46 protein-coding genes (1 of these 46 only partly in view) are annotated in these 57535 nt (G+C 67.7%); 26 read left to right on the top strand and 20 right to left on the bottom strand.

Annotation, left to right across the window (positions count from 1 at the left end; genetic code table 11):
• Nucleotides 1-332 carry the 3' portion of a voltage-gated chloride channel family protein gene (locus UAJ10_RS01020; protein ID WP_322913402.1) on the top strand. The gene continues 1051 nt to the left of window position 1, outside the view, so only the last 332 of its 1383 coding nucleotides appear in the window; the start codon falls outside the window, past its left edge; the stop codon is at nt 330-332.
• Here the strand turns inward: UAJ10_RS01020 and UAJ10_RS01015 are convergent.
• The 5 genes from UAJ10_RS01015 to UAJ10_RS00995 form a co-directional block, all read right to left on the bottom strand.
• A complete protein-coding gene (locus UAJ10_RS01015; protein ID WP_322913400.1) occupies nt 329-1180 on the bottom strand; it encodes a ParB/RepB/Spo0J family partition protein in 852 nt (283 codons plus the stop codon). The two genes, UAJ10_RS01020 and UAJ10_RS01015, sit on opposite strands and share 4 nt — an antisense overlap.
• Nucleotides 1170-1928 carry a ParA family protein gene (locus tag UAJ10_RS01010; RefSeq protein WP_322913398.1) on the bottom strand — a complete coding sequence of 253 codons (759 nt, stop codon included), beginning with the start codon at nt 1926-1928 and terminating at the stop codon, nt 1170-1172. The genes UAJ10_RS01015 and UAJ10_RS01010 overlap by 11 nt, the downstream gene beginning before the upstream one ends.
• A 62-nt stretch (nt 1929-1990) precedes the next feature.
• A complete protein-coding gene (locus tag UAJ10_RS01005; protein ID WP_322913396.1) occupies nt 1991-2200 on the bottom strand; it encodes a hypothetical protein in 210 nt (69 codons plus the stop codon).
• A 116-nt stretch (nt 2201-2316) separates the two neighbouring features.
• Nucleotides 2317-3570, bottom strand: a complete 1254-nt coding sequence (locus UAJ10_RS01000; protein ID WP_322913394.1) for a replication initiation protein — start codon at nt 3568-3570, stop codon at nt 2317-2319.
• A 1009-nt stretch (nt 3571-4579) separates the two neighbouring features.
• Nucleotides 4580-7351 (bottom strand): hypothetical protein, encoded by a 2772-nt coding sequence (locus tag UAJ10_RS00995; protein ID WP_322913392.1) that lies wholly within the window; start codon nt 7349-7351, stop codon nt 4580-4582.
• A 211-nt stretch (nt 7352-7562) separates the two neighbouring features.
• Here UAJ10_RS00995 and UAJ10_RS00990 point away from each other — a divergent pair, with 211 nt between their 5' ends.
• Nucleotides 7563-9293, top strand: a complete 1731-nt coding sequence (locus tag UAJ10_RS00990) for a hypothetical protein (RefSeq protein WP_322913390.1) — start codon at nt 7563-7565, stop codon at nt 9291-9293.
• 5 nt (nt 9294-9298) lie between these two features.
• On the opposite strand, the gene UAJ10_RS00985 is transcribed toward UAJ10_RS00990, so the two are convergent.
• The 6 genes from UAJ10_RS00985 to UAJ10_RS00960 are packed head-to-tail and all read right to left on the bottom strand — an operon-like array spanning nt 9299 to nt 15550.
• Nucleotides 9299-9733, bottom strand: coding sequence for a GtrA family protein (locus UAJ10_RS00985; RefSeq protein ID WP_322913388.1), 435 nt, complete (start codon nt 9731-9733; stop codon nt 9299-9301).
• Nucleotides 9733-11010 carry an NAD(P)/FAD-dependent oxidoreductase gene (locus UAJ10_RS00980; RefSeq protein WP_322913386.1) on the bottom strand — a complete coding sequence of 426 codons (1278 nt, stop codon included), beginning with the start codon at nt 11008-11010 and terminating at the stop codon, nt 9733-9735. Before UAJ10_RS00980 ends, UAJ10_RS00985 begins: the two co-directional genes overlap by 1 nt.
• Nucleotides 11011-11031: 21 nt before the next feature.
• Nucleotides 11032-11985, bottom strand: coding sequence for an NAD-dependent epimerase/dehydratase family protein (locus UAJ10_RS00975; protein WP_322913384.1), 954 nt, complete (start codon nt 11983-11985; stop codon nt 11032-11034).
• Nucleotides 11986-12002: 17 nt separating this feature from the next.
• Nucleotides 12003-12755 carry an SDR family oxidoreductase gene (locus UAJ10_RS00970; protein ID WP_322913382.1) on the bottom strand — a complete coding sequence of 251 codons (753 nt, stop codon included), beginning with the start codon at nt 12753-12755 and terminating at the stop codon, nt 12003-12005.
• Nucleotides 12756-12760: 5 nt separating this feature from the next.
• On the bottom strand, nt 12761-14098 hold the full coding sequence (locus UAJ10_RS00965; protein ID WP_322913380.1) for an FAD-binding oxidoreductase: 1338 nt from the start codon (nt 14096-14098) through the stop codon (nt 12761-12763).
• A gap of 3 nt (nt 14099-14101) precedes the next feature.
• The gene (locus UAJ10_RS00960) at nt 14102-15550 is read right to left on the bottom strand and encodes a UbiA family prenyltransferase (protein ID WP_416235329.1); all 1449 of its coding nucleotides are present in this window, start codon (nt 15548-15550) and stop codon (nt 14102-14104) included.
• 554 nt (nt 15551-16104) lie between these two features.
• Here UAJ10_RS00960 and UAJ10_RS00955 point away from each other — a divergent pair.
• The 6 genes from UAJ10_RS00955 to UAJ10_RS00930 all read left to right on the top strand — a co-directional run bounded on the left by UAJ10_RS00955 (nt 16105) and on the right by UAJ10_RS00930 (nt 23823).
• Entirely contained in the window at nt 16105-17088 is a 984-nt protein-coding gene (locus tag UAJ10_RS00955) for a calcium-binding protein (protein WP_322913378.1), read from the top strand.
• Between the two features lie 139 nt (nt 17089-17227).
• The gene (locus UAJ10_RS00950) at nt 17228-18031 is read left to right on the top strand and encodes a hypothetical protein (protein ID WP_322913376.1); all 804 of its coding nucleotides are present in this window, start codon (nt 17228-17230) and stop codon (nt 18029-18031) included.
• Between the two features lie 58 nt (nt 18032-18089).
• Nucleotides 18090-21080 (top strand): glycosyltransferase, encoded by a 2991-nt coding sequence (locus UAJ10_RS00945; protein ID WP_322913374.1) that lies wholly within the window; start codon nt 18090-18092, stop codon nt 21078-21080.
• Between the two features lie 18 nt (nt 21081-21098).
• Nucleotides 21099-21695, top strand: a complete 597-nt coding sequence (locus UAJ10_RS00940; protein ID WP_322913373.1) for a class I SAM-dependent methyltransferase — start codon at nt 21099-21101, stop codon at nt 21693-21695.
• Nucleotides 21692-22990 carry a glycosyltransferase family 4 protein gene (locus UAJ10_RS00935; RefSeq protein WP_322913371.1) on the top strand — a complete coding sequence of 433 codons (1299 nt, stop codon included), beginning with the start codon at nt 21692-21694 and terminating at the stop codon, nt 22988-22990. The genes UAJ10_RS00940 and UAJ10_RS00935 overlap by 4 nt, the downstream gene beginning before the upstream one ends.
• A gap of 242 nt (nt 22991-23232) precedes the next feature.
• Nucleotides 23233-23823, top strand: coding sequence for a hypothetical protein (locus UAJ10_RS00930; protein WP_322913369.1), 591 nt, complete (start codon nt 23233-23235; stop codon nt 23821-23823).
• A gap of 15 nt (nt 23824-23838) precedes the next feature.
• On the opposite strand, the gene UAJ10_RS00925 is transcribed toward UAJ10_RS00930, so the two are convergent.
• The 4 genes from UAJ10_RS00925 to UAJ10_RS00910 form a co-directional block, all read right to left on the bottom strand.
• Nucleotides 23839-26664 (bottom strand): ATP-binding protein, encoded by a 2826-nt coding sequence (locus tag UAJ10_RS00925; RefSeq protein ID WP_322913367.1) that lies wholly within the window; start codon nt 26662-26664, stop codon nt 23839-23841.
• A gap of 104 nt (nt 26665-26768) precedes the next feature.
• Nucleotides 26769-27452, bottom strand: coding sequence for a hypothetical protein (locus UAJ10_RS00920; protein ID WP_322913365.1), 684 nt, complete (start codon nt 27450-27452; stop codon nt 26769-26771).
• Nucleotides 27453-27475: 23 nt separating this feature from the next.
• Nucleotides 27476-28408, bottom strand: coding sequence for a hypothetical protein (locus UAJ10_RS00915; RefSeq protein ID WP_322913363.1), 933 nt, complete (start codon nt 28406-28408; stop codon nt 27476-27478).
• A 166-nt stretch (nt 28409-28574) separates the two neighbouring features.
• Complete coding sequence (locus tag UAJ10_RS00910) at nt 28575-29531, bottom strand: LysR substrate-binding domain-containing protein (RefSeq protein WP_322913361.1); 957 nt, start codon at nt 29529-29531, stop codon at nt 28575-28577.
• A 168-nt stretch (nt 29532-29699) separates the two neighbouring features.
• Here UAJ10_RS00910 and UAJ10_RS00905 point away from each other — a divergent pair, with 168 nt between their 5' ends.
• The 4 genes from UAJ10_RS00905 to UAJ10_RS00890 all read left to right on the top strand — a co-directional run bounded on the left by UAJ10_RS00905 (nt 29700) and on the right by UAJ10_RS00890 (nt 33029).
• Nucleotides 29700-30326: an FMN-dependent NADH-azoreductase gene (locus tag UAJ10_RS00905; RefSeq protein WP_322913359.1), complete on the top strand. Its 627-nt coding sequence runs from the start codon at nt 29700-29702 to the stop codon at nt 30324-30326.
• 135 nt (nt 30327-30461) lie between these two features.
• Nucleotides 30462-30926, top strand: a complete 465-nt coding sequence (locus tag UAJ10_RS00900) for a DUF1810 domain-containing protein (protein ID WP_322913358.1) — start codon at nt 30462-30464, stop codon at nt 30924-30926.
• A gap of 73 nt (nt 30927-30999) precedes the next feature.
• Entirely contained in the window at nt 31000-32817 is a 1818-nt protein-coding gene (locus UAJ10_RS00895; protein ID WP_322913356.1) for a multicopper oxidase family protein, read from the top strand.
• Nucleotides 32814-33029, top strand: a complete 216-nt coding sequence (locus UAJ10_RS00890) for a multicopper oxidase domain-containing protein (protein WP_322913354.1) — start codon at nt 32814-32816, stop codon at nt 33027-33029. The genes UAJ10_RS00895 and UAJ10_RS00890 overlap by 4 nt, the downstream gene beginning before the upstream one ends.
• A 24-nt stretch (nt 33030-33053) precedes the next feature.
• Here UAJ10_RS00890 and UAJ10_RS00885 read toward each other — a convergent pair whose 3' ends face one another.
• Nucleotides 33054-35153, bottom strand: coding sequence for a M1 family metallopeptidase (locus UAJ10_RS00885; protein WP_322913352.1), 2100 nt, complete (start codon nt 35151-35153; stop codon nt 33054-33056).
• Nucleotides 35154-35544: 391 nt separating this feature from the next.
• Between UAJ10_RS00885 and UAJ10_RS00880 the strand changes: the two genes are divergently transcribed.
• From UAJ10_RS00880 to UAJ10_RS00865, 4 genes are all read left to right on the top strand, one after another.
• The gene (locus UAJ10_RS00880) at nt 35545-37029 is read left to right on the top strand and encodes a methyl-accepting chemotaxis protein (protein WP_322913350.1); all 1485 of its coding nucleotides are present in this window, start codon (nt 35545-35547) and stop codon (nt 37027-37029) included.
• Nucleotides 37030-37124: 95 nt separating this feature from the next.
• On the top strand, nt 37125-38648 hold the full coding sequence (locus UAJ10_RS00875) for an FAD-binding domain-containing protein (RefSeq protein ID WP_322913348.1): 1524 nt from the start codon (nt 37125-37127) through the stop codon (nt 38646-38648).
• A 17-nt stretch (nt 38649-38665) separates the two neighbouring features.
• Nucleotides 38666-38815: a DUF2256 domain-containing protein gene (locus tag UAJ10_RS00870; protein ID WP_322913346.1), complete on the top strand. Its 150-nt coding sequence runs from the start codon at nt 38666-38668 to the stop codon at nt 38813-38815.
• A complete protein-coding gene (locus UAJ10_RS00865; RefSeq protein ID WP_322913344.1) occupies nt 38812-40341 on the top strand; it encodes a cryptochrome/photolyase family protein in 1530 nt (509 codons plus the stop codon). The genes UAJ10_RS00870 and UAJ10_RS00865 overlap by 4 nt, the downstream gene beginning before the upstream one ends.
• Nucleotides 40342-40344: 3 nt before the next feature.
• Here the strand turns inward: UAJ10_RS00865 and UAJ10_RS00860 are convergent, their stop codons facing one another.
• On the bottom strand, nt 40345-41181 hold the full coding sequence (locus UAJ10_RS00860) for an oxidoreductase (protein ID WP_322913342.1): 837 nt from the start codon (nt 41179-41181) through the stop codon (nt 40345-40347).
• 131 nt (nt 41182-41312) lie between these two features.
• Entirely contained in the window at nt 41313-42212 is a 900-nt protein-coding gene (locus UAJ10_RS00855) for a LysR family transcriptional regulator (RefSeq protein ID WP_322913340.1), read from the bottom strand.
• A 184-nt stretch (nt 42213-42396) separates the two neighbouring features.
• Between UAJ10_RS00855 and UAJ10_RS00850 the strand changes: the two genes are divergently transcribed.
• The gene (locus UAJ10_RS00850) at nt 42397-43812 is read left to right on the top strand and encodes an aminotransferase-like domain-containing protein (protein ID WP_322913338.1); all 1416 of its coding nucleotides are present in this window, start codon (nt 42397-42399) and stop codon (nt 43810-43812) included.
• Between the two features lie 291 nt (nt 43813-44103).
• Here the strand turns inward: UAJ10_RS00850 and UAJ10_RS00845 are convergent, their stop codons facing one another.
• Complete coding sequence (locus UAJ10_RS00845) at nt 44104-44958, bottom strand: SDR family NAD(P)-dependent oxidoreductase (RefSeq protein WP_322913336.1); 855 nt, start codon at nt 44956-44958, stop codon at nt 44104-44106.
• 427 nt (nt 44959-45385) lie between these two features.
• Here UAJ10_RS00845 and UAJ10_RS00840 point away from each other — a divergent pair, with 427 nt between their 5' ends.
• The 7 genes from UAJ10_RS00840 (at nt 45386) to UAJ10_RS00810 (ending at nt 52554) form a co-directional block, all read left to right on the top strand.
• On the top strand, nt 45386-47119 hold the full coding sequence (locus tag UAJ10_RS00840) for an IlvD/Edd family dehydratase (protein WP_322913334.1): 1734 nt from the start codon (nt 45386-45388) through the stop codon (nt 47117-47119).
• A gap of 1 nt (nt 47120) precedes the next feature.
• Complete coding sequence (locus UAJ10_RS00835; protein ID WP_322913332.1) at nt 47121-48050, top strand: 2-dehydro-3-deoxygalactonokinase; 930 nt, start codon at nt 47121-47123, stop codon at nt 48048-48050.
• An 11-nt stretch (nt 48051-48061) separates the two neighbouring features.
• Nucleotides 48062-48691, top strand: coding sequence for a 2-dehydro-3-deoxy-6-phosphogalactonate aldolase (locus UAJ10_RS00830; RefSeq protein WP_322913330.1), 630 nt, complete (start codon nt 48062-48064; stop codon nt 48689-48691).
• 172 nt (nt 48692-48863) lie between these two features.
• On the top strand, nt 48864-50429 hold the full coding sequence (locus UAJ10_RS00825) for a sodium/sugar symporter (RefSeq protein WP_322913328.1): 1566 nt from the start codon (nt 48864-48866) through the stop codon (nt 50427-50429).
• A 1-nt stretch (nt 50430) separates the two neighbouring features.
• A complete protein-coding gene (locus UAJ10_RS00820; RefSeq protein ID WP_322913327.1) occupies nt 50431-51381 on the top strand; it encodes an SMP-30/gluconolactonase/LRE family protein in 951 nt (316 codons plus the stop codon).
• 30 nt (nt 51382-51411) lie between these two features.
• Nucleotides 51412-52140, top strand: coding sequence for a FadR/GntR family transcriptional regulator (locus UAJ10_RS00815; protein ID WP_044562306.1), 729 nt, complete (start codon nt 51412-51414; stop codon nt 52138-52140).
• 30 nt (nt 52141-52170) lie between these two features.
• Nucleotides 52171-52554, top strand: coding sequence for a methylglyoxal synthase (locus tag UAJ10_RS00810; RefSeq protein WP_322913325.1), 384 nt, complete (start codon nt 52171-52173; stop codon nt 52552-52554).
• A 52-nt stretch (nt 52555-52606) separates the two neighbouring features.
• Here the strand turns inward: UAJ10_RS00810 and UAJ10_RS00805 are convergent, their stop codons facing one another.
• Nucleotides 52607-53194, bottom strand: coding sequence for a DUF4142 domain-containing protein (locus UAJ10_RS00805; protein WP_322913323.1), 588 nt, complete (start codon nt 53192-53194; stop codon nt 52607-52609).
• Nucleotides 53195-53385: 191 nt separating this feature from the next.
• Here UAJ10_RS00805 and UAJ10_RS00800 point away from each other — a divergent pair, with 191 nt between their 5' ends.
• The gene (locus tag UAJ10_RS00800) at nt 53386-55203 is read left to right on the top strand and encodes an HAD-IIIA family hydrolase (RefSeq protein WP_322913321.1); all 1818 of its coding nucleotides are present in this window, start codon (nt 53386-53388) and stop codon (nt 55201-55203) included.
• A gap of 154 nt (nt 55204-55357) precedes the next feature.
• Entirely contained in the window at nt 55358-57331 is a 1974-nt protein-coding gene (locus UAJ10_RS00795) for a M61 family metallopeptidase (RefSeq protein ID WP_322913319.1), read from the top strand.
• Nucleotides 57332-57535 lie beyond the last annotated feature (204 nt).

Genomic DNA, 57535 nt, shown 5'->3' with positions numbered 1-57535 from the left:
ATGCCCCGACGGACCTGCTGGCCGGCCTGGGCTTCGTGGGGCTGTTCGCCGCGGCGGCCAACACGCCCCTGGCCTGCACCCTGATGGGGATAGAGCTGTTCGGCGCCGCGCACACCCCTTACATCGCCGTCGCCTGCTTCGTCGCCTATGCCTTCAGCGGCCACTCCGGCATCTACTTGTCACAGCGCATCGGCGTGCCCAAGGCTCGGCTGGCCCCATCCTTACCGCTTGGGGGCACGTTGCGGCAGGCCCGCGACCTACCGCCAGCCCCCCTCACCCTGCATCGTCAAATCCGTGTGCTCCTGAAGCGCCGATTGCGACGTCGCAATTAGCGGAGGATTTCGTCCAGCCGCTGGCGCAGCTTCTCCAGCCGCTCGCGGTCCTTGGCCGCCAGGCCGTTGGGGCCGGCCGACACCTGCGCCAAGTCCCGCTCCATGCGCGTGATCAGGCGGCCGGCGGCCGGGGCCGCCTTGGGCAACGCCGCCTCGGCCGGCTTGTTGGCCGCGCGCAAGGCCTTGATGGTGGCGCCCCCCTTGATCAAACCCCACAGGCGATGGCGGGCGGCGTCATCCTCGGCGTCCGCCAGGATGAACAGGTGGCTCTTGCTCACCTGGTCGCGATAGTCTGGATATTCAGCCAGGATGCTGTCCGGCAGGCGCACCAGGGCCAGCAGGCGCGACACTTCAGACTTGCTGAGTCCCACGGCACCGGCCAGCTGGTCCTGGGTGTAGCGATGGGTCTCCCCCAGGCGGCTCAAGCCCCACGCCACCTCCAGCGTGTCCAGGTCCTGGCGCTGCAGGTTTTCGATCAGTGCGATCTCATCGACGCCGCCCTGGGTCACAATGGCGAAGATGGTGGCCTTCCCCAACAGGCGATGGGCGCGCCAGCGGCGCTCACCCGCGGCGATAAGATAACCACCCTCCGCCCGCTTGCGCACGACGATGGGCTGGATCAGGCCCTGGGCGGCAATGCTGTCGGCCAGCTCGCGCAGCGCCGTCTCGTCGAAATGGCGGCGCGGCTGGTCGGGGTTAGGGAACACCTGGTCCAGGTCCAGTTCCACCAGTTCCGGAAAATCCTCCGACGTGCCGTACAGCTTGTTCAGCGGCTTGGCCGTGGCGGGCAACAGGCTGGCCGCCGTCGCCGCCAGGGCGGGATTGCTGCGGGCCAGTTTACGCGACATGGGCGACGTCCTCTCCATCCGCCTCAAGCAGGGCTTGGGCAACCTCGCGGAAAGGTGCCACGGTTGCGGGGTCGGATGCCACATCGATGGTGGGCTGCCCGGCGGCCACGGACTGGGGGAAGATGGTGGCGCGCGGCACGGGGGTGAAGATGCGGATGGCGCCGCCGAACCGCGCCTCCAGGTCGGCCAGGGTGGCGCGGTCCTGGGTATGGCGGGCGGTGAACATGGTGGGCAGGATGCCGATGACGCTGAGGTCCGGGTTGCCGCGCCGACGCACCTTGCTGATGGTGTCCAGCAGCAGGGGCACGCCCATGAGGGCCAGCATCTCCGTCTGCACAGGGATCAACACGCCGTCGGCCGCCGCCAGGGCGTTCAGGGTCAGCATGCCCAGGTGGGGCGGGCAGTCGATCAGGATATAGTCATAGGCCCGGCGCACCATGGCCAACCGTTCGCGCAGCACCAGCGTGCCCATGGGCTCGGCGATCAGCTCCGTCTCCGCCGCCGACAGGAGGATGGTGCTGGGCAGCAGGTGGAAGCGCCCCTCGCATACCGGCACGGCCGCCTGGCCCGTCGCCTGGTCCTTCAGCATGACGTGATAGGTGGTTTTGCCCGCCTCCGACATGTCGGCCTGGCTGATGCCCAGGTGTACCGTGGCGCTGGCCTGCGGGTCGGCGTCCACCAACAGCACCCGCTGGCCCAAGGCCGCCAGGGCGGCGCAAATGTTGACCGAGGCGCTGGTCTTGCCCACGCCACCCTTCTGGTTGGACAAGGCGATGATGGTGGCCGTCTGACGGGCGCGGCGACGGGGGGTCAGCAGGTCGATGACCGCCTGAGGGATCTCTCCCCGCCGGTTTCCCAGCGGCTGATGCGACCCTTATCGTACTTGCGAGCCAGGCTGGCGTTCAGCCAGTCGGCGAAGGTCTGCTGGGTTTCACCACGCGCTTCCCGCGCGATCCGCAATGCGGCGCCATCCATGGCCGTCCCTTCCGTTTTGAGCCCCAAGATGTTGGGCGTCAGCATAGTGGCGCTAAATTGGCGGCGTCAACATGTCTCGTTGTGTTACGTCAACGTCACGAACCTGGTTGCGACGTCGCAACCACGGTGTCGCAACCACGGCCCCGGTCATCATCCTTACCTCACGGGGCGGGGTCGGCCGCCTTATCCTTACGGCGCGGGGGTGCCACGATCTCCACCCCGGTGATGGACCCGGAGGTCAGCGAAACCAGGACGCTGCGGATGCTGGGCTCATGGTTCATGCGTGCCGTCTGCGCCGTGGCCGGATGGCCCGCCACCAGCACCAGCCGGCGTTCGCCCCGCGCCGTCTCCTCGATGCGCTCCACCTCCAGGTCGCGCAGCAAGGGGGCAGGAACGTTCTTGGCCAACAGCGCGTGGCGGGCGGCGGCCCACAGGGCGTTGGCATCGTCGGCGTCGGGCAGGGGCGTGGCCTCGACCACCGCCGGCTCCAGCTTCTCCACCTTGCCGATGCGCCGCGCCCGCCGGCCCACGCTGTGCCGTTCCCGCTCCAGGAAGGTGTCGGCCACCTCGTCCTCGTCCTTGGCGAAGAAGTCCAGCGTGACCTCCTCCACCTTGCGGCCCCGGCGCACCATCTTGGCCTCCGGCATTTCCACGCGGAAGGGCGCCAGCTGGTTCACCTCGGCGATGGCGCGGTCGATGGTGCGGGTGCGCAGGATGCCGAAGTCCTTGTACGCCCCCTCCGGCACGTTCAGCAGGCGGCGCAGGGTATCGATGTCCAGCGCCAGGGAGGGAAAGTCCATCTGGTAGCGCTGCATGCCGATCTCATAGAGCTTCAGCGCGTAGGTGCTGGTGACCTTCACCATGGCCGGGCCGGACAGCCTGGCCCACAATTTGGAGGCGCGCTGCAGTTCCAGGAAGGCGTCGGTGAACTGGAAGTGGATGTCGGCGCTGTCGCTCTCGATCTCCTCCTCCGGCCGGACATAACTGCTGAGGATGCGCAGCTCGGCGCGGGACCGGCGGCCGCGGAAGGGGCCGATGACCACCAGGCTGGACTCGTAAATCTCCTTCACCGCGTCGAAGATGCGCTCGTTGCCCTTGTGGTTGCCGCGCACAACCTTCTTGGGCAGGCGATAGAGCTTGTTGGCGAAGTTCTGGCTGCCGGCCAGGTGGATCATGAAGTTCAGCATCTTCTGCGCCGGCAGGGACAGGCGTGAGCCGTTGGCGGGGTAGGAATAGACCGCCTCCGCCGCCTTGATCAGATGCTTGTAGCCATCCCGTTCGAACGTCGCGGCCGCCACCTTGGCCGTCAGGCCCAGCGCGTTCTCCTCCGCCAGCGCCGGGACGGAGGTGTCCATGCCGCCGTCCATGTCGATGACGATGCCCGGCCCCGCCACGTCCTGCGGCCGATAGGGCATGAGGGCGTCCCTGGTCGCGGCCGTTGCGGGCGACACCAAGCGGTCAGCCGCAGGCCCCGCCGGCATTGAAACCGACGGCCTCAAGACCGGTTTATCGCTTTTGCGCGCCATGCCATCATCCCGTGAACGAATGGCGGCACTGTAGGGGCTTCCTTACATGGGCCGCAAGTAAGGAAAGGGTGGAAACCCCTGATTTGCCAGTTCCTTACCGCGCGGGGGCATTGCAGCACCGCGCCCTTACGCCCTGGGGCGGCAGGCGACTCGCCCCCACCGGTAGGGATATCGCCCCCGGCTGGTAAGCATAAGGTGCCAAAACCCCAGGGTTTGCCTGGGCTTGCGCGTCCTAAAATCCTTTTTGAAAGGGAACACTCTAAAATAGACAGTAGATTTGAGGGCAAAAGCATCAACAAAGCCCACCCGGATGCCTTACCGGCCCCATGCGATTCGTCGGATAAGGACCTGCGACTCGTCGGGTAAGGATGGCCGCTCCAGACCCACCCGAATCACGTGTGCGTACCCGGTCTCATCTTCCTTACTCGCTGGGGGAAGCCTTACCGCTTGGGGGCGATGGCGCGATCATCCTTACGGCCTGGGGGTTCTTACCGGCGCTGATCCTTACGGCGCGGGGGAGGGGCAGGTGGCCATTCGACGGAAAAGTGGGCAACAACCCCTTGAAATATCGGCTAGAAGAGCTGCTATGGGCTCGATAAGCCAGAAACGCGCCACAATACCCGCAGGCGGTAAGGCAAATGCCCTGACCGTTGGAGAATCAAGGAGTCGCAGGCCCCCGAGCGGTAAGGATACCCGAGGCGCCGACGGAAAACCGCCTGCAATCGTCCTCCGGCGCGACTCGACCCCAGCGCGTAAGGATAGGGGGCCTTGCGCGAGTCTCTCCCCTGGCGCCCTCTCCCCCAGAGAGTAAGGATAGCCCCCGGGACGTAAGGTTCATTGGGCGGGTATTCAACGGTATGGCCCGCCCGACTCCACCTTCATATGGTCACGAGGCGGCTCAGACCGACGCTCCTGGGCTTGAGGGGCGCCCGCCGATACGTCCGTCCCACCAGTTGGCTGCCATTAGAGCGACCAGGCCGAGTACGAGAAGAACATAGCCCAGCGATATGGAAGGCGGTTGAAAGCGGAAGGTGACCACCGACCGGCCGGCGGGCAGGTCGATGCGTTGGAACAGGGGCCCGTCGGCAGCCACGGCCTGGGGGGAGCCATTCACCGTGGCCGACCATCCCGCCATGGCCAGTTCCAGCCGGCGTAGGGGGACGGCGGTGGGGCAGTCCGCCACTAGCGCTTCGCGTGATTGAATGCTCAGCGTACAGCCTTCGGCGGCAAAGTAAGGCGCCGGGTTGTCCAACTCATACACCGTCATCACGCGGTCGTGGAACACCGGATGCAAGGGGCCTTCGGCGTCAAGGGTCAGCGAGAGCTTGGGGGCAAACCCGTCGAACGCGAAGCCGCCATCCAGCGCCAGGGTGCGCGTGCTGTCCGGCAGCGCCGGATACATCCACAACACCAGGGGCTGGGTGCCTCCCGTCCTTTGCAGATCCAGCCGGGCCTGACCGCCAGCGACGGTCAGGCCGCTATCCAAGGGGATGGAGACGTAGGCGTTGTCGGCCGGATGGTCCAGGACGAGCGATCCCTGGGCGCAAGTATCGACCGCGCACAGTTTCACCGTCAGCCGACCGTCGCTTTTACCCCCATACGTGCCCAGGAAAAGGCCCACCTGAGTCACGGTCCCGCGGTTGGGCAGGGGCACCATGAAGGCGGCGTGGCCATCCGGCGGCAAGGGCCCGGCGCTGTTGCCGCTTTGCTGCGCGGCGCTGCCGGGAGGTGTCCAATCACTGGCGTTGGTCGGCCCCCCGAGAACGTACTTCACACCCAACTGTCGATAGGCGTCCAGGTTGCGCAGCAGGTTATCGAGAGCCGTCGGTCCGCTGGCTGACGCCCGACTGAAGCCGGTGAACAGCACGTCTATGGTATTGTCGTCCAGATGTTTGACTACATGATCGACCCAGGCGCGGGGTAGCGGCATATCATTGTGATTGATGCCGGCGATACCAAAATAAGCGCCGTAGTTGGGCGTCACCGGACCCAGGGAATAAAAGCGCTGTTGACCCAGATGCTGTTGCAAGAAGGTCACCCCCCGCGTTTCCACCACGGCGGCCGAGGGCAGGCTGCGCAAAGGCACAATGAACAGCAGCATCGCCTCCAAACCGGCCAGGATGGCCACCAGTAGGGCGCGATGTCTGGTTGCCAGGGGCAGTCCACCCAGCAGAGCGAAGCCACCCAGCACAGCTTCCCCCACCATCAAAGACCGCTGGAACCAAGGGGTGAGTGGCAGGCCGACGAGGGTGGGCGCGGCTGGAGTCAGGGCCGCGACCGTTACCGCGAAGGCTGCGGCCAGGCCGGTCCAGAATTGCCAACCGGGGCGTCGCGCCGACGCGGTGGCCAGATCCTGCACCGCGAAGCCCGCCAGGACGCTCAACGAGAACTGCCACGAGGCGCAGAAATAACGGAAAAAGGCCGCCGTTCCGACAGCGGGAATGCTGGTGACCAAGGGAGTGATGACGGGGGCGCCGTAGGTCGCGGCCATGGTCACGGCCGCCCAGGTGGCCAGGGCCAGACGAAGGGCGCGATACGTGCCGTCGCGCAGGGCACCGGCGGCGCCGACCAGCCCCAGGGCCACCAGGGCCATGCCGGCATAGCCGCCGACATTGCCCCAGAAAGCGCCGTTGCCGACAGGGATGGGCAGTTCGCCCAAATGGCCGAAAAGATAGGGCAGCGTCAGGTTGACGATGTTGCCAGCCGGCAGGTGCATGTGCCGGAAGCCGTCGCCGCCGTGCCCGCCGACATTGGCCACCAACAGGAAATCGGTGAAGGCGATCAGGATGGGCGCCGACAGCAGCATCCCCACGACGGCCCCCCCTGCCACGCCTGACAGATAGCGGGCGCCAACCCGGACAGAGCCCAAGCCAATTAGGCGGACCAGGGTCCAAACACCGATCAACAAGCCATTCAGGTAAGCCGTTTCAGGAAAGCCGGCATACAGCGACAGTGCCAGGCCTACGGGAATCCAGCACCAACCGGTGGAATGACCCGCCAACCCGTCAGGGGGTTGGGAAAAGCGGGCGCGCACCGCTTCCACCCCCAGCAGGATCATAGGTAGAAAGGCGATGGGATTGATAACGGCGTTGGCCAACCAGGCGTAGGTGCCGTTGAATTCGTATAATACACCGACCAGGGTCGCCGCGACCGTGCCCATCCCCAGGCGGCGCATCAGCAGTACCGTAAAGATGCCGGCGATGATCTGAAGGATGATGTGCATGTATAGCTGACCGTTAGGCAGGGCCAGCAGCGGTGTCAGCGGAAACAGGGCGGCGGATTGCATCTCCCCCGCCAAGGGCATGCCGACGCCTTGGAAATAGTTCCACCACGGCATGTGGCCGCTCAGCAAATCCAGCGCGGCGCGATGGCCCAGGGTCTGGCTGGTGAACGCTATATTCGGATCCAGCGTCGGATTGCCCGGATGGGCCATCGTCAACTCGCTTGCCAAGCGACTGTAAAGCGGTGTCGGATCGGCGATCCGCAGCCCCAGGATTAGAGGCAGCTTCACCAAAACGGGGGCCAGAATGACCAGGGCCAGGGCCAGTCGATCGGTCCAGTTGGTACGGCCGGTATTATTTCGCATGCGCTGCCTAATGACGTGGTAACCGTTTGAAGGTGGCGCCCAAGCCTGCAATAGGTAAAAGAAGGGCGCTGCGCGCTTCCCCAACGCGACTACCGCTTTTCACGCCTGTCCAAAGAGCTGTCAAGGAAAGTCGGGGGCCGCCGGCCCGGCCGCCCTAACGCAACGGCATGCCCGCTTCACCGTAGCATTCCTGCTAATTTCAATGATATAGGTGGCGCGCTGCGTGCACTCATTTCGTGCCAGGGCAGCGCAGTTTTTACTGAACGGACCTGGAATAAAGATCGGTACGACGGATATGATTGACGCCGAGTGGTTCTCCAACGTTATTTTTCTTCTGTCTTTTACACTTGTAATCCTAGCGTTGACTTATTTGCCGTCGGCGGTCGCTCTCATGGGCGGCAGCAGGTGGCTCAAATTACCGGCTGAAAGAATTGTGTTGGCTGGCGTCAGCTATGGCGTGGCGGGTTACATCACCTTTTTCGCTTATTTCTTTTCCCAAGCCATTGGCACGACCGTCACCTTGATAGGGGCCATGGCTTTCGTTGCCGCCGGCATCTGCGCTTGGCGCGCGGGATGGCTGCGGAAGGAGCGGCTGGCCAACGATCCGGCGTTGACCGCGCTGGTGCTGGTTGGTCTGTTCACCCTGGCCCTCAGCGCCGCCGGTTTGGTTTATGGTGGCATGGGGGACGTCCTCCGGACGGCGGCTGTGCGCTTCTCGCATCACCTCCCCATAGACAATGCGTTGCCGCGTCTGTTTGAGGACGGCCTTTACCATAACTACATTCCCAGGCCTCTGACCGGTGACTGGCTGACCAGTGACCGTCCGCCGCTGCAGACGGGGCTGGCGCTGGAAGTGGCACCGCTAGCGGTTCAGGCGGGGTGGCGCCATGACATGGCGTATGAGCTGGCATCAATCGGCGCGCAGGCGTTTTTCCTGCTGGGACTGGCGGCGTACCTGGCGGTCTGGCGGTTGAAAGGCGGGGCCATTGCCGCCGGTCTCGTGGCCTGCGCCTTTTCCTCGGTCGCCATCATAAACGGATTCTTCGTATGGCCGAAGCTGATCGCAGCGGGTTTCATCCTGATGACGGCGGCGCTGCTGCTTTCTCCCTATTACCATGAAATCCGGACCAGCTGGCGCCATGGGGCCCTGGTCGGCGCCACGGCCGCCCTGGCGATGCTGAGCCACGGAAGCACGGCCTTCATCCTGCTGGCCGTGGTCGCCGTCTTCCTTGCCATGGGGCGAATCCCCACCTGGCGTTTCATCCTGGCTGGCGGCGTTTGTTTCATCGCCCTGATGCTGCCCTGGTCCCTCTATCAGGCCCTGGTCGATCCGCCTGGCAACCGGCTGCTGAAGTATCATTTGGCGGACGTGACCCAAGTCGATCCCCGCGGCACCCTGGAAACGTTGCGCGACGTTTACGGGCCGCTATCCTGGCAACAAATCCTTCAAACCAAGTGGTTGAATTTCAAGCAGATTTTCAACGCTGCGTGGGATATCCCCACATGGATCGGGGATGCCGGCGCGGCTCTGCTAGCCGGCGACAGCGCGCGCTATCACAGCCTGACCGGGGGGCTGCGCGGGGGGCAGTTCTTCATGGTGTCCAGCGTCGTCAGCGTGTTTTACCTGGGCTTGCCGGCCGTGCTGCTGGTTGTGCGCCGGCAAGGGGAGGCCGCCCGTTTCGTATTGGTCACGGGGAGCGTGTTCCTGCTGACGGCGGTGGTGTGGAGCCTCGCCATGTTCAAGGAAGGCTCCACCATTATCCATCAGGGCGCCTTGGCCATGCCGCTGATGGCGATCGCGGCCGGCGCCGTCGGGCTTTACGCCCTTGCGCCCTGGCTGGCCTTCATCGTGACGGGGGCGGAAGTCGTGGTCAGCGTCGCGGTGTTCGGCATTGGTTTGCCGGATGATTTTATCAAGGAATATCACGAGCCGCTGCTCAACCCGGGTATGGCCGTCGTGGCCGCGCTGGGCGCGATCGGCTTCATCCTGGTCTGCCGGCGGCTGGGACGGCAGCTGGAGGCCTGACAACCTTATTTGCGGAACGAAAAGTGGCGGTGGCCGAAGTAGCTGGTCACGACCGGTGACAGCACGCCAATGACGTGGGCAATGTCCTCGGCGTGCCAGGTGAGGCCCGCCGCCGGGAAAGCCAGGCGGGCCAGGCCTTCGCTGACCAGCCAGACCTGTGCCGCCGCCACGGCGTTGACCAGGCAGAACCGGATGAATTCCTCATGGGCCTTGCGTCCCGACGCCTCGAACACGAAGCGGCGGGACAGCAGGTAGGCCGTGACCATGCCGAACAGATAGGCCACCAGGACGGCGATCTCGAACGGCATGACGCGGTTCAGCAGATAGCGCGCCACCACGTTCACGCCGGCGGAGAAGCCCCCCACCAGCAAGAAGCGGGCGAACTCGCTGGCCAGCAGACGGTCCAGCGGCGATTGGGGCTTGGTCACGGCCTTGTCCATCACAACGCGTCCACCATGCGCTTGGCGAAGCGGATGCTTTCGGCGATGCCCCGATCCTCGGGGTAGTAGTAACAGGTGTCGGCCACCTGCAGGCCGGCGATCTCGGTCTTCACCGGCGGCAGCTTGTTCAGGAAATCGGGCTCGCATACCGGCTGGGCGTAACGCAGGCGTCCGACGTGGGTGTCGATCAGATCCGCGTCGGTCAGGGCCGGATTCAGGCGGCGCATGCAGGCCATGGTTTCCGCTACGAAATCGGCGTCCGACCATCCCCACTTGCGGTGGCTGTGCGGCATGTAATACGGGATGTAGACCACTGTGTCGGGCAGGGGCCGGAGGTTGGAGAACTCGATGATGCCGGGGATCTCCATCGTCGGGTCGTTCACGTTCAGCCAGAAGTGCCGGGTGACCGGCCGCTTCAGTTTCAGCATGACGCAGACCACGCCGATATTCTTGATGGCGTCGTACTTGTCCTTGGTGGACTGGGTGAAGGTTGGGACGAGGCCCGCCACGTAGGGCGTGGGCACGGTGCAGATGACGGCGTCGGCGGGGAAGAAGCCTTGCGCCGTGCGTACGCCCGTCACCCGACCGCCCTCGGCCACGATCTCCTCCACTTTGGCGCCCAGATGCAGGCTGCCGCCGCGTCGCGTGATGTCGGCGGCGAGGGCCTGGACCAGCGTTTCCGACCCGCCCTCCAGATACCCCAGTTGTTCCTTCATCAGGGACTGGCGGGAATTGCCGATGCGGCGGATGCGGGTGGCGATCCAACTGGCCGAGACGTTGTCGGCGTACTCGAAGAACTTCAGGTCCAGCAACCGCTTCCACAGCACGTTGAACGGCTTCTCGCCGGCGCCGCGCTTGAACCAGGTGGCGGCGTCCAGATGCTCGATGGACTGGAAATCGCGGGCTTTGGTGGTCAGGAACATCTGCAGGCCCAGGCGCAGCTTGTCGATGGGCCCCAACAGGGGGAAGGACAGCAGGGCCAGCGGGTCGCCCCAGCGGTAGTGCTTGCCGTCGATGAAATAGCCCATGGAGGTGGTGCGCCATTTTAGCGTGTCGGCGATGCCCAGCTCGGCCAGAAGGTCGAAGGTCGGCTGGTCCGACTTGCAGATGAAATGGTAATAGCGCTCGATGCTGAGGCCGCCGAAATCGAAGTGCGCCGCCATGCCGCCGGGCTGGGTGTCGACCTCGTAGACCGCCACCTCATGGCCGGCCTTCAGGGCATAATGAGCGGCGGCCAGGCCCATGGCGCCGGCGCCGATGACGGCAAGTTTAGCCATTGCGGGAAAACCCTTCGAAAATCAGAAGTCGAGGACGACGCTGGCGTAGCGCGGGTCGTTGAAGGTGACGGACAGGGCCTCGTCCAGCGGGGTGGAGCGCACGCCGAAGATGCCGGGCCAGTCGATGACGATGAATTCGTCGGGCGTCACCAAGGCCTTCAGTTGCTTGGTGGTGAAGGGCGGGTTGCGATCGACCAGGGCGTAGATCGACAGCAGCGCGTGGAACAGGCCATAGGGGATGCGCAGCAAGGGCGTCTTGGCGCCCACCGCCTTGCGCAGGGCGCGGATCAGCTCGATGTAGGTGATCTTCTGCTGGCCCGAGATATCGTAGGTGCCGGTGCGGCGACCTTCCAAGCAGGCGATGATGATGGCGCTGAAATCCCCCACATACAGCGGCTGGCGGATGTAGCGGCCGGAACCGGGGATTGGGAAGACCGGCACCTTCTGCATGAAGCGGGCAAGCCAGCCCAGATGCTTGCGGTCGAACCAGCCGAACATCAGGGTCGGACGCAGGGTGACGTGGGGGATGGGGCTGGCATCCACCAGCTTTTCCTGCGCCTTCTTGCTCTCGGTGTAGAAGTCCACCGCCATGGAATTCACGACGGAGGAGCTGGCGTGGATCAGGTAGGGCACATCCGCAGCCTGCATGGCGGCCAGCACCCGTTCCGTCGCCGTGATGTTGTTGTCCTCGAACTCGGCCCAATCCAGGCCGCCGATCTGGGCGTGCATCTGGATCAGGGCGGCGGCCCCTTTCAAACTGTCTTGCCAGCCGTCGTCATGGGCCAGGTCCGCCTGAATGACGGTGAGGTCCGGATGCATGCGGGCCAGCGCCGGGGTGTTGGCCGGATGCTTGTCGATGCACACGATGTTGGTATAGCCAGCGTCTTTCAGGCGGACCACCAGGTTCTGGCCCACCAGGCCGGCGGCGCCGGTGATGACGATCTTGCCCGTGGGCTTATCGGTGGGGCTGGGCATCAGATTTTCATCCGCCATTAGATTTTCATCCGATTGAAGATGGCGCCGGGCAGGTTGCGGATGATCATCATGATGCCCATCCAGAACCAAGGGGTGTAGAGGGTGGTCGCGCCTTTGGTGGCCGCCTTGTCGATGTCGGCCGCGACCTTCTCCGGCGTGGCCCACAGCGGTCCGCCCTTGGCCAGGCCATCGGTCATGGGCGTATCGATGAAGCCGGGCTTCACCGTCAGCACCTGTATCTTCGTGCCGGCGAAACGGTGGGCCATGCCCTGCGCGAACAGGGCCAGGCCGCCCTTGGCGGCACCATAGACATAGTTGGACTGGCGTCCACGGTCACCGGCGACGGACGCTATGGCGATCAGCGTGCCTTGGCCCTGGCGCTCCAAATGATTGGCGGCGACGGTCAGCCAGGCGCAGGCGCTGGTCATGTTGGTGGTCAGCTGGCGGGCCATTTCGGCGGTGTCGGCCTCGGCCGCCTTCTGGTCGCCCAGGATGCCGTAGGCCAGCAGCACCGTATCGACCCGACCGCCCAGCTTGGTGGCCATCTCGGTCCAAGCCGCGTCGAAGCCCGCCGCCGGTGCCGCCAGATCCACCACGGCAACCTCGGCACCCACGGCGCCGCGTGCCATCAGATCGGCGGCGATGGCCTCAAGCCGGCGGCCATCGCGGCCGGCCAGCACCAGGCGCGCGCCGCGCCCCGCATGCAGGCGGGCGTAACGCTCTGCGACGGCGGAGGTCGCCCCCAGGATCACCACGGTTTGTCCGGTCATTTCGGTCACGCCTGTTCGCTCTTCGTAGGGGCCTGTTCCATGCGCCGCCAAAAGTCGGACATGAAGGCCGGGTCAATGTGCCGCTTGAAATCCACCACGGCGGGATAGCCCGCCGCGAACAGGTCCGCCGGCATGCGCGCGTCCTTGGCGGGATAGAGCCGTCCGCCGGCGGCCGCCACCGTGCGATCCAGATCCGCCATCAGGGCCAGGGTGCGCTGACCTTGGTTGGGGAAGTCCAACGCCAGGGTGGTGCCCGCCATGGGGAAGGACAGAAGGCCGGCGGGCGCGATGTCGCCGAAGTTCTTCAGCACCACCAGGCACGATCCGGTGCCCGACGCCGCGATGCGGGCCAGCAGCTCCGTCACGGCCTCCCGCGCCACGGCGGGCGGCACGACGCATTGGTACTGGTAGAATCCCCGGGGGCCGTACACGCGGTTCCAGTGGTGCACGCCGTCCAAGGGATAGAAGAAGCCGTCGAAATGGCTGCGGCCGGTGAAGGTGGCGCCGGGCCTGTTATAATAGGCGGCGTTGAAGGCGCGCAGACTGAGGCCGTTGATCAGGCTGACGGGCGGGGTCAGGGGCACCGCCAGCTTGGACCCCGCCGGCTGGGCGACGCACGGACCAGCGGAGGCGTGGCGCCCCCGGGAGAAGATGCCCCTTCCCAAGGCGGCACCTTGGCTCAGGCAGTCGACCCAAGCCACGCTGTAGGGCCAGTCCAGGCTTTCCGCCGCCAGGTCGAAAAAGCGATCGACATGGTCGAAGCGGATGTTCTCGACCTCCATGTCCGATGAGGCGATGGCCTGCAGCTGGATTTCCACCCACTCGATCAGGCCGGTCAGGCCCAAGCCGCCGATCGTGGCGCGGAACAGGTCGGCGTTGCGGTCGGGCGCGCAGTCCACCAGGGTGCCATCGGACCGGCGCAGCCCCAGGGCCCGCACGTGATGGCCAAAGCTACCCGCCACATGGTGGTTCTTGCCGTGCACGTCGTTGGCGACTGCGCCGCCCAGGGTGACGAACTTGGTGCCCGGGGTCACGGCCACGAACCAGCCGCGCGGCACGGTGATGACGTGCAGATCGGCCAGGCTCAGGCCCGCGTCCGCCCGCAATACGCCGGTGGCGGTGTCGAAGGCATGGCAGCGATCCATGCGGCGGGTGACCAGCAAGCCGCCGCCCGCGTTCAGCGGGCTGTCGCCGTAGGAGCGGCCCAATCCGTGCGCCAGCACGCTGCCGGCCTTATCCACCAGGGCGGATAGCAAGGGGGCGGCATCCTCGCGAAAGGCGGGCGTCGCCACGTCGTGCTCGACGGCGCCCAGATTTCCCCAGGACTTTATGGGCTGGCGCATGGGTCAGACCGCCGCCAGGACGATGGCCACCATGATGGCGCCGGTGATCAGGCTGGTGCGGTCGGTCGCGGCGAAAACAACGGGATCGTCGTGCAACTCGCCGCGATGGGCCAGCAGCAGCAGGCGGCTGATCCAATATAGAAGGGGCGCGCAGGCCAGCCACAGCAGCGACGGGTTGCTGTAAAGGACGTGGACCTCGGGGCTGTTGAAATACAACGCCAGGATCAGGACGGAACAATAGCCGCTGGCGCTGGCCAAGCCCGACAGGATGCTGAGATCCTCCAGCCGATAACCGCGGCCCTTGGGATTGCCCTTGTTCGCCTTCAGGCTGCCGACCAACTCGATGTAGCGTTTGATCAAGGCCAGGCAGAGGAAGACGAACACGGAGAAGCCCAGCAGCCAGGCGGACGAGGGCCGGTCGATGGCGGCGCTGCCCGCCAGGATGCGCATGGTATAGAGCCCGGCCAACGTCAGCACGTCGATCAGCATGTGGCGCTTGAGATGCAGCGAGTAGGCCAGGGTGATGACGTAATAAGCGGCCAGGACGCCGAGGAAGCCGGTCGACACCGTCAGGCCGCACAGGGCGGAGACGCCCAGCAGCAGGGGCGCCAGCGTGGCTCCCTGGATCAGGGGCAGGCGACCGCTGGCCAGGGGGCGGTGGCGTTTGCTGGTATGGGCCCGGTCGTTGGGCAGATCCAGCAGATCGTTCAGCAGATAGGCGCTGGAAGCCGCGAGACTGAAGGCCAGGGCCGCCAGAAGGCTGTCGGCGATGGTGTGGCCGGTCAGGTCATGGCTGGCCAGCAGCGGTACGAACACCAGCAGGTTCTTCAGCCACTGATGCACGCGAATGGCTTTCAGATAAACCTTGAGCCCGGCCTTGGGTGCGGCCAGTTCAACGGCTTCCTGACGTTCCGCCTTCAATCGCCGCACCAGGCGGGCTGTCGTGTTGGTCGCGATGGCGGTGCGGCAGCGGCGCCACACCGCGAAATCAACCCAATCGTTGCCAATATAGTCGAAGCCCCGATCGCCGAACGCACGGCACAGTGCTTCGGCCTTGGCCTCGCCCGACAGGTTGACGGTCCCACTCGACCCGAAGGTGCCATCGATGAAGCCCAGATGCCGCGCCAAAGCCTCGACAAGTCGTTGATTCGAGGCCGACGCCAAGTAAATACGGCGACCCTTGGCTTTTTCTTGAAGAAGAAAGTCGACAACCGGCTGATTAAGCGGCAGTGTCGTGACATCAAGGTCGGCATTTGCAGCCAGATAATCTTTCAGCCAGGCTTTGCTGCGCAGCGGCAAACGCCATATGCCCAAGGCCGCCAAAGGTTTGGTGGCCAGCATGGTAAAGAAATTCTCAATGAGAAGATCGGTCCGGATAAGGGTGCCATCGATGTCCACCACCAAGGGCACTTCGGCAACGTGGACCGCGGGCTTGCTTTCGGCGCCGCTCATCGGTTGGTGGACCCCCATAATATGATCGCCAGCGCGTTGAATATCTGTGCAAATATACCGTGTCATGGCCTAAGCCAAGGACGCTAAGCCCGGAAAAGGCCATAGGCCCGGGTTGAGCGTCAATCTTTTAATCACGGCTTTATAAGCGCGGGGTTGGTCGTTTGGATACGGTTAACCTCGGCGGATGTCGCTCTCAGGCCGGCGCCCGAATCGCTGCACCCGCGAACGGCTGTCGAGTTGTTTTTCCCCGTCGCCGAGGCGGCCAAGCCGGCCAACTTGCCGAAGGTAATAGGTCTAATGGGCTAAAATCCCGGCCTGCTTGCCGGTCGCTTTTCTTTGGTCGATGTGTCTATGCGGCTTACATCTAAAATTAAGGCGATAATCTTCTTGAATCCGTCTTGTGCAGCGGAACCGACGTGAATTATACCTACTTCCACGCGGGACTGGCGGAACGCGTTAATAAATTCGCCAAGGGGTTTTAACTGACGCGTCAGTGCCGCAGCGGGCTGCGGCTCCTATAGCCAAAAGCGACGTTTTAGCGGGGGTATTAAAATATGCCGACTCTTTCCGGTGGTAACGGTACGGTTAGCTTCTCGACGGCGCCGACCGTCTCGCAAGCGGATCAAAACAAGATCACGACGGCCCTGTCCGGCATCCTTGCGAACAGCACCGGGACGCTGAGCATCGCCACCGTTGCGCCGACGTCGGCCAGCACGCCCACGCAAACCCTGTCCTCGACCATCACGTTCGGCACACAGGCCGTAAGCTCGGTGAGCAGCGTCGTCGTTTCGGGCTCCAGCGCCAACCCGACCCTGGCGGCTGTCGACCTGTCGCAGACGGCGGCGGGCACCTCCACCGGTAGCAGCGTCGTCACCAACGTCGTGGCCGACAGCAGCCTCACCTCCGTCGTGCTGACCGGCACCGCCGCCGGCAACACCACTGCCCTGTTCCTGGACGCCAGCTCCGGCGGCAAGGTCGTCGTCGGCGACGCCGGCAATGACTTCCTGGTGCTGAGTGGCGGGTCGGGCTCGGGCGGCGGTCTCGCCAACACCGTCGTTGCCGGTACCGGCAACGACAGCGTTATTGGCTCCTCCACCAACGACATCATCAGCTCCAGCGCGGGCAATGACATCATCAATGGTGGTGCCGGCAATGACGTCATTGACGGCCGTTCCAGCAGTGGTTTCGATACCCTGGGCGGTGGCGCCGGTGACGACACCATTTATGCCAGCAGCGGCGGCAGCTTCATCATCGGTGAATCGGGCAACGACAGCTTGGTCGGTGGCGCCGGCAATGACACCTTCATTTTCAGCCCGGGCAGCGGCAATGACACGGTCGCCAGCTTCGACCCGACTAAGGACACGCTGGGCTTCACCAGCACCAACTACGGCGCCGGCAAGACGCTGGACCTTGTCTCGTTGATCAGCAACGCCACGGTCAGCGGCGGCAACACCATCCTGACCCTGCCGGACGGCACCACCGTGACCGTTCAGGGCGTGACCGGCGTCAACCTCAACTGGTTCACCAGCAAGGGCTGATACAGTCTTCTATACATGAGTTACACTATGGCGGGCCTCGTGCCCGCCATAGTCGTTTCTGCGCCACGGTCTTCTTGCATTCAGGTTTATTCCAGGGCAGGGTTCGGGTGCTTCCATTCCCTTCCGTATTGGTAGACTCATGCAGCCCAATATCCTGGCGACGGCCGGCACGACGGCGGTGACCACTTCTGCCCCTGGTGGCGATCCGGTGCGGGCGACGCCCAAGGTCATGGCCCTGCCAGAAGGAACCTATTACATCACCGCCCGCCTCGGCGCCGAAGGTCGGCAGCAGGTCAAGGGCGTGACCTTCCCCTGTGTCCAGCTGTCGTCACTTCCGGAACCTGGGCGCAAGGCCCCGCAATTCCTGACACCGGACGGTCTCAGCACCTCTACGTGGATCAACGGGTCGAACGGCGTGGCCGTGTTGGTCACGCCGGATTCGGCACCGTTGCTGCTCACCACCTTGACCCTGAACGGTCAGCTGTCCTCTTCGGTCGCCATTGGTGTGCAGCGGTTGGGGGATGAGACGGTTCCCGCCAATGTCGACGTACGGTTGGTCGCGCACATCCAGCGCATGGGGGATAAGGTCTTCGCCGGCGGCGAATGGGCGTCGGCCGGCGATCATCTTCTGTGGCTTGAGGGCTTCACCGTCGTCGGTTCGCCCGAACTGGCCGACTGTCTGGAATATTGCGCCGCCAATCCAATCGACCAGGCCGGCACCTGGGTGAAGGCCGGCACCCTGGCGGGGACGCAGGGCCGGGGCCTGCCCCTGCTGGGCGCTGGCTTCCGCCTGGTGGGGCCGCTGGCCGCAACCCACCGCCTGGACTACACCGTTCGCTTCCTGCGCCATGGCGACATTGATGGGCAGGCAGGGGTGCTGTGCCGTTCCAGCCAGCCCCAGGATCCCTTGATGGCGATGAAGGTCGCGATCCTACCGCGATGATGCGATCGGTGTGATGTCCGGCTTGTCTTCTCCAGTCCGGGATCGGACGCTGCAGGACATGGAAGCGGCCTCGGCCAGGAAGGACTATGACGCCGCCATAGCCTTGGGTTGGGTGGCGCTGGCGGAGCCTGAAACTCGACTGGCCGCGCTGCGGGGGCTGGTGCATGCCACCATGGGGGCCGGTCGACTGGAAGAGGCCGCCCACTATGCCGCCCGTCTGGTCCAAGGCGGAAAAATCGCGCTTGATATCATCCTGGAAGGTGTTGTCGCCTTAAGCAGGGGCCGGTGCCATCAGGCTGCGGGCTGCTTCACCCGCGCTTTGGAGATGGACAGCACCCATCCCTTGGCGGCGGTCGGTTTATTCCAGGCGCTGTCGGGATCCTTTGAGGATTTGGCCGCCGCCCTGGATCGCCTCATCCCCGCGCTTTGCTGGAATGCCGAAACCAACGACACCTGCCTTGCCGCCTTGCGCAGCCTTGTGGCCGGGAGCGTTGTGCCGGCCGTGGTCCACACCCGCGCCGGCCGGATCGAGGGCATCGCGCCGGCGCCAGGGGGGCGGGCCGAGCTTATATGGAATGGGCTGACCGTAAGCCAAACCACCTTGGTCCCGGACCAGCAGGATCCGCGCCTCTGCCTGTTCAGCTTCACCATGCCATCGGACTTGGCGGGAAATGCCCAGGTCCAGGTCACCGTCAATGGCATGTCGGCAGCGGGCACCCCCTTGGCGGGCGCCATGACCCGGCCGCCCCGCCTTGGGGCGCGCTTCATCCGCCTGTCCGCTTCCGAGACGGCGGGCGCCGTTCCGCCGGGTGACGCCGAGTGGTCGGTGCTGGCCTGGGACGCCGCCCATCCCGCGCGGCCGGTCGCCCTTGACCTGGTGGATCCGGATGGGCAGGCGCGCCGCTTGGTCTTCCGACCGGAGGAAGGGGGCGCGGCGTTCCAGACCGTGCCTGTGGGGCAGGGCGTGCGGCCCCTTTTCCCCGCCACCGGCGAGCCCGCCTATTGGCAGGGCGGCGCGCTGCCAATTGAGGACGCGATCCGGCCCCGCCCGGCCGCGTCCGGGCGCATGCGGCCGGTAGACATCATCATCCCCGTTTATGGCGACGTCGCCGTGACGCGGGCCTGCTTGGCGTCGCTGCGCGAGAGCATGGCGGGGGAGCAGGCTGGACCACCCGCCGAAGTCATCCTGATCGCCGATGGTCCGGCCGACACGGCCGTGTCGGCGCTGGTTGACGAGGTCGCGACCGAGGGTTGGGCGACGGTGTTGCGCAATCCCGGGAACCTGGGCTTTGTGCGCACGGTCAACCGAGGCATGGCCTTGCACCCTGATCGTGACGTGGTCCTGCTGAACGCCGATGCCATGGTTCACGGGGATTGGCTGCGCCGTCTGGCCGCCGCCGCCTACCGGGACGCCGCGGTAGGGACGGTGACCCCGCTGTCCAACGACGCGACCATTCTTAGCTATCCCGATCCCGAGGGGACCCCGCTGGCCGAGGTCTCGGTGCCTTTCCTCGATGGACTGGCCGCCACGGCGTTGCCAGGCAAGGTCGCGGACGTGCCAACGGGCGTGGGTTTTTGTTTCTACATTCGACGCGACTGCCTGGACGACGTGGGCTATTTCGATGCCGAAACGTTTGGCCGGGGCTATGGCGAGGAAAACGATTTCTGCTGGCGGGCACGGGCGCGGGGGTGGCGTAACGTCGCGGCGCTCGACACCCTGGTCGGTCATGTCGGCGGTTCGTCCTTCGGCGGGGAAAAGGCGGACCGCATCGCCGCGGCGCTCACGCTGCTGGACCAGCGGCATCCTGACTACCAGCCTGCCGTGCATGCTTTCATCGCGGCCGATCCGCTGCTGCCATTCCGGCGCGCGTTGGACCTGGCCTGGGCGCGCACCCTGGGGGCGCGCACCCTGGGTTCGCAGACCTGCCTCGTGCTTTGTCCTGTCCTGGGTGGCGGCACGGACCGTTTTGTCGACGGCCAGGTCGCCTCGCTGAGGGCGCAGGGTGTCGGCGTGGTGGTGCTGCGGCCCGAGGGCTGGGGAGACGAGGCGGGGGAGGTGCCGCGCGTACGACTGGAAATCGCCGGCGCGCCGCAACTCCAGTCCCTGGTGTACCAAGGCTTGGCGGCGCTGCCGGACTTGTTGCGTGACCTGCAGGCCTTGGGTGTGGGCCGCATGGTGGTTCATCACGTCAAGGGCGTGCCGGCCGCGCTGTTGGCCATGCTGGCCGGTCAATGGCCATATGACGTCCATGTCCATGATTACGTCTGGTATTGCCCGCGCATCAATCTGGTGGATGGCAGCGATCGCTATTGCGGCGAACCGGCGGTGGCCGTGTGCGAGGCGTGCGTGCGTGACAACGGCCATTTCCTGAGATCCGGGGACTTGGCGGGATATCCGCCGGTCGCCGCCTGGCGCCGGTCCATGGCGGCCTTTCTGGCCGGGGCCCAGCGGGTGATCTGTCCCACGCAGGACACGGCGCGCCGTCTGGCAGCCCAGTTCCCGGGGACCGGCATCGGCCTGGCGGTGCAACCCCATCCGGACCGGGAGATTCCGTCGGCGGAGCCAATGCCGGCCCGGCCGTCGATGGTGCGGGTGGCCATTGTCGGCGCCATCGGCGATGCCAAGGGATACGGCGTCCTGCTGGAGTGCGCCCGGGATGCGCGGGACCGGGCCTTGCCTTTGGAGTTCCTGCTGGTCGGCTACTCCCGCGACAACGCGCCCTTGCTGGAAACCGGGCGTGTTCACGTGACCGGCGTCTACGCCGCGGATGAGGGCGTGGACCTGGTTCGCGCCTATCATGCGCATCTGGGCTTCCTCCCCTCCGTCTGGCCGGAAACCTGGTGCTACACCCTCACGGAAATGCTGGTGGCCGGCCTGACCGTCGCCGCCTTCGACTTGGGTGCCCAGGCGGAACGCCTGCGGATGCGGGGCCGCGGCATGTTGCTGCCGTTGGGTATGACGGCGCCCCACATCAATGATGCCCTGTTGGAATTGGCCCGCCGCCAGGGGATAGTACCGTCCGCCAACGCCGTGCCGGCGTCGGCGTGAGTTTAGGATTCAGTGGGTATGACCTTGGACACCCCGGTTTCACGCACCGTCTTGCACGTCGGATGCGGCATTCACAGGCCGGATAAACTGCACAGTCTGTTTCTCAGCAGCGAATGGCGTGAGGTCCGGCTGGACATCGATCCGTCGGTCCAACCCGACATCGTCGCTTCCATCACCGACTTGTCCATGGTCGCGGACGGCAGCGTGGACGCCGTCTGGTCCTCCCACAATGTCGAACATCTCCACGCCCATCAGGTGCCGGTCGCCTTGGCGGAATTTCGCCGGGTGTTGAAGCCCGACGGCTTCGTCCTCATCACCCTGCCGGACCTGCAGGCCGTCGCCGCCCTAGTGGTTGAGGACAGGCTGGATGAGACGGTCTACATGTCGCCCGCCGGCCCCGTCGCGCCCCTGGACATGCTGTTCGGATTGCGCAGCGCCATCGCGCGCGGCAATGAATATATGGCGCATCGCACCGGCTTCACCGCCCAGACCTTGGGCAAGGCGTTGCTGGCCGCCGGCTTCGCCGCGGTGAAGGTCACGAAGGACAAGCCCAGCTTCAACCTGTGGGCCATCGCCTACGTCACGCCGCCGGCCGGCGGCAACCAGCCATCATGAAGCTGTTGTTCGTCCATCAGAACTTTCCGGGGCAATATCGTCATTTGGCGCCGGCGATGGCGGCGGCGGGGCACGAAGTGGTTTGCTTGGGTGATGACGCGAACGTGCTGGTGCAGAGCCTGCCGCCCGGCATGATCATGGTTCGCTATCCCTCACCGGCTGGCGCCAGCCCCGGTAGCCATCATTATGTGGCTGGGTTCGAGGCCGCGGTCCGCCGGGGCCAGGCGGTGCTAAGGGCCTGTATGGAACTGGGCCGGCAAGGCTTCGTGCCGGACATCATCTGCGCCCACCCCGGCTGGGGTGAGGCGCTGTTCCTGAAGGACATCTATCCCCGAGCCAAACTGCTGGCGTATCTGGAATTTTTCTACAATTCCCGGGGGCAAGACGTCGGCTTCGATCCGGAGTTCCCCGGCGCGCTGGACGACACCTTCCGCATCCGCATCAAGAACAGCGTCCTCCTGCATGGGCTGCACGCCATGGACTGGGGCGTCACGCCCACGCGCTGGCAGGCGCAGCGCTTCCCGGCCGACGTCCGGCACCGCATCACCACCGTGCACGACGGGGTGGACACCCGCGTGGTTTGTCCGGATCCGGCGGCGGTCTTGACGGTCACTCCCGAGGGCGCGTCCACCCCGCTGACCTTGCGGCCGGGGGACGAGGTGGTGACCTTCGTCAACCGCAACTTGGAACCCTATCGCGGTTTCCACACCTTCATGCGAGCCTTGCCGGAATTGCTTCGCCGCCGCCCCAACGCCCAGGTGGTGATCCTGGGTGGGGATGAGGTCAGCTACGGCTCACGCCCCAAGGATCATCCGCACTATCGCGCCCAATATCTGGCGGAGGTGGGGGCGCATCTCGATCTGTCCCGCGTCCATTTCCTGGGCAAGGTCCCCTACGCCACGTTCCTGTCAGTGCTGCGCGTCTCCGCCGTGCATGTCTACCTTAGCTATCCCTTCGTGCTGTCCTGGTCCTTGATGGAGGCCATGGCCGTCGAATGCCTGGTGGTGGCGTCGGATACGGCGCCGGTGCGCGAGGTGATCCGCCACGGCCATAACGGCCTGCTGGTGGACTTCTTCTCGGCTGGCGCGCTGGCGGAAACCGTGGCAGGGGCCTTGGAAAGCCCCCACCGGCTGGAACGCCTGCGCCGTCGCGCGCGGGAGACCATTTTGGCCCATTATGACCTGGACAGGGTCTGCCTGCCGGCCCAGATACGCCTGATCGAGGATCTGGCGACCGGCCGCACGCCCTGGCGGCGTCCGCCGGGATCTAAGCCGCTCCCAGCCCCCAAGGCGTAAGGATTCCCCCGGGACGTAAGGAAATCCGCCCCACGGCCCTGGCCGACAGGTTCCTGTCAGGAAACGCGTGGAAACTGGACCTGCCCGTCCCATATTGGAAATGGGCCTGCCGCCCGCCCCCCGTCGATCGCCCCGATCGCCCCGGTCGGGCCGACGCGGTTCCGGCACCGGTCCTGGAGTTGAAAGCCATGCCTGTCGTCCGTCCATCCAAGCCCTTGGGCAAAGCCGTTGGCAAATCCAGGGTGTCCGCCGTGTTGCTGATGGCCTGCCTCACCGCCATGGGCCGTGGCGCCTGGGCGCAGACCGGCACGGTGGACACACCGGCGAACGCCATCGACGAGGGGCCCGCGCGCCCGCCGGTGCTGGATGGCCCCGGCGTCGCCACGGCCGATGGGCGGGATGATGGCGTGGTTGCCGCCCGCCCACCGGAGGATGATGGCTGGAAGTCCAAGGACACCAGCTGCCGGGCCGGCGGCAGCGTCACCATGGGCATCGGCTTTGGCGGCGGCATGATCGAACGCGGCGCGGGCGCCACCTTAAATTACGGCCAGGACGGCAATCCGCTCCGCCCCTGCGAGGACACGGGCATCGGCTTCTCGCTATCGGTGTCGCAAGGCAACGTCACCGGCCATCCCCGCAACGGCGCCTGGGGTACCGGCCCCTGGGGGCCGGGTCTGGTCGATGGCGCGGACGGCGCCTATCCCTATTATGGATCGGCTTACCCCTACGGCGCCGCCCCCTATGGCGCCACCTATGCCGCCCCATATGCCTATGGGCGCTGGCTGGATCGTGGCAGCCTGGACAGCTGGTTCCCCAGCCGTATCCGCCCCTGACAGCATTGGCGCGCCTCAGCCTCGGGTGCCATACAGCGCGTCCAGCCGGTCCATCAGCACCTTCACCGACAGGGGCTTGATGAAAAAGGCGTCGGCACCGCCGGCGCGGGCCGTGGCTTCATCCACATTGGCGCTGTATCCCGTGCACAGCACGCAGATCAGGCCAGGGTTCCTGCCCTTGGCGGCATGGATCAGGCTCAGGCCCGTCATCCCCGGCATGGTCTGGTCGGTGATCAGGGCGTTATAGCCCCTTGTCCGGTCGGCCAGCAGGGTCAGTGCCGTCTGTGGCTCGCCGCAGACGGTGACGTCGTGGCCCCGCCGGGTCAGGCCCTCGCGCAGCAGCTCACCCATGGCCTCGGTGTCGTCCACCACCAGCACCCGCAGCCGGGCCGGGGCCGGGCCGGGGGGCGACGGCGTGGCCGCTCCGCCGGAGGACGCCGCCGGCGCTGTCGTCGCGGTCATGGTGGGACCCGACAGGCTGGGAAGGGTGATGCGGATGACGGTGCCGGCCCCCAGCTTGCTGGCCACCGCCAGGCCGCCGCCATGGGCCTTGACGATGCTGTGCACATTGGCCAGGCCCAGGCCGGTGCCTTTGTCCTGGCCCTTGGTGGTGAAGAAGGGTTCGAACATGCGGGACAGGTGGTCCCGTGTCAGGCCGGTGCCCTGGTCGGTCACCTCCAGCACCACATGCGGGGCGTCCACCGGTGCCGGCAGGATGTCAACCACCGCCCAGTCGGCGGGGAAGGTGAAGGGCTGGGGGCCCCGGACCAAACGGATGGTGATGTCGCCCGTCTCACCCCGGCGGGCGTCGTGGGCGTTGATGACCAGGTTCATCAGCACCTGCATCATCTGTGTCTGATTGGCGCGCAGGGGCGGCAGACCTTCCTCGGTCGCGCATGTCAGGCGGGTTGTGGCCGGCACGGTGGAACGCAGCACCACCTGCGCGTCGTCCACGATGGCCCGGGCCGGCACCACCTCCTGCACGCCGGCGTCGGTGCGGGCGAAGCCCAGGATCTGCCGGACCAGGTCCTTGGCGCTGGCGCCCACCGCCAGGATGCGGTCGGCGTAGCCGCGCGCGGGGCTGTCCGTGGGCAGGTCGGCCACCAGGAAGCCGGCATAGCCCAGGATGGCGCCCAGCAGATTGTTGAAGTCGTGCGCGACGCCGCCGGCCAGGCGGCCCACCGTTTCCAGCTTGTCCTGCTGCAGGATCTGGCGTTGCAGGATCTGGCGTTCCCGCTCCACCCGGTCGCGTTCCGATACGTCGCGGGCCACGACCAGGATGTCCCCGCCGGGGTCGTTGCTGGCGGTGAACTCCACCGCCTCGATGCGATGGCCGGTCAGGGTGGTCCAGTTGTCGACTTGGCCCGTCCAGACGCCGGTATGGGCCAGGTTCGCCGCGATTTGCTGGCGCAGCCCCGCCAGGGAAGCGGCCGTCTCGGGCGAGACGAACTGTGAAATGCGCTTGCCCAGCAGGGTGTCGCCGTCAGTGAGGCCCACCAGTCTCAACGCCTGGTCGTTGGCGTACAGCACCGTGTAGTCGCGGCTCATCATGTAGATGGCGTCATGCGCCACCGCGATGCAGGCCGCCACCCGCTGCAGGTCGCGTCGCAGATGGTCGCGTTCCACCAGGGTCTGGCGGAAATCCTCCAGTCCCCGCGCCAAGTCGCCGATGACGTCCGGACAGTTCTGGTCGGGCAGGGTGTGGTCATACTCACCCCGTTTCAGGCAGTCCACTCCCGCCTGCAGGCGTTTCAGCGGCCTGGCCACGATCAGGCGCACGGCCAGCACCATCAGGCCGCTCAGCAACAGGGCGCACAGTAGCCCGGCCATCAGGATGGCGGTGCGGATGCCGGCGAAGGGCCGCGCCAGCCTGTCCAGGGGCACGTCCATGACCAGCAGGCGCCGGCCCTCGCCCGGGAACAGGTCCACCGGCCAGGTGAAGCGGCGCAGCCGGGATCCGTCGGGCTGGCGGCGTTCCAGGCTGTAGGGTTGGGCCTGGTTGATGAACACCCGTTCTCCCGGCGTGAACTGATAGTCGGGTCCGTCGCCGAAGGTGGCGGCGCTCCCCAGCCGGGCCGGGTCCGGGTGATAGCCCCAGACCCCGGCGGTGTTGATGAGGGCGATGGGCGCGCCGAAGGGATGGTGCCCCTCATAGATGTGGGCGCGTTGCCGCTGGTCCAGGTCCACGCCGGCCACGCCGATGAGGCGGTCACCCACCATGGCTGGGAAGGCGTGGGAAACCAGGGCCGTGGGCACGCCTTGGATGGGGAAGATATGGACCGGCAGGATGGCCAGGCGGTGACTGCGCTGGGCGAGGGTGTAATAGTCCTGGGCGTCGAAATCCGCCGGCGGGGACTGCAGTCGCACCGTGCCTTCCTGGCTGGTGGCGTATAGGGCGTAACGGCCGGTGCCGGCCATTCCCACCAGGGGATCCCGTGCAGCCAGCGCGGCGGCGTCCGGCCCCAGGGCGTCAGGCTCGGCGAAGAACCAGACGCCCACGGCCTCGGGATGCAAGGCCGCCGCCTGGCGCAGGTATTCGGTGATTTGCCGGCGGTCGGCCAGGGTGGGGGCAATCCCCTCCCGTTCCCGCGTGGCGGCCAGGGCGGAAACCAACCGCGCGGCCCCCTCGGCCAGGGTCATCTCCTCCTGGATGCCGGCGCTGATGGCCAGGGCCTCGCGCTGGGCGGTGTCGCGGCCATAGTCGTTGATGAAACGCTCCACCACCCGCTGGCTCAGGTGCAGGGTCACCAGGACCGCCGCCCCCAGCATGATGCCGGCGGCCGGCAGGATCACCAGCAACAGCCGCACGGGGAGGGAGAAGCGGATCATCCGCGCGTCCATGAGTGGCGCCCGAACTGGACTTCAGGCGGGCGGGGCGGCCTGGTTGGCACGAAGACTAAAAAAGCGTAGCGCAATCAACGCTGATTTGCGCCTTACCAAGAAGGTCAGGGTTGGGGCGTCGCCGTCCATTCGGCGGTGTTTCCCGCGGGCAGGTCCCCGCCCGCCATTTCCGCCGCCAGGCCATCCGGCACGCCAAGATCGATGAGGGAGCCGGTCAACGCAGGCCGCGCCGCGCGACGGCGCAGCAGGGCCGTTGGCAGGGACAGGGCATTGGGCACCCGCACCGCCGGTTCCGCCTCATCTTCGGTTTGGCGCAGGCGGGTGTTCAGGGCCAGGACGAACAAGGGCACCAGCCACACCAGCCGGTTTTGATAGCGGTCGTGCGGGTTGGACAGCGCACCGCAGATCAGGGCGTTGCCGGCCAGCGCCGCCCACAGGAACAGCAGGGCGCCCAGGGCCATGCCGTCGCGACGCCTTACCGCTTGGGGGACCAGGGCCGCCAGGGCGGCCAGCGCCAGATAGGCCAGGGGTACGGTCACGTAGTTGGACAGGTCCGCCATGCCGGGGGTCGGCCCCTCGCTCTGCTGGTCGGCCTTCAGATAGGCGGACTCCAGCGGTGCCAGCCACTGATGTATCGCTTCGCGGGTGCTGCGATGGAATTCATCCAGCCCGTCGCCCGTCTGCACGCGGAAGAACTGCTCCGCCCCCGCCCGCAGTGAAGACAGGGCCAAGGCCAGGGGATGGGCGCGCATCACCGCCATGTTGATGCGCGCTGCCTCGGGCTCCATTCCCTCCCATCCGCCCAGGGCCGTCAGGGGGAATCCTCCGCCCACAGGAACTCATCCGCCGTGGTGGGCAGGCGGTGGCGATAGGAACACAGGGCGTAGGCGTGCGGATCTTCGGCGCACCTCTCGTCCAGCAGGCGGCGCACTTGGCCCTGCTGCAGCAGGCTGCCGAACAGGAACAGGGGCCCGCCGGGGGTCAGCCTGGTTTCGCCGGTGACGGCGCCGTTCAGCAAGGGCAGGGCCACCACGCTGCCCGCCACCAGGGCCGCCGCCGGCAACAGGCGCAAGGCCCGCCAGGATCGCGGGCGGCCCAGGGCGCCGACGGCCTTCATCAGGGCCAGCACCGCCACCAGGCCGGCGCCCAAGGCCATGCCTGACATGTGCGACAGCAGGCTGACAAGGCCCACGGCGGCCGCGCCCAGGCGCGTCCCCCAGGACAGCCGATCCCAGCGGAAGGCCAGCAGCCACAGGGTCGCCACCACCAAGGGGATGGCGATGTCCGGCATCAACTGGGCCGTGTACCACGCCATGCCGGTGCCCAGCGCCAGCAGCGCCACCGGGCCCAGGGCGCCGGGCCCATTGCCGCCCGGCCCATTGGTGCCCAGGAGTCCGTCCCGGGGCGCCAGGCCGGCGCACAGCAGGCGCAGCAGCCACAGGGTCAACAGGCTCTGCGCCACCACCGGCCCCCACAGTGTGCGCCAGTTCAGCGAAGCCGCCTGCAGGAATAGGCCGTAGGCCAGCGACCGCCCCTCCACCAATTCACGTTCGGCTGCAGCCTCGATGTAGCCGCCGGTGTCGAAGAAGACGATGGGGAAGCCGTTCAGCAGCGCCGGCCACAGCATCAGGACCAGGGCGGCGAGGGTGGCCAGCAGGGATAGGAGGACACGCCGCGCCAGGCCGGCGCGCGCAAACCCGCCCAGCCGCGCACCAAGGTGGCGGACAGTAGACGACCCAGGCATGGCGGATGGGTCCCCCAAAACCGAAACTTCCCCAAAATTCTTATGCTTAGCGCGTCAGTAGCGCTGGCGGCGGGCCCTGCTGTCAAGGGCAAAGGGGCTGGATGGTTGCAGATGTGCGGCCAAGGTGGTTTTCCTGCCACGGCGGGCCGTCCACCGTGGTCTGCTTCTACAGCCCCAGGCTGGGCCCCCCGCCGATCCAGGCGGGGTTGGCGGGGCAGGGGGTCGTGGGTCGCTCGGCGAATTCCGCCGCCAAGGCATCGATGAAGCCGCGCACCGCCGGCACCAGGCCCCGGCGCGAGGGGAACACCGCGTGCACCACGCCCGCTGGCAGGGTCCAGCCGGGCAACAGCGCCTCCAGCATGCCCTGGGCCAGATAGTTGTCGATGATGAAGTGGGGCAGTTGGGCGATGGCGACCCCGGTCAGCGCCGCGTCGCGCAGCAGGGCCATATCCTCGGTGATCAGGCGGGGCTGATGCGGCACGGTGCGCAGGATGCCGTCGGGGCCATACAGGCGCCAGACGTGGTCGCCGCCCGTGCGCGGCATGTCGGCGGCGGGCAGGGCGGCCAACTCCTCCGGTGCGGTGGGACGGCCGTGACGGTCCAGGAAGGCGGGGCTGGCCACCAGGGCCGAGCCGTGGCTTTCCAGCACCTTGACGATCAGGTCGCTGTCTTCCAGTGGCGGCATGCGCACGCGGATGGCCAGGTCGTAACCTTCTTCGATGACGTCGACGCGGCGGTTGCTCGCCTCCAGCCGGATGGTCACGCGGGGATGCTGCGCCATGTAGCGGGTGACGACCGACCCCACGCGGGTGGGCACCAGGGCGGTGGGGCAGCTGACGCGCACGGTTCCCTGCGGCTCCGCCCGGTTGCGGTCAACAGCTTCTTGGGCCGCCTCCGCCTCCGCTATCATGGCCAGGCAATGGGCGTGGTAGGTGCGGCCCACGTCGGTGACGGCGAAGCGGCGGGTGGAACGCTGCAGCAGCCGCACCCCCAGCTGGTCCTCCAGCATTGAGACGCGGCGGCTGAGGGTGGACTTGGGCACGCCCAGCGCCCGCTCCGCCGCGGCGAAGCCGCCATGTTCCACCACCTGGGCGAAGTAGTAGAGGTCGTTCAGGTCGCGCATCGTGGGGTCCCGATCGCCGTCCGGCTGCCGGCGCGGCTATTGTTCCAATCGTGGAACATAGAGTGTGAAATCTGCCCTCTGATGGCAAGGGCGTTCCAGTGGCAATCTGAAGGGGTCTTCGGCGGCCGGGCCTCACCGGCGCCCACCCCAGATTTGAGAGTATGGATCATGAAGCTCCTGCACATCGACTCCAGTCCCCTGGCCCAGGCCTCCGTCTCCCGCCAGCTGACCGCCGCTGTGGTCCAGGCGTGGCAGCAGGCGAACCCGTCGGGCGAGGTGGTGTACCGTGACGTCGCCGCCGTGGCCCCGGCGCATCTGGATGCCGAGCTGCTGGCCGTCGCCAAGTTCGGCGCCGACCAAAACCTGACCCCGGCGCAGCAGGCTGAGCGCGCCCTGGTCGACACCCTGGTGGATGAGCTGCTGTCGGCCGACGTCGTGGTCATCGGCGCGCCCATGTACAACTTCTCCATCCCCAGCCAGCTGAAATCCTACCTGGACCGCCTGGCCCAGGCCGGCCGCACCTTCCGCTACACCGAGTCCGGTCCCCAGGGCCTGGCCGGCGGCCGCAAGGTCATCCTCGTCTCTTCCCGCGGCGGCAAGTACGCCGGCACCCCGTACGAGGCGGCGATGGACCATCAGGAAGCCTACCTGAAGGCCTTCCTGGGCTTCCTGGGCATGACCGACGTCACCATCATCCGCGCCGAGGGTATCGCCATGGGCCCCGACGCCAAGGCCGGCGCGCTGACCGCCGCCAACACCCAGATCGGTGACCTGTTCGTGGCCCAGGCCGCCTGACACCCACGGTTTCTGAACAAATTTCCCCGTTGGCGGTTGGAAGCCGGCGTCCCTGATCCTCAGGGGCGCCGGTTTTCTTTTGTGCCGGCGGTGTATGCTGCTCCGGCCGCCGTGGGAATAAGGGAAGGGAGAGCCATGGACCACCCATCCACCGCCAGCCCGCACTGGGACCTGCAACGCTTCGTCGACGCCCAGAATCCGCAGTTGGACACGGTGATCCAGGAACTGACCACCGGGCATAAGCGCAGCCATTGGATGTGGTACTTCTTCCCGCAGATCGCCGGGCTGGGCCAGAGTGCGACGTCGCAACACTACGCCTTGGCCTCGTTGGACGAGGCGCGGGCCTACCTGGAACACACCATCCTCGGTGGGCGCCTGCGCCAGCTGACCAGCCTGGTCAACGAGTTGCCGGGCCATGACGCCCGGGCGGTGTTTGGCCCGGTGGACGCGCTGAAGTTCCGCTCCAGCATGACCCTGTTCCATCTGGCCGCTGGCGACTGCGACAGCCTGTTCCAGGATGCGCTGGACAAGTATTTCGGCGGCCAGCCCGATCAACGGACGCTGCAGCTGGCCGGTGCCGCCGATAAAATGCCTGCATAAGTAGCGTTATCTGGATCTATGCGCGCATATCGGGCAGTGTGTCCCAAAAGGATACGCTGACGGGGGAACGTGCATGTCCATCATCGCGAAGTCGGGCCGGCGGGCGCTGGCCTCGGGGGGCTTGGCCTTAACGGCGCTGGCCACGATATTGGCCGCCGGCCCCGCGCTGGCGGGGGAACTGGTTCAGCCGGCACCCATGCCGGTGGTGGCCGGGGTGTCGCAACTGATGGCCTTCCCGCAGATTTTCACCCTGCCCAATGGGGACGGCGCGCCCCTGAAGGTGCAGGCCAACGCCTTCGTCAGCTTCGGCGACCGCAAGGGGGCGGAGGTGAAGGCGGCGGTGACCGCGCGCAAGCAGGTCATGGGTGCCGCCCTGCCGACGGGAGAGCTGTTGGCCGGCCCCACCATCCGCGCCCATCCTGGCGACACGCTGGACATCCTGTTCACCAACGGCCTGCCGTTCGACGCGGACGAGGGCGACGGCACCATGTTCAACGCCGTGCCCCATGGCTTCGACGTGCTGAACCTGCACACCCACGGCCTGCACGTCAGCCCGCAGAAGGACAGCGACAATGTGCTGCTGGCCATCTATCCGGCCGACACGCCGGCCGACGTCTTGGCCATGTGCGTGCGGGACGCGGGCGGCGACGCCAGCCTGTGCCAGAAGGGCGACTACCACTACCGCATCAAGATACCGGAGCAGCACCCGGCCGGCACCTATTGGTACCACCCGCACAAGCACGGGGCGGTGGCCCTGCAGCTGGCCAGCGGCATGAGCGGCGCGCTGATCATCCAGGATGAGAAGAACGGCATCGACAGCCTGCCCGCGGTCCGGGCGGCGGCGGAAAAGGTGATGCTGCTGCAGAGCATCGAATCCGCGCCCAACCTCACCAGCCCGCAGCGGGTGACGTGCAAGAGCGTCTATTCCTTCGCCCGCTGCACCTATGTCGACGGCCAGCCGGCGCCCGAGCCGGCGAAGAACGTGAACCAGAAACTATCCGTCAACGGCCAGCTGAACCCCACTGTCACCATGACGACGGATGAGGTGCAGCTGTGGCGGGTGGTGAACACCACGGTCGGTAATGTGGTGCCCATGTGCCTGGTGCCCCAAACCGGCGTGGACGCGGCGACGGCGCCCGCCGCCTATGTGCTGGCGGCCGACGGCGTGCCGGTGCAGCGCACCCTGTCCCCGGGGGAAGAGGATCTGCCGCTGCGCCTGACGGCGCCGGTGGCCCGGCCGGACGGCAAGGGCGTGGTGAATAACGAGCTGCTGTTCCTGGCGCCCGGCCAGCGCTTGGACCTGATGGTCAAGGCGCCGGCCAAGCCCGGCCGCTACCTGCTGGTCCAGCCCGCCCCCGGCGCGGTGGTGAAGCGGCAGCAGTCCTCGCAGGATCCGCTGGCGCGCCAACCCGGCATCGGCGATCTGTGCAAGCCCGGCGTGGTGCCTGACGCCCAGCTGGTGATGACGGTCAACGTGGTGGCGGCGTCCCGGTCCACGGCGACCGCCTTGCCCACCCAGTCACAGCTGAACCGGCTGTACACCCCCGCCAGCTTGGTGGACGCGCCCGACCGCCCGGCCTCCCCCACCCAGGGGGTGGTGTTCGGCTTCACCAGCGGCACCTACGCGGAATCGGCCGGCGGCGCCTCGGTGGTCAACGGCCGCCCCTTCAATGCCGAAGGCGGCCCACAGCGCATCCTGACCCTGGGCCAGACGAACCTGTGGGGGGTGATGAGCGCGGCCGACACCCACATGTTCCACATCCACACCAATTCCTTCCAGGTGGTGAGGCGGGGCACGGTCGACTACGCCTTCCCCATTTGGCGCGACACGGTGCTGATCAATTGCGCCCCGGCGGTGGGGGGACGAACTGCACCTTCCCGGGCGGCTTGACCAACGTCGACGCCAACACCGGCTTCAACTACGGCGAGGTGGTGCAGTTCCTCAGCCAGGCGCTGGACTACACCGGCGCCATCGTCATGCACTGCCACAACACCAGCCACGAGGATAACGGCATGATGGAACTGGTGGAGATGGTGGAACCGGGCAAGGCGCCCACCATCACACCGCGCGCCCATCATCATGACGGGGCGGGGCATCACTGAGCCGGTGGCACCCTGCTGTCATCCCTACCGCATCTCCCACACGTCGTTGGCCCTGTTGGTGTCGGGCAGGGCGTGGGTGGGGTCGATGGTGACGCGGGTGATGGCGGGGCCGCCGTCCAGGCGCACGGTGGTCTCGGCCCGGCCGCGCCAGGTTTCCACCGGGATGCGAAGGCTGCGCTGGCTGCCGTCGGCGTAGTCCACCTGCAACGTCGCGGGCAGGACCAGGCGGTCCAGGGCCGCCACGGTGACCAGGGCGCCCTTGTCCGGCCCGCCCTCGGCGTAGGCGACCTTGCGCACGGCGAAATCGACCGCCCAGTTGTTGAAGTACCAGCCGCGCCAGAACCAGGTCAGGTCCTCGCCCGCGCCGGATTCCATGGCGCGGAAGAAGTCGGACGGCGAGGGGTGCTTGTAGGCCCAGGCGCGGATATAGCGGCGCAGGGCCGCGTCGAACCGCTCAGGCCCCAGGATCTGCTCGCGCAGCAGCACCAGGCCCAGGGCCGGTTTGAAATAGCTGACGGGGTGGCGGTATTTCTCCGACATGCCGTCGGGGGCGTTGATGATGTTGGGGGCGGCGGCGTCGGTCAGCAGGGGCAGGATCTCCTCCACCGGGTTGCCGCCGCCGGGCGCGTATTCTCCGTCGCGCTTGGGCGCGTATTCGCCGTGGTTGAAGGCGTCCTGGGCATAGATGTCGATGAAGGTGTTGGACCCTTCATCCATCCAGGCGTCGCGCCGCTCGTTCGAGCCGACGATCATGGGGAACCACGTGTGGCCGATCTCGTGCGCCGTGATCCAGTACAGGCTCTTGCCCTGGTCCTTGTACCCGTCGAACACCATGCCCGGGTATTCCATGCCGGCGCCATGGCCGCCCAGGTTCACGGCCACCGGCCAGGGATAGGGGAACCACTGGCTGGAGAAATGCTCGATGGAGGCCTTCAGATATTCCGTCGACCGGTTCCACTTGTCCGGCCCCACGCCCTCCACCGGGTAAACCGACATGGCCAGGGCGTGCTTGTCCTCCGGCAGGTTCACGCGCGCGGCGTCCCAGACGAAGGCGTTGGAGGCGGCGAACACCACGTCGCGGGTATTCCGCATGCGGAAATGCCAGGTCATCTCTCCCGTGGCGCGCGGGCGGCTCCCAGGGTCGGTCACCTCCTCGGGCGTGCGGATCATGACCGTGGCGTCGCTGGCGCGGGCCTGGTCCAGGCGCTTCACTTGCGTGGGCGTCAGCACCTCCGCCCCGTTCACCAGCTCGCCCGAGCCCGCCACCAGCATGGTGGCCGGCACGGTCACGGTGTAGTCGAAGTCGCCATACTCCAGATAAAACTCCGACCCCAGGTAGGGCAGGGTGTCCCAGCCGCGCAGATCGTCGTAGACCGCCATGCGCGGATACCACTGGGCGATCTCATAAATCTCGCCGTTCTGGGTGGGGGTGTGCGCCGTGCGCCCGCCCCAGGTGCCGGGAATGGTGTAGGCATAGTCGATGTGCAGCGCCAGCTTGCCGCCCTTGGCCGCCAGGGGCCGGGGCAGGTCGACCCACAGGCGCGTGTCGTCGACGTGGAAGGGCAGGGCCACCACCTTGCCGTCGCCGCCCTTGCCGTCGCCTTTGCCATCAAGGAACGCGACGGCCACCGCCTTGATGGTCATGCCGTCGGTGTTGCCCCGGCTGGGACGGCCGCCGCCGGCCACCGCCGCGCGCGCGTCCTTGCGATAAATGTTCTGGTCCAGCTGCAGCCACAGCCGGTCCAGCGCGTCCGGGCTGTTGTTGGTGTAGCGGATGACGCTGCTGCCGCTCAACGCCGGGGCCTCGGGGTTGCTCAGGTCCAGGCGGGCGTGCAGCTCATAATCCGCGCGGTTCTGCCAATAGGCGGGGCCCGGCAGGCCGCTGCCCGACCGGTACTGGTTCACCGCCTGCGGCAGCGTCAGGGGCGCGAACGCCTCGAACGGGCGGTAGGCGGTGGCCAGCGGCGGCTCGGGGTCGGCGGGCTTTTCCAGCTGCTGGGTGATCCGTGGCGGCGCCTGCTGCGTATCAGGGGTTTGAGCGCCTTGGCCCCGGCTGGTTCCCACGGCCGTCACGGCCAGTGCGAACCCGATGGACACGGTGCGGCGGAACCAGGACATGGCCATGGAGAAGGCGACCTTTGGCTGTCGTTTCACGGGGGCGGATGGGTAGGGTGGCCGTGCGCCACCATCCCCTGCCCAAGGTGTGGCGCCAGCCATCAAGGCATTGCCATCATGAGGTATTGCGCACAAGAGGGGAAGCCCCGCGGCGATGCGTTGCACCGGCTTCCCGGGCGGGGCGTCATTGAATTTTAACCAAGAGAAGTAAAGAGTGTCGCAAATGGTTTCATAACTCCTATAGACATACAATAATATTCATATTACATTTACGTCCAACAAACATCCCCGCCAGAACCGCCGCCTGCACCGCTTGTCTTCAAGCGGTGCGCCGCGCTTTTACGGGGCAGGCCCTTTAACCATCTTTGAAAGGGCGAATCCTTACTTCGCGGAGTGGTTAATGTTTCGGTCTTTCCTGGCGCGGCATATTCGGGAAATGAAGGCGACGCTGGCCGCCCTGGGCAAATCCCAGGCCATCATCGAGTTCGCCCTGGACGGCACCATCCTCACCGCCAACGACAACTTCCTGAAGGCCATGGGCTACACCCTGGCCGAGGTGCAGGGCCGGCACCACAGCCTGTTCGTGGCACCGGACTATCGGGACAGCCAGGAATACCGTCAGTTCTGGGGCAGCTTGCGCCGGGGGGAGTTCCGCGCGGCGCAGTTCAAGCGCGTGGGCAAAGGCGGGCGCGAGGTGTGGATCGAGGCCTCGTACAACCCCATCCTCGACCGCGCCGGCCGGCCGTACAAGGTGGTGAAGTACGCGACCGACGTGACGGCGGCGAAGCGGGAACACGCCGACCTGCTAGGCCAGGTCACGGCCATCAACAAGTCGCAGGCGGTCATTGAATTCAGCCTGGACGGCACCATCCTGCGCGCCAACGACAATTTCCTGGCCACCATGGGCTATACCGCCACCGAGGTTGAGGGCCGGCACCATAGCCTGTTCGTGGAAGCGGGCTACAGGGACACGGCTGAATACCGTCAGTTCTGGGACGGCCTGCGCCGGGGTGAATTCCAGGCCGCGCAGTTCAAGCGCATGGGCAAGGGCGGCCGCGAGGTGTGGATCGAGGCCTCGTACAATCCCATCCTCGACCCCGACGGCCGGCCGTACAAGGTGGTGAAATATGCCACCGACATCACCCGACAGGTGCGCATGCTGGCGGATCTCAAGCAGCTGATCGACAGCAACTTCAAAGAGATCGACGCCGCCGTCGAGCACTCGGTGGGCCGGTCCGAGGGCGTGGCCGCGGCGGCGAACCAGACGGCCGGCGCCGTGCAGGGTATCGCCGCCGGGGCCGAGCAGCTGGCCGCGTCCACCCGTGAGCTGGCGGCCAACATGGCCCAGTCCCGCCAGGCGGTGGACAGCGTCGCGGCCGAGGCCGAGACCGCCGGGTCGGCGACCGAGCGCCTCAACGCCGTCGCCCAATCCATGGAACGGGTGGTGGATGTCATCCGCGGGATCGCCGGCCAGATCAACCTGCTGGCCTTGAACGCCACCATCGAGGCGGCGCGGGCGGGGGAGGCCGGCAAGGGTTTCGCCGTCGTCGCCACGGAGGTGAAGAACCTGGCCAACCAGGCGGCCAGCGCCACGCAGGGGATTTCGGACGAGATCACCGGCATGCAGTCCGTGGCGGGCGAGGTGGTCGGCGCGCTGGAAAGCATCCGCCGCTCCATCGATGCCATGCGCGACCACGTCACCTCGGCCGTCGCGGCGGTGGAGCAGCAAGGCGCCGTCACGCTGGAAATGTCCCAGAATATGCAGCAGACAGCCGGCGCGGTGGACACCGTGACCGAAAACATCACCGACATCGGCCGCGCCATCCGGCAGGTGGAGGCCATGGTGGACAAGACCCGGGACGCGGCCCGCGTGCTGGCCCAATAATCGGAACATCCCGCCGCCGGTGATCCGGCGCCGGGCTCCCCCCCGTACAAGTCATGACCGGCGCCGCGCCGGTGGCGGTTGGAGGGGAGGGGGCCATGACCTACAGCGTCGTCTGGTTCAAGCGCGACCTGCGCCTGGACGATCACGCCGCCCTGCATCGGGCGGCGCGGCAAGGCCCCGTGCTGTGCCTCTACGTGATCGAGCCCGGTTTCTGGCGCCAGCCCGATGCCGCCAACCAGCATTACCAGTTCATCCTCGAATGCCTGGGCGACTTGGCGGCGGAGCTCGGCCGGCGCGGCGGCGCCCTGCATGTCGCCACGGGCGAGGTGGTGGGGGTGCTGGAACGCCTGTACCGTCGCGCTCCCTTCACGGCGCTTCATTCCCATGAGGAAACCGGCAACGCCCTGACCTACCGGCGGGACCGGGCGGTGGCCCGGTGGTGCCGCGACCGGGGCGTGCCGTGGCATGAGGTGCCCCAGTTCGGTGTCGTCCGCCGCCTGGACAGCCGCGACGCCTGGCAGGCGGCATGGGAGGCGCGCATGGCGGCGCCCCGCCTGCCGGTGCCGGCGATGGCCTTCGCCCCACCCCCGTGGCCGGAGGAACCGCCGCCGCGTCCGGCGGACCTGGGTCTGGACGCCGCCGACCCGCCCTTGCGCCAGGCCGGCGGGCGGCGCCAGGGGCTGGCGGCCCTGGACAGTTTCCTGGAGGACCGCAGCGGCCGGTATCGTGGCGGCCTGTCCTCCCCGCTTTCCGCGCCCACGGCCTGTTCCCGGCTGTCGCCCTACCTGGCCCAGGGGGCGCTCAGCCTGCGCGAGGTGGTCCAGGCGACGCGCCGCCGGCTGGCTGACCTGCCGGAGGGGCCGGATCCCCGGCGCCAGGGCCTGGCCGCCTTCCTGAGCCGCCTGCACTGGCACTGCCATTTCATCCAGAAGCTGGAAAGCGAGCCCGCCCTGGAATGGCGCAACCTGCACCCCGGCTATGATGGTTTGCGCGAAGGGGAATGGAACGAGGCCCATTTCCAGGCGCTGGTGGCGGGGCGCACCGGCTGGCCGCTGGTGGACGCTTGCGTCGCCATGCTGCGTGAGACCGGTTGGATCAACTTCCGCATGCGGGCCATGCTGGTGTCCGTGGCGGCCTACCCCCTGTGGCTGCATTGGCGGCCCGTGGGCCTGTGGCTGGCCCGCCAGTTCCTGGACTATGAGCCTGGCATCCATTGGAGCCAGATGCAGATGCAGTCGGGCACCACGGGCATGAACACCACCCGTGTCTACAACCCGCTGAAACAGGCCCGCGACCATGATCCGCAGGGCCGCTTCGTGCGCCGCTGGCTGCCCGCCCTCAGGCGGGTGCCGGACAGCTGGCTGTTCGAGCCGTGGCGCATGCCGCCAGAGGTGCAGGACCGCTGTGGCGTGCGGGTGGGGCGCGACATCCCTTGGCCCATCGTCGACCTGGAAGCGGCGACACGGGCGGCCAAGGCCCGCGTGCATGGCCTGAGGGCCCAGCCGGCGGTCAAGGCCGCTGTTCCGGCGCTGGTCGACCGCCATGGCTCGCGCAAGCCCGCGACCCCGCGATCCCGCCCCCGTCCCGCCGCGCGCGGGCAACTCAGCCTCGACCTCTGATCCCGGGAAGCGACGCCATGCGCATGCGGCGTAAGTCCGACCTGCCCACCAAGATCTGCGCCCAGTGCGGCCGCCCCTTCGCTTGGCGGCGTAAATGGTCCCGGGTGTGGGAGGAGGTCAGATACTGCTCGGACCGGTGCCGGCGCGAGGCGCGGGGACGCCCATGACGGTGCTGCGCCTGATCCTGGGGGACCAGCTCAACCCCCGCCACCGGTGGTTCCGCCAGGTGGACGAGGCCGTCGTCTACACCTTGATGGAGGTGCGGCAGGAAACGGACTACGTCCTGCACCACGCCCAGAAGATCCTGGCCATCTTCGCCGCCATGCGCGACTTCGCCCGGCACTTGCGCGCTGCCGGTCACCGGGTGGATTACCTGGCCATCGACGATCCCGCCAACCGCCAGGCGCTGCCCGCCAATCTGGATCTGCTGCGCGCCCGGCACGGCGCCACGGTCTTTGAATACCAGGCGCCGGACGAATGGCGGCTGGACCGCCAGTTGGCGGACTACGCCCGGCAGCTGGGGTCATCGGCCCGCATGGTGGACAGTGACCACTTCCTCAGCGCCCGCGATACCGCGGCCGGCCTGTTCCAGGGGCGGCGGCGCTGGCTCATGGAGCATTTCTACCGGCACATGCGCCGGGTCCACGGGGTGTTGCTGGAACCGGACGGCGGCCCAGTCGGCGGTCAGTGGAATTTCGACCACGACAACCGCAAGCCCTGGCCGGGCCTGCCGGCCGAGCCCGAGGACAGCCGGCCGCGCCACGACCATGGCGCCATGTGGCGGGTCATCACGGCGGCCGGGGTCGACAGCTTCGGCGACCCCATGGCGGACCGCTTGCCCTGGCCCCTGAACCGCGCCGAGGCGCTGGCGCAGCTGGACGCCTTCCTGGCGCAGGGCCTGCGGCACTTCGGTGATTACCAGGACGCCATGAGCGCGCGCGGCTGGCGCCTGTTCCATTCCCTGCTGTCCTTCGCCCTCAACACCAAGATGCTGTCGCCGGCCGAGGTGGTGGCGCGGGCGGAGGAGGAATGGCGGCGCGGGGCGGCGCCGCTGCCGGCGGTGGAGGGGTTCATCCGCCAGATCCTGGGCTGGCGCGAATACGTGCGCGGCGTCTACTGGGCCCACATGCCGGGGTATGACGGGCGCAACGCCCTGGGCCACGACCTGCCCCTGCCGTCCTGGTTTTGGACCGGCCAGGTGGGCATGCGCTGCCTGGCGTACGCGGTGGGGCAATCGCTGCGCCACGCCTACGCCCACCACATCCAGCGCCTGATGGTCATCGGCAACTTCGCCCTGCTGGCGGGGCTGGACCCGGCGGCGGTGCATCGCTGGTACCTGGGCGTCTACATCGACGCCTTCGAATGGGTGGAGCTGCCCAACACCCTGGGCATGAGCCAGTTCGCCGATGGCGGGCTGATGGCGACCAAGCCTTACGTCTCGGGGGCGGCCTACATCGACCGCATGGGCGACTATTGCCGGGGGTGCCGGTACGACCGCAAGGCCAGGGTGGGCCCGCGCGCCTGTCCCTTCAACGCGCTCTACTGGGACTTTCTGGACCGCCATGCGGACACCTTGTCCGCCAATCCCCGGCTGGCCCTGCCCTACCGCCAGCTGGCGCGCATGGATGCCACCGACCGCATGGCGCTGCGCGAGCAGGCGGCGGAGACGCGCCGCCGCCTGGAAACGCTGTGACCCTCACGCCGGGAAGTCGGTGCCCAGCGTCACCGACCGCCAGTCGGCAAGGTTGGCGGTGAACGCCTCCTGCCGGGCCTGCACCCGGTTCCAGGCGTCGCTGCCCAGCACCAGGTGCTGGGGCGGGTTGGGTGAGCGCACGGCGGCCACGATGGCGCGGGCGGCCAGCGCCGGATCCCCCGGCTGCCGGCCGTTCAGCGCCTGCAGGCGGGCCACCGCCGCCTCGGCCGTCGCGGCATAGTCCGCGATGGGGGCGCCGGTCAGCCGCAGGGAATGATCGGTCAGGAAGTCGGTGCGGAAGGCGCCCGGTTCCACCAGCGTGATGCCGATGCCCAGGGGCGCCACCTCTTGCGCCAGGCTGAGCGACACGCCCTCCAGCGCGAACTTGGACGCGGCGTACAGGCCGGAACCCACGCCCGGCGCCAGCCCGGCGATGGAGGTGATGTTGACGATGTGGCCGGCCCGGCGCGCCCGCATCAGCGGCAGGGCCGCCTGCATCACCGCCAACGCGCCGAAGAAGTTGACCTCGAACATGTGGCGGGTGGCGGCGGTGTCGGCATCCTCCACCGCGCCCAGCAGGCCATAGCCGGCGTTGTTGACCACCACGTCCAGGCGGCCGTGCAGGGCGTGGGCCTTGGCCACCGTCTCCTTGACCTGGGCCGCGTCCGTCACGTCCAGCGGCAGGACGTGCAGACGGCCGTCGGCGGGCAGGTCGCTGTGGCCGTCGCGGGTGGTGCCGATGACCACCTGGCCCTGGTCCAGCAGGGTGCGCGCCAGTTCCTTGCCGAAGCCGCGCGAAACGCCGGTGATGAACCAAACCCGTTGGGTGTTGTTGACCATGATCCGCATCCTTCCTGAAGGCCGGCCCTGAAAATGGGGGGGTGGGCCGGGGATGCGCTGAAGATGGGGGACGGCCGCTCTGTGCGGTATGCGCTATAGTCGAAACGGTTAATGAAGGGCGGCGTACATAATCAGCCGTAGGTCGCGCGCATGAAATCGGTGAAGACGCGCAGCGGCAGGGGCGTGTGCCGCTGCTTGGGATAGCACAGGAAAAACCCTGGGAAGGCGCCCGACCATTCCTCCAGGATCGGCACCAGCCGGCCGTCCTTGACGTAGGGCAGGATGCGATCCTCCAGCCACAGGGCGATGCCCACGCCCTGCAGCGCCGCGGCCAGCACCATGCTGCGGTCGGTGACGATGATGGGACCCTTCACCGCGACGGAAAACCAATCGCCGCCCGGCTCCTGGAATTCCCAATGGTAGACGCGGCCCGTCTCCGTCCAGCGCCAGTTGATGCAGGCGTGGTCCAGCAGGTCGCGGGGATGCTGTGGCACGCCGTGGCGGGCCAGATACTCCGGGGTGGCCACGGCCACCTGGCGCAGGCTGCCGCCCAGCTTGATGGCCACCATGTCGTCGGAAATCATCTCGCCCAGGCGGATGCCGGCGTCGTATCCCTCCGCCACGATGTCGCGCACCACGTCGTCCACCGTGGTGTCCAGCACGATGTCGGGATAGGCGCGGTGGAATTCGCCCAGGATGGGCGCCAGGAACCGTTCCGCCCCCACGCGGGAGGAGGTCAGGCGCAGGGTGCCGGCCGGCCGCTCGCGCAGGTCGTTCACATCGGCGACGGCGGCCTCCAGCTCCTCCAGCACCGGTTTCAGGCGGGCGTAAAGGCGCGAGCCGGCGTCGGTGACGGAAACGCTGCGCGTGGTCCGGTTCAGTAGGCGCACGCCCAGCCGCGCCTCCAAACCCCGGATGGTCTGGCTGAGGGCGGAGGGGGAAACGCTCAACTGCACCGCCGCCCGCGCGAAGGTGCCGTACGCCACGATGGTGGCGAACGCCCGCAAATCCGCGAACTCACTGCCCCGCATGCTGTCCCTTCCCCGACAGGATTAATCGCCAGCGAATAGCACGCCCGCCGCCGCCGGCGCTGTGTCTGCCGACACTCCCGCCCCAAACCAATTGATGGAAATCATGGCATAAGGCCATTGCATGCCTTCTTATGTCGATTGTCCGCATACACATAATCCATGCAATAAGGGCAGGGAGGTGGCCGTGGCCGACGATGATCTGTGGAAACCCCGCTTGGACGGCCGGGGCGGGCCGCTCTACTTGGCCATCGCCGACGCCATGGCGGCCGACATCGGCGCCGGGCGGCTGGTGCCGGGGGAACGCCTGCCCACCCAGCGCGCCTTGGCGCAGGCGCTGGGCATCGACCTCACCACCGTCACCCGCGCCTATGCCGAGGCGCGCCACCGTGGCCTGCTGTCGGGCGTGGTCGGGCGGGGCACCTTCATCTCCGACCGCGCGGCGGCCGACATGGCGCCCCTGGCCCGGGGCGACATCGACATGTCCATGAACGTGCCGCCGCAGCCCTTGGCCCTGTTGCGCACCCACCTGGCCCAGGGGCTGGAACGGCTGGTGCGGGCGCCGGACCTGGGGCGGCGCCTGGGCTATCGCGCTGCGGGCGGCGGCGCGACGGAACGCACGGCAGGGGCCGCCTGGCTGCGCCGCCGCCACACCGCCGCCGGGCTGGCGGCCAACACCAGCCCCCATGCCGATCGCGTGCTGGTGGCGCCGGGGGCGCAGGCGGCGCTGCACGCGCTGTTGTCCATGCTGGCGCAACGGGCCGACGTGGTGCTGGCGGAAACGCTGAGCTACCCGGGCTTCACCGCCATCGCGGCGCGTCTAGGCCTGCGGGTGGTGGCGGTGGACTGCGATGGCGAGGGGCTGGTGCCCGACGCGGTGGCGGCCGCCTGCCGCGCCAGCGGCGCCCGCCTGCTCTACTGCACGCCCACACACCACAACCCGACCACGGCGACGATGTCGGAAGGGCGGCGCCAGGCCCTGGCGGACGTCATCCAGGCCCAGGGCCTGACGGTGGTGGAGGATGACGCCTATGGCGCGCTGGCGGCCACCCCCGGCACGCCCCTGGCGGCCCTGGCCCCCGCCCAGGTCTGGCACGTGGCCACCCTGTCCAAATGCCTGACGCCGGCCCTGCGCACCGCCTATGTCGCCGCCCCCGACGCCATCCAGGCGGAACGGTGCGAGGGCGTGCTGCGCACCCAGACGCAGATGCCCTCTCCCCTGGCGGCGGGGTTGGCGGCTGACTGGATCCTGGACGGCACCGCCGCCACCCTGGCGGAGGCCATCCGGGCCGAGGCGGCGGCGCGCCAGCGCCTGGCCGCGGATATCCTGCCCCCGGGCAGCTACCAGGCCCAGCCGGACAGCCTGCACCTGTGGCTCAGCCTGCCGCCCGACTGGACGCCCCACGCCTTCGTCCAGCGCGCCGCCCGCACCGGCCTGACCCTGGTGGCGGGCGACGCCTTCCTGTCATCCGACACCCCGGTGCCCGCCGCCGTGCGCCTGGCGCTGGGTGCCGCCCCCGACGCGGCGTCGCTGAAGGGCGCGCTGGTAAGGGTGGCGGGCCTGCTGGCGGGACCGAAGGGCGGGGCGACGGGGGTGATTTAGGCTAGGGGCTGGGTTACTGACGCAACTTTCTGTGCCGATGTTCCTGCACCTCACGGACACTCAATCCGCAAAGATGCATAACGATAGCCAATATAATGAAGGAAACGACCATTATCTTCTTTGACCACAACCCAAACCAGCAAAATCCAATGTAATGGTTGGCCGTTAACAATATGGATATACAAAGAAAGAATCCAACCACCAGTCTTTTTTGATTGAAATTTAACGTTCTCGGTTTGATGAACATAACGTCAACCAGTGGCTGTTCCGGTTTGATATGAAAGAACCGCTTTAACTCATCGTTCTGCCGCCATCCACCACCAGCGACTGCCCCGTCATCATGGCCGATGCGCGTGAGGCCAGGAACAGCACGGCGCTGGCGATGTCCTCGCCCGACAGGGGGCGCTTCAGGCATTGTGCGGCCAGGGTCTCGGCCAGGGCTTCCGGGGTCACCCACAGGCGCTGCTGCCGTTCGGTCATGACCCAGCCGGGCACCACGGTGTTGACGCGGATGCCGTCGGGGCCGAATTCGCGGGCCAGCGCCCGGGTCAGGCCGGTGACGCCGGCCTTGGCGGCGACATAGGCCGGGTATCCCGCCAGGCCCAGGTTGTGGGCGGTGGAGCCCAGGTTGACGATGGCGCCGCCGCCGGCGCGCTTCATGCCCGGCACCACCGTCTGGGCCAGGAAGAACTGCGGGCGCAGGTTGATGGCCAGGTTGTCGTCCCACTCCGCCACCGTGAAGTCGGCGGTGGCGTGGCGGTCGTCGCGGGCCGCGTTGTTGACCAGCACGTCGAAGCCGCCCATCTGCGCCTCCGCCTCGCGCACCTTGGCCTGCAGGGCCTCCACGTCGCGCAGGTCGCAGCGCAGGAACAGGGGGCGCTGGCCGGTCGCGGCCTCCACCGCCTGCACCAGGGCCATGGCCGACGGCTCACGCAGCGCGATGAAGGCGACGCGGCAGCCCTGGGCCGCGAAGGCGTAGGTGAGATAGGCGCCAATGCCCGACCCGCCGCCGCTGATCAGCACGGCCTTGCCCGCCAGGTCGCCGTACACGGGATAAAGATGCTGGGTCACGCCTTCCGGGGCGCCGGGCGGCGGCTCTTCCGGGGTGTCGACGGGACCGGTGGCGGGCTGGTTGCTGTCTGGCATGGGGGCGCCTTCCTTACGCATTGGGCCCATGGGCGTTGGGCCACGTGACGGCCGGGTCAGGAAGGATAGTTAGAACGGTCCCACCCAGGCCGCAATTCCCCATGCCACCAAATCCCCTTTACAGGGGCCATTTTTGTCCGATAAATCATACCAAGAACCGGAGGCTGGGCGCCGGGTCGTGGGCTCGTGCCAAGACGGTCACGATACCGCAAACCGCGCCCGGACCTCCTATCATAACGACATTGGGTGGGGAAACGGCGGGTGCGGGCGGCCACGGTTTGGCGCCACGCCATCAGACGCCGCGGGCGACCGGTTGACTTGCGTGCCCAGGCCACGATCCGGCCTGCGCCCCGAAGGGTCCGGCCATCCATCACCCCACCCCGTGCCAAGGACCGGGGCCGTTCCAGGCCCCCGAGGTGGACGGACGATGACCGACGACGGCAAGCGGAAGTTACGCAGCGCGCACAGCTATGGGAAACTGGACCGCGACGGGTTCATCCACCGCAGCTGGATGAAGAACCAGGGCCTGCCCGGGGACGTGTTCGACGGCCGGCCGGTCATCGGCATCTGCAACACCTGGTCGGAACTGACCCCCTGCAATTCCCACCTGCGCGAGGTGGCGGAGCATGTGAAGCGCGGCGTGTGGGAGGCCGGCGGCCTGCCGGTGGAATTCCCCGCCATGTCGCTGGGCGAGACGCAGATGCGCCCCACCGCCATGCTGTTCCGCAACCTGCTGGCCATGGAGGTCGAAGAATTGATCCGCGGCAACCCCATCGACGGCGTGGTGCTGCTGGGCGGCTGCGACAAGACCACCCCGGGCCAGATCATGGGGGCGGCCAGCGTCGACCTGCCCACCATGCTCATCTCCTCCGGCCCCATGCTGAACGGCAAGTACCGGGGCAAGGACATCGGCTCCGGCACCGACGTGTGGAAGTTCAGCGAGGCGGTGCGCGCCGGTGAGATGACGCTGAAGGACTTCATGGGGGCCGAGGCCGGCATGTCCCGCTCGCCCGGCACCTGCATGACCATGGGCACCGCCTCCACCATGGCCTGCCTGATCGAGGCCATGGGCCTGTCGCTGCCGTTCAACGGCACGCTGCCGGCCATGGACGCCCGCCGCCGCGCCATGGCGCATGAGACGGGCCGCCGCATCGTCGCCATGGTGAAGGACGACGTGAAGCCGTCGCACATCCTGACCCGCGCGGCGTTCGAGAACGCCATCCGCGTGCACGCCGCCATCGGCGGCTCCACCAACGCCGTGATCCACCTGCTGGCCCTGGCCGGCCGGCTGGGCGTGGAATTGTCGCTGGAGGACTTCGACGCCTTGAGCGCCGACATCCCCCTGCTGGTGGACCTACAGCCGTCGGGCCGGTACCTGATGGAGGATTTCCATTACGCCGGCGCGCTGCCGGGCCTGATGACCAAGATCAAGGACAAGCTGAACCTGGACGCGGTCACCGTCGGCGGCATGACCATCGGCGACATCGTGGCGGAGGGCGAGGTCTACAACGACGAGGTCATCCGCCCCATGGACAACCCGGTGAAGCCCGTCTCCGGCATCTGGGTGCTGCGCGGCAACCTGGCGCCCGACGGCGCGGTGATGAAGCCCAACGCCGCCTCGCCCGAGCTGCTGACCCATCGCGGCCGCGCCGTGGTGTTCGACACCATCGAGGACTTCAAGGCCCGCATCGACGATCCGGCGCTGGAGGTCGATGAAACCTCCATGCTGGTGTTGCGCGGCTGTGGCCCGAAGGGGTATCCCGGCATGCCGGAAGTGGGCAACATGCCCCTGCCGCCCAAGCTGCTGGCCAAGGGGGTCAAGGACATGGTGCGCATCTCCGACGCCCGCATGAGCGGCACGGCCTTCGGCACCGTGGTGCTGCACGTGGCACCCGAATCCACCGCCGGCGGCCCGCTGGCCCTGGTGCGCACGGGCGATGAGATCGAGCTGAACGGGCCGGCGCGCAGCCTGTCCCTGCTGGTGGATGAGGCCGAGCTGGCCCGCCGCCGGGCCGAGCTGGCGGCCCAGCCCGCCGCCCCCATTCCGGCGCGCGGCTACTACCGCCTGCATGTCGAGCATGTGATGCAGGCCGACAAGGGCTGCGACCTGGACTTCCTGGTGGGCGCCAGCGGCGACCGCGTCACGCGGGAGTCGCACTGACATGGCGGCGCCCGTCTTCATCGCCGGTGACTGGGGCACCAGCAACCTGCGCCTGTCGCTGGTTGACGCCGACGGCGCCGTGCTGGACACGCGCACCGGCCCCGGGGCCGCCGCCGTGCCGGCGGGCGGCTTCCCCGACACGGTGCGGGGCCTGCTGGCCGACTGGGACGCCGCATATGGCCGCCTGCCCCTGCTGCTCTGCGGCATGGTGGGTTCCACCCTCGGCTGGGTGGAGGTGCCCTACGCCGCCGCCCCGGCGGGGGCGGCGGAGATCGCGGGCCACCTCCATGAGATCAACCTGGACGGCCGCGCGGTCTACATCGCGCCGGGCGTGAAGGGCACCAACCTGCAGGGCGCCCCCGACGTCATGCGGGGGGAGGAGACCCAGGTGCTGGGCGCCCTCATCACCCATCCGGATCTCGCCGCGGGTGACCATCTGCTGTGCCTGCCCGGCACCCATTCCAAGTGGGTGGACCTGTCGGACGGTCGCATCACCGGCTTCACCACCGCCATGTCGGGCGAGATCTACGCCCTGTTGTCCAAGCACAGCACCCTGGCGCGCGGGGCGGCCGAATGGGATGGCACCCCCGACGCCGGCTTCCGCCAGGGCCTGGCCCGGGTGGCGGAGGCGGGCGCCGACGTTCTGCACCTGTTGTTCGAAACCCGCGCCCGGCAAATGGCGGGCGTGCTGACCCCCAAGGACGCCCTGGGCTTCCTGTCCGGCCTGGTCATCGGCGGCGACGTGGCCGCCACCCTGGCCCGGCACCGGGCGCTGGGCAGGCCGGCGCCCACGCGCGTCGTGCTGGTCGGCGCCCCGGCGCTGAACACCCTATATACCCTGGCATTGGCCAGCCACGGCGTGGCCGCCTTGGCGCTGAACGGCGCCGAGCAGTCCACCGCCGGCCTGCTGGCCTATTTCCGCCGCCTGTGAAGGAACGCGTCATGACCGAAGCCTGGTTGAAGCACATGCCCGTGGTGGCCATCCTGCGCGGGGTGACGCCCGACGAGGTGGTGGCCGTGGCCCGCACCCTGCACGACGCGGGCATCCGCGCCATCGAGGTGCCGCTGAACTCGCCGGAGCCGCTGCGCAGCATCGAGCGGCTGGTGCAGACCTTCGGCGACGAATGCCTGGTGGGCGCCGGCACCGTGCTGACTTCGGACAGGGTGGACGCGGTGCGCGCCGTGGGCGGTCAGCTGATCGTCTCCCCCAACGTCGACGTTTCCGTGATCGCCCGCACCGTGGCGCTGGACATGGTGTCCATGCCCGGCTTCTCCACGGGGACCGAGGCCTTCGCCGCCATCGGCGCCGGCGCGCGCCACCTGAAGCTGTTCCCGGCCAGCAGCCACGCGCCCGGCCATGTGAAGGCGCTGAAGGCCGTGCTGCCGGCCGATGTCGCCGTCTACGCCGTGGGCGGTGTCACCGCCGCCAACCTTCAGCCCTGGGTGGAGGCCGGCGTCACCGGCTTCGGCTCCGGCGGCGACCTGTACAAGCCGGGCGTGGATTTGGGCCAGATGGCGGAACGCGCCGCCGGCCTGGTGGCCGCGGTCCGCGCCGCGCTGAAGCTGGGCTGAATATGCTAAAAGCCGCCGCCGACTTCCGGCGGTGGTAGGCTCCGACTGGGGCCGCCGGAGTTTTGCGGGGAGCGTCAGCGGACTGCAAAACGAGGAAGCCAAGCCGGCGGACGCCGGCGCCCGGCGACTGAGGGGGCCTTGAAAAGGCCAATAACATAAGGGGGGTACGCCGATGGGTTTGGCGACGCTTGATATCGCGGTGCTGGGAGTCTACGCCGTCTTCATCTTCCTGCTGGCCCAGTGGGTGTCGCGGGAAAAGGTCGGCCATGAGAAGAACGCCAAGGATTATTTCCTGGCCGGCCGGTCGCTGCCCTGGTGGGCCATCGGCGCCTCCCTCATCGCCGCCAACATCTCGGCGGAGCAGATCATCGGCATGGCGGGTTCCGGCTACGCCATCGGCCTCGCCATCTCCTGCTACGAATGGATGGCGGCGCTGACCCTGATCATCGTGGGCAAGTACTTCCTGCCCATCTTCCTGGAAAACCAGATCTACACCATGCCCCAGTTCCTGGAGCAGCGGTACGGTCCCAGCGTGCGCCTGACGCTGGCCGTGTTCTGGCTGGGCGTCTACGTCTTCGTCAACCTGGCCTCCATCCTGTGGCTGGGCTCCATCGCCGTGCACGCGGTGGCGGGCGTGGATCAGATGTACGCCCTGATCGCGCTGGGCCTGTTCGCCTGCGCCTATTCCTTGTTCGGCGGGCTCAAGGCGGTGGCGCTGACCGACATCGTGCAGGTGGGCCTGCTGGTCATGGGTGGGCTGATCATCAGCTACCTGGCCCTGAACCAGATCGCGGACGGCCAGGGCGTGGTGGCCGGCTTCCACCAGCTGGCGGCCAACGTGCCGGAGAAGTTCAAGCTGATCCTGACCAAGGACAGCCCTTTCTATAAGGACCTGCCCGGCATCTCCGTCCTGGTGGGCGGCCTGTGGGTGATGAACGTGTCCTACTGGGGCTTCAACCAGTACATCATCCAGCGCGCCCTGGCCGCCAAGTCGGTGCGCGAGGCGCAGCGCGGCGTGGTGTTCGCCGCCTTCCTGAAGCTGCTGATGCCCGTCATCATCGTGCTGCCGGGCCTGGCCGCCGTGATGCTGATCCCGGGCCTGCCGGTGCCCGACCAGGCCTACCCGGAATTGATGAAGATGCTGCCCGTCGGCCTGAAGGGCCTGGTGTTCGCGGCCCTGGTGGCGGCCATCGTCGCCTCGCTGGCGTCCAAGATCAACAGCGTGGCCACGATCTTCACCCTGGACCTCTACGCCCACATCAAGACCAACGCGTCCCAGCACCACCTGGTGGCCGTGGGCCGCATCGTCAGCGTGGTGGCCGTGCTGATCGGCATCGTGGTGGCGAAGCCCCTGCTGGGCAACTTCGACCAGGCCTTCCAGTACATCCAGGAGTTCACCGGTTTCTTCACGCCGGGCATCTGCGTCATCTTCCTGCTGGGCATGTTCTGGGCCCGCGCCAGCGCCGCCGGCGCCCTGACGGCCGCCATCGGCTCCGCCGTGCTGTCGCTGGCCTTCAAGATCTGGCTGCCGGCGCTGCCCTTCATGGACCGCGTGGGCGTCGTGTTCCTGCTGTGCCTGGCCGGCGCGGTGCTGGTGTCGCTGGCGGCCCCGGCCGCCATCCCGGGCCAGATCAAGGTCAAGCTGAAGGGCATCGATTATTCCACCACCACCGGCTTCAACATCGCGGCCCTGGTGGTGCTGGTCGTCCTGTCCGCCCTCTACATCACATGGTGGTAACATGACCGCTGCGAAACCGCTGCTCGATGCCCCGCTGGTCGCCACCTTCACCCTGGGCAACACCCTGGGCGAAGGGGTCACCTGGGATGAACGCGACCAGTCGCTGTGGTGGACGGACATCCATGAGCGGCGCCTGCACCGCCTGGACTGGGCCAGCCGGACGGTGGAAACCTTCACCGCGCCGGAGCGCGTCTGCTCCTTCGGCCTGGTCGAGGGCGACCCCGACCGCCTGGTGGTGGCCTTCGAAAGCGGTTTCGCCCTGTTCACCCCACGCGCCGGGGCGGTGGGCAGGGGGGCGGTAGAGTGGCTTGCCCGGCAGGACCTGCCCGCCGGCGTCCGCTTCAACGACGGCCGGGTGGATCGCCAGGGCCGCTTCTGGGCCGGCACGATGGTGGAGGATGAGGCGGCGCGGGCGGCCGGGTCGCTGGCCGGCGCGCTCTATCGCCTGGACGGGCGGGACCGGGCCACGCCCCTGGTGCACGGCGCCCTCATCTCCAACAGCCTGTGCTGGAGCCCGGACGGCACCCGCATGTACTACACCGACGGCCCCACCCGCCGGATTCGCGCCTTCGACTACGATCCGGCCACTGGCACGCCGTCGAATGAAAGCGTCTTCGTGACGACGGAAGAGGGGGCCTACCCCGACGGCGCCAACATCGACGCTGCCGGCCACCTGTGGAGCGCGCAGTGGGGCGCGTCGCAGGTGGTGCGCTACGCCCCGGACGGAAGCGTTTCCGGCGTCATTCCCGTGCCCACGGCGCGCGTCAGCTGCGTCGCCTTCGGCGGCCCGGACCTGACCCTGCTGTTCGTCACCACGGCGCGCGAAGGCATGACGGCGGCCGAGATCGCGGCCGATCCCGATGCCGGCAGCCTGTTCGTCTATGATATCGGTACCATAGGCGTGCGCGGCTTGGTCGATAGTGCGTTCAAATTGGCGTCCGCAGGGATATAAGTAGTTGTGAGGAATAATGTGGGGGAAGGGATGATTGCCAAGTTTCGCGGCCAAAACCTGACGTTCGCCATCGTCCAGGATCTGGGGGCCGCGATCGTTACCGGGACCTACAGCGCCGACAAGCCCTTCCCCATCGAGGCCGACCTGTGCAAGCACTACGGCGCCAGCCGCAGCGTCCTGCGCGAGGCGGTGAAGATGCTGACGGCCAAGGGCCTGCTGCGCGCCCGCCCCCGGCAGGGCACGTGGGTCGAGCCCGAGGAAAGCTGGAGCCTGCTGGACCCCGACGTCCTGCGCTGGATCCTGGAGCGCAAGTTCTCCCTGCCCCTGCTGGCGGAATTCACCGAGATCCGCCTGGCCGTGGAACCGCTTGCGGCCCAGCTGGCCGCCGCCCGGGCGACACCGGCGGAGAAGGCCGCCATCAAGGTGGCCATCGACCGCATGTACGCGGCCGAGCGGGGGGAGGATGACCCCCTGACCACGGACATCAACTTCCACGTCGCCATCCTGAAGGCCAGCGGCAACCGCTTTTACCTGCAGCTGCGGGAACTGATCGACACCGCCCTGCGTTTCAGCATCCGGCGCACCAACCAGTACAAGGGGGTGCGTCTGGCCAGCGTGGCCGACCACAACGCCGTGGCCGAGGCCATCCTGGCGGGCGATCCCCCCCGGGCGGAGGCCGCCATGCGCTACCTGATGCAGGAGGCGCTGGACCTGCTGTCGCAGGGCGAGGAGGCCGAGGGCAAGGCCGCGGCCTCCTGAGACGACCCTTGAAAATCCGGAGTCTGCGCGATGCGTGAAGATGGACGCCTGGCCATTGGGCTGATCGCCCATGACGGCAAGAAACAGGCGATGGTCGACTGGGCGCTTGCCCATGCCGATTTCCTGCGGGCGGGCAAGATTTTCGCCACCTCCTCCACCGGGACCCGGGTGGCTGAGGTGATCGAGGGCCTGGACATGACCCGCCTGCGCAGCGGCCCCCTCGGCGGCGACCAGCAGATCGGCGCCCTGATCGTCGAGGGGGGGCTGGACATCATGATCTTCTTCGTCGACCCGCTGGGCACCCTGCCGCACGATGTGGACGTGAAGGCCCTGCTGCGCCTGGCGACGCTGGCCGACCTGCCCTTCGCCTGCAACCCCGCCACCGCCAGCCTGCTGGTCGCGGCCATGACATGAAAATGGGGCGGCCCGCGCGGGACCGCCCCTGTTCCGCCGGTGATCCCGGGATTTACTTCGTCTTGTCCAGGGTCTTGGCCATCTCCAGGTGCTGGGCGATGGTGGGTTCGGTCTTGGCGGCCCAGTCCTTGAGGGCCGCGTTGTCGCCGCCCTTGGCGTAGCGCTGGAAGGCGCTGTCGGCGTCCTTGTGGGCGCCCACCTGGTCCTCGCGATACTGCTTCACGAAGTCGGCGCCGCTCAGGCTCTTCAGCTTGTCCAGCTTCTTCTGGTGGGCGTTGTCCAGCGCGGTGGGGATGGTCGCCTGCACGGTGCCGCCGGTGACGATGGTCTTCAGCTCCGTCGACGTCTTCTGGTGCGCCGCGATCATCTGGCTGGCGAAGGACTTGGTGGCCTCGTCGCCCTTCTGCTGCGCCAGTTCGCTGGACTGGATTTCGAACATGTCGCTGATGGCGACCTCCTTCACGAAGTCCTCCGTGCGCGGGGTGACGCCCAGCACGGAATTGGCGCCGGTCTTCTCGCCCATGGACTTGGCCTTGTCGCCCACGGACTCTTGCGCCGACGCCGGGGTGGCGATGGCGGGGGCGAACAGCATCAGGCACAGGGCGGAGGCGGCGGCCGCCTTGCCGGTCAGGGTCCTCATGATGGCAACTCCTCATGACGGTGACGTGGGGGCAGGGTGATAGGGGGGCGGGCGGCCCCTAGGTCGCCCACAACCCCAGCAGAAGCGCCGGGCCGGCCGTTCGGTTCCGCCGGTCGCGGTTATTGCGCCGGCGGCCCCCCGCCTCCTATGGTGGCAACCCGCTGGTGGGACGCTGGTGAGGCGAGAGGGGAATGGGGAATTCGGCCCAGGTGGTCATTCTTGCGGGCGACGGCGACACTCCCGCCCTGACCGACATCGCCGGCGTGGCCCTGCTGGGCCGACTACTGGCGATGATCGCCCGGTCCACCCTGCGTGACGTGCTGGTGCTGAGCGGCTCGGCCGCCGTCGCCCGATACTGCGGCGATGGTGCCGGCTGGGGCCTGGCGGTGCGGGTGGCGCCCGGGGTCGTGCCCAGGGTGGTGGAGGCCGAGACCATGGTGGTCCTGCCCGGCGACGTCCTGTTGGACGTGGACCTGGATCGCTTGCTGGACCATCACCGCCGCCAGGGCGCCGACGCCACCCTGTTGCTTCGGCCCAGCGACGGGCCGGCGGAGGCCGACCTGGTCGACAGGGCGGAGGATGGCCGGGTGCGGGGCCTCCATCTCCCGCCCCACCTGGGTGATTTCCATAACCAGGCATGGCCAGGCCCTTATGTCGTGGAGCGGCGGGCGTTGGCCGGCGGCGACCTCTCCGGCCGGGCGCTGGTGGATCGCCTGTTGCGGGCGGGACGCCCGGTGCAAAGCCATCTCAGCCCGGAATATGTCCGCCCCGTCGCCTCGGCGGGCGATTTGGACCGGGCGCGGGCGGACGTGGCCGGCGGCCTGCCTGATCGCCTGTCCCTGCGCCGGCCCCAGCCGGCCGTCTTCCTGGATCGCGACGGCGTGCTGAACGTGGAGAAGGGCAGCGTCAACGCGGTGGAGGCGCTGGAGCTGATCCCCAGCGCCGCGCCGGCGCTGGCGCGGCTGAACCGCGCGGGCTTCCGCACCCCGGTGGTGACCAACCAGGCGGGGGTGGCCCGGGGCCTGTGCAGCCTGGAAACGCTGGACGCCATCCACGCCCGGCTGGAAACGGGGCTGGGCGCCCAGCATGCCTATGTCGACCGCATTTATTTCTGCCCCCACCATCCCGACCCCGCCCTGGCCGGCGGGGTGCCGTCGCTGCTGGTCCGCTGCGAGTGCCGCAAGCCCAGGCCGGGCATGGCGCGCGCGGCGGCGGCTGACCTGAACATCGACATCGCCCGGTCGTGGATGGTCGGCGACAGCTCCAGCGACATGGGCCTGGCGCGGGCCTGCGGCATGGGCGGCATCCTGGTGCGCGACGGCCATGGCGGGCGCGACGGCAAAAGTCCGGCCCAGCCGCACGTCGTGGTCGACGACCTGGCCGATGCCGTGCGCTTCATCCTGGATGTCTGGCCCGGGCTGTCGGCCCATCTCGACGGCTTGGCCGCCGGCATCGGGCCGGGCGACGTGGTGCTGGTCGGTGGTCTCGCCCGGGCGGGCAAGAGCCTGCTGGCGCAGTGCCTGTCCCTGCGCCTGGGTCAGCGGGGCCAGCGGGCCGTGGTGCTGGGCCTGGACAGTTGGCTGAAATCCCATGACCAGCGGGGCGCGGGCGTCCTGGGCCGCTATGATCTGGCGGCGGCGGGCCAGGCGCTGGCCGCCGTGACGACCCGGGGCACGGCCATCACCCCGCCGCGCTACGACGTGCTGACCCAGACCAGCCACCCGGGCCGCGAGCAGATCGTCCTGGGGCCGGACGATATCCTGATCGTCGAGGGCGTGCCCGCGCTGACGCAGCCGGCCTGGCGGGCCCTGGCCACCCGCCGCCTGTACGTCGCCACGGACGAGGCGGGCCGCCGGGCGCGCTTCCGTGCCGAATACCGGCGCCGGGGCTGGACGGATGAGCGCATCGAGTCGACCTACCAGGATCGTCTGAGGGATGAGCGGCCCATCGTCCTTGCCAGCAAAAGTTACGCGGACGCCGAAACCAGCCTGGACGGCCTGCTGGATTGACCCCGTCGTCGCGGAAGCGCGGGGTATCAAAAATTTCGCCATTCAAATTATTAAAGAAACAATGCAAGATTTTTACATATGAATTGAAGGGCTAAGCTAAGATTTGGCCCATGCCAACATGCCTGCGCGGGGCGGGCCAACAAGATGGGGTTTGATGTCCGTGAAGTCTTCCGTCCTGTCCCTGGCCGCCCTGCTGGCGGCCGGTACCGCCCTGATGAGCCCGCTGTCGGCCGTTCCGGTCCGGGCCGATGAGGTCCTGCCGCAGCCCTATCCCGCCGCGGCCCCCATACCCGAGCCGCAGGACGTGGCTTATCCCGGGACCATCCGCCTGCAGGTCGATGCCACGGATACCGAGCGCCGCATCTTCTGGGTGAAGGAGACGGTGCCGGTGAAGGGGCCCGGCCCCATGACCCTGCTGTACCCGAAGTGGCTGCCCGGCAACCACTCCCCCACCGGGGCCATCGACAAGCTGGCTGGCCTGATCATCCATGCCAAGGGCGGTGCCGCCGACGGCCAGCGGGTGGAATGGGAACGCGATCCCGTCGAGGTCTACGGCTTCCACGTCGATGTGCCCAAGGGCGCCACGGCGCTGGAGATGGAATTCCAGTTCGTTTCCCCCACCGCCGACAACCAGGGCCGCATCGTCATGACGCCCGACATGACGAACGTGCAGTGGAACGCGGTGGCCCTGTACCCCGCCGGCTACTTCACCCGCCGCATCCCGGTGGAGGCCAGCGTGAAGCTGCCGGAGGGCTGGGGCTTCGGCACGGCGCTGGACGTGGCTAAGGAGGCGGGGAAGGACGGCATCACCACCTTCAAGACGGTGCCCTTCGAAACTCTGGTGGACAGCCCCATGTTCGCCGGCCGCTACTACCGCCGTCTGGACCTGGATCCGGGCGGACGGTCGCCCATGCACCTGAACATCGTCGCCGACCGGCCGGAATTGTTGGAGGCGACGCCCGACCAGATCGCCTTCCACCGCAACCTGGTGGTCCAGGCGGACAAGCTGTTCGGCGCCCGCCATTACGACCATTACGAGATGCTGCTGGCGCTCAGCGACAAGCTGGGCCACATCGGCCTGGAACACCACCGCTCCAGCGAGAACGGCACCACGCCCACCTATTTCACCGACTGGAACAAGTCGGCGGGACATGAGCTGCTGTCCCACGAATACACCCATTCCTGGAACGGCAAGTATCGCCGCCCGGCGGACCTGTGGACGCCCAACTTCAACGTGCCCATGCGCGACAGCGGCCTGTGGGTGTATGAGGGCCAGACGCAGTTCTGGGGCTGGGTGCTGGCCGCGCGCGCCGGCCTGACCACCCGGCAGCAGGCGCTGGACAACCTGGCCGGCGTGGCCGCCACCCTGGAAACCCGGGCGGGCCGCGCCTGGCGCGACCTGGCCGACACCACCAACGGCCCCACCGTGGCCATGCGGCGCCCGGCGCCCTGGATCAGCTGGCAGCGCGCCGAAGACTACTACATCGAAGGCCAGCTGATCTGGCTGGACGCCGACAGCCTGATCCGTGAGCGGTCGGGCGGCAAGCGCTCGCTGGACGATTTCGCCAAGGCCTTCTTCGGCGTCAACGACGGCAGCTACGTCCCGGCCACCTACACCTTCGACGACGTGGTCAAGACGCTGAACCAGGTGGAGCCCTATGACTGGGCGACCTTCCTGCGCACCCGCCTGGACACCCACCAGTCGGCCCCCCTGGATGGCCTGGCGCGCGGCGGCTACAAGCTGGTCTACACCGACCAGCCGCTGTCTGAGGCCAGCCGCGCCAACGAGGCGCCGGGTTCCCTGAACATGACCTATTCCCTGGGGTTCGCCTTGGACAAGGGCGGCATGCTGACCAGCGTCCAGTGGAACGGCCCGGCCTTCAAGGTGGGCCTGACCGTGGGCACCACCGTCGTGGCGGTCAACGGTGTCGCCTACGATGCCGACCGCATGAAGGCGGCGGTGACGGCGGCCAAGGGCCAGGGCCCGGCGGTGGAACTGATCGTCAAGAACGGTGACCGCTATCGCACCGTGCGCATCGACTACCACGACGGCCTGCGCTACCCGCACCTGGAACGGGTGGAAGGCACGCCGGCGCGCCTGGATGACCTGCTGACCCCGCGCGGCTGATGGAACTGCCACCCCCGGCCCCGCGCGGGTCGGGGGTGTGCGCAATAAAGTGTCCGGACGGTGGATTTCTGCGCAATGCAGGCCCCAGGTTCCGGGGGTGGACACGGAACAAGATTATCCTATGGTGGCAACGCAAAATTTTCTGGTTCAAAAATTTTGAACCCCCCAGCGTGCTTTTTGGGGGCAGCCCGGGCAAGACGGTGC

Source organism: Nitrospirillum guaranorum, assembly GCF_034653275.1.
GTDB lineage: Bacteria > Pseudomonadota > Alphaproteobacteria > Azospirillales > Azospirillaceae > Nitrospirillum.
This window is presented reverse-complemented; position numbering and strand designations above follow the sequence as displayed.

What these genes read in the sequence shown, in the direction of transcription:
- UAJ10_RS01015 (WP_322913400.1), bottom strand. Translation starts at nt 1,180, where the DNA reads ATGTCGCGTAAACTGGCCCGCAGCAATCCCGCCCTGGCGGCGACGGCG.
- UAJ10_RS01005 (WP_322913396.1), bottom strand. Translation starts at nt 2,200, where the DNA reads ATGCTGACGCCCAACATCTTGGGGCTCAAAACGGAAGGGACGGCCATG.
- UAJ10_RS01000 (WP_322913394.1), bottom strand. Translation starts at nt 3,570, where the DNA reads ATGCCCTATCGGCCGCAGGACGTGGCGGGGCCGGGCATCGTCATCGAC.
- UAJ10_RS00990 (WP_322913390.1), top strand. Translation starts at nt 7,563, where the DNA reads ATGATTGACGCCGAGTGGTTCTCCAACGTTATTTTTCTTCTGTCTTTT.
- UAJ10_RS00985 (WP_322913388.1), bottom strand. Translation starts at nt 9,733, where the DNA reads ATGGACAAGGCCGTGACCAAGCCCCAATCGCCGCTGGACCGTCTGCTG.
- UAJ10_RS00980 (WP_322913386.1), bottom strand. Translation starts at nt 11,010, where the DNA reads ATGGCTAAACTTGCCGTCATCGGCGCCGGCGCCATGGGCCTGGCCGCC.
- UAJ10_RS00975 (WP_322913384.1), bottom strand. Translation starts at nt 11,985, where the DNA reads ATGCCCAGCCCCACCGATAAGCCCACGGGCAAGATCGTCATCACCGGC.
- UAJ10_RS00970 (WP_322913382.1), bottom strand. Translation starts at nt 12,755, where the DNA reads ATGACCGGACAAACCGTGGTGATCCTGGGGGCGACCTCCGCCGTCGCA.
- UAJ10_RS00965 (WP_322913380.1), bottom strand. Translation starts at nt 14,098, where the DNA reads ATGCGCCAGCCCATAAAGTCCTGGGGAAATCTGGGCGCCGTCGAGCAC.
- UAJ10_RS00960 (WP_416235329.1), bottom strand. Translation starts at nt 15,550, where the DNA reads ATGAGCGGCGCCGAAAGCAAGCCCGCGGTCCACGTTGCCGAAGTGCCC.
- UAJ10_RS00955 (WP_322913378.1), top strand. Translation starts at nt 16,105, where the DNA reads ATGCCGACTCTTTCCGGTGGTAACGGTACGGTTAGCTTCTCGACGGCG.
- UAJ10_RS00950 (WP_322913376.1), top strand. Translation starts at nt 17,228, where the DNA reads ATGCAGCCCAATATCCTGGCGACGGCCGGCACGACGGCGGTGACCACT.
- UAJ10_RS00945 (WP_322913374.1), top strand. Translation starts at nt 18,090, where the DNA reads ATGGAAGCGGCCTCGGCCAGGAAGGACTATGACGCCGCCATAGCCTTG.
- UAJ10_RS00940 (WP_322913373.1), top strand. Translation starts at nt 21,099, where the DNA reads ATGACCTTGGACACCCCGGTTTCACGCACCGTCTTGCACGTCGGATGC.
- UAJ10_RS00935 (WP_322913371.1), top strand. Translation starts at nt 21,692, where the DNA reads ATGAAGCTGTTGTTCGTCCATCAGAACTTTCCGGGGCAATATCGTCAT.
- UAJ10_RS00925 (WP_322913367.1), bottom strand. Translation starts at nt 26,664, where the DNA reads ATGGACGCGCGGATGATCCGCTTCTCCCTCCCCGTGCGGCTGTTGCTG.
- UAJ10_RS00920 (WP_322913365.1), bottom strand. Translation starts at nt 27,452, where the DNA reads ATGGAGCCCGAGGCAGCGCGCATCAACATGGCGGTGATGCGCGCCCAT.
- UAJ10_RS00915 (WP_322913363.1), bottom strand. Translation starts at nt 28,408, where the DNA reads ATGCCTGGGTCGTCTACTGTCCGCCACCTTGGTGCGCGGCTGGGCGGG.
- UAJ10_RS00910 (WP_322913361.1), bottom strand. Translation starts at nt 29,531, where the DNA reads ATGCGCGACCTGAACGACCTCTACTACTTCGCCCAGGTGGTGGAACAT.
- UAJ10_RS00905 (WP_322913359.1), top strand. Translation starts at nt 29,700, where the DNA reads ATGAAGCTCCTGCACATCGACTCCAGTCCCCTGGCCCAGGCCTCCGTC.
- UAJ10_RS00900 (WP_322913358.1), top strand. Translation starts at nt 30,462, where the DNA reads ATGGACCACCCATCCACCGCCAGCCCGCACTGGGACCTGCAACGCTTC.
- UAJ10_RS00895 (WP_322913356.1), top strand. Translation starts at nt 31,000, where the DNA reads ATGTCCATCATCGCGAAGTCGGGCCGGCGGGCGCTGGCCTCGGGGGGC.
- UAJ10_RS00885 (WP_322913352.1), bottom strand. Translation starts at nt 35,153, where the DNA reads ATGGCCATGTCCTGGTTCCGCCGCACCGTGTCCATCGGGTTCGCACTG.
- UAJ10_RS00880 (WP_322913350.1), top strand. Translation starts at nt 35,545, where the DNA reads ATGTTTCGGTCTTTCCTGGCGCGGCATATTCGGGAAATGAAGGCGACG.
- UAJ10_RS00875 (WP_322913348.1), top strand. Translation starts at nt 37,125, where the DNA reads ATGACCTACAGCGTCGTCTGGTTCAAGCGCGACCTGCGCCTGGACGAT.
- UAJ10_RS00870 (WP_322913346.1), top strand. Translation starts at nt 38,666, where the DNA reads ATGCGCATGCGGCGTAAGTCCGACCTGCCCACCAAGATCTGCGCCCAG.
- UAJ10_RS00865 (WP_322913344.1), top strand. Translation starts at nt 38,812, where the DNA reads ATGACGGTGCTGCGCCTGATCCTGGGGGACCAGCTCAACCCCCGCCAC.
- UAJ10_RS00860 (WP_322913342.1), bottom strand. Translation starts at nt 41,181, where the DNA reads ATGGTCAACAACACCCAACGGGTTTGGTTCATCACCGGCGTTTCGCGC.
- UAJ10_RS00855 (WP_322913340.1), bottom strand. Translation starts at nt 42,212, where the DNA reads ATGCGGGGCAGTGAGTTCGCGGATTTGCGGGCGTTCGCCACCATCGTG.
- UAJ10_RS00845 (WP_322913336.1), bottom strand. Translation starts at nt 44,958, where the DNA reads ATGCCAGACAGCAACCAGCCCGCCACCGGTCCCGTCGACACCCCGGAA.
- UAJ10_RS00840 (WP_322913334.1), top strand. Translation starts at nt 45,386, where the DNA reads ATGACCGACGACGGCAAGCGGAAGTTACGCAGCGCGCACAGCTATGGG.
- UAJ10_RS00835 (WP_322913332.1), top strand. Translation starts at nt 47,121, where the DNA reads ATGGCGGCGCCCGTCTTCATCGCCGGTGACTGGGGCACCAGCAACCTG.
- UAJ10_RS00830 (WP_322913330.1), top strand. Translation starts at nt 48,062, where the DNA reads ATGACCGAAGCCTGGTTGAAGCACATGCCCGTGGTGGCCATCCTGCGC.
- UAJ10_RS00825 (WP_322913328.1), top strand. Translation starts at nt 48,864, where the DNA reads ATGGGTTTGGCGACGCTTGATATCGCGGTGCTGGGAGTCTACGCCGTC.
- UAJ10_RS00820 (WP_322913327.1), top strand. Translation starts at nt 50,431, where the DNA reads ATGACCGCTGCGAAACCGCTGCTCGATGCCCCGCTGGTCGCCACCTTC.
- UAJ10_RS00815 (WP_044562306.1), top strand. Translation starts at nt 51,412, where the DNA reads ATGATTGCCAAGTTTCGCGGCCAAAACCTGACGTTCGCCATCGTCCAG.
- UAJ10_RS00810 (WP_322913325.1), top strand. Translation starts at nt 52,171, where the DNA reads ATGCGTGAAGATGGACGCCTGGCCATTGGGCTGATCGCCCATGACGGC.
- UAJ10_RS00805 (WP_322913323.1), bottom strand. Translation starts at nt 53,194, where the DNA reads ATGAGGACCCTGACCGGCAAGGCGGCCGCCGCCTCCGCCCTGTGCCTG.
- UAJ10_RS00800 (WP_322913321.1), top strand. Translation starts at nt 53,386, where the DNA reads ATGGGGAATTCGGCCCAGGTGGTCATTCTTGCGGGCGACGGCGACACT.
- UAJ10_RS00795 (WP_322913319.1), top strand. Translation starts at nt 55,358, where the DNA reads ATGTCCGTGAAGTCTTCCGTCCTGTCCCTGGCCGCCCTGCTGGCGGCC.